This is a genomic window from Sporolactobacillus sp. STSJ-5 (assembly GCF_024385605.1).
Classification (GTDB): domain Bacteria; phylum Bacillota; class Bacilli; order Bacillales; family Sporolactobacillaceae; genus Sporolactobacillus.
On record NZ_JANFOJ010000018.1, the window covers coordinates 1 to 57,671 of the forward strand.

Sequence of the window (57,671 nt, forward strand, 5' to 3'; positions counted from 1 at the left end):
TTCCATATTTTTTATTATTTATAATTCGATGACCTTGAGTTGTATCCTGACTATTTGTATTAGGCGTCTCCCACTGAAAAAGCGAGGGGCTAATAAAATGATCTTGATAGTTGATGCTCTCCTTAATCCCCTCATCTTTGTGAAGATCAATAAACAGATAGTAGTCATTTCCATTTTTGATTGTGCCGGATCCTCGGAATGAACTGAGTATTTTTCTATAATTAGATAGTAAAGCAGATTCCACCATTGAATACTGCTCATATAGTTTTAGAAATGGGATTTTATAATTCTCATGTCCAAACATCTTCTCATAACGATAAATTCCATAATTAAGCACATCAAGAATGTAAGCCTTGTGCTCCTCATTTTCACAGATCCTATCCAAAGTTTCCGACCGTTTCAAAAACTTACCTTCGCGGTCATAGCTTCCCAATTTTACTTCTCGTGATTTCTGCCCTTGATCATCATAGGTTTGATTCAGATGTTCAAACGCATGATCAAGCGTCTCTTCATTTATGGATTCTAATAATTTCTGAACTTCATTTTTTGCCTGTTCCCACGACACGGTTTTATGAGTCATCAATGAACGTAAAATACAAAATTCATAGGGACGTTTTATAGGAAGATCAGAAGATAGCTGTCGCAGCACAGTGTTGAATGGCTCTTCATTCGCCAATTTTTTTAGCTCATCCGTTTTTTCAACAGCCGCAAGAAAAGCAAGATAGGTTTTCTTATTATTAATAAACTTAATTGGATCAGGGGCATTTTCGAATTTTGCATAGTCTAATAAGTAGTAGGGAATGGTTCGATCTTCTGCCCCAGCAACAAATTGTTTCTTAAATTCGATATACTCTTCCTTCAAATATTTCATCGCACGGAAATTCTCTTGATTTAATTGGTCAATGATTCGTTGCTGCGAAATTCGGTCCATCTGAATATGAGTCGCACCTGGGAGATCCGGAAAACCGCGATGAACCGCAACCTTTAAGCTGTCCTTGTCATAGAAGTGTTTTCCGCTTAATGCAATCGCAATAAGAAAAGTTTTGCTGTGATTGCCGATAAAATCGAGAACTGTTAAAAAGGATTGTCCTTCATATTTTCGCAAGCCACGGCCAAGCTGCTGCATGAAGATAATCGGTGAATTGGTTGGGCGTAACATCAAAACTAAATTTACGGACGGAATATCGATGCCTTCGTTAAAAATGTTGACCGTAAAAATGACTTGCAATGGATCGTCATCATTTTCAAGTCTGCGGACCATTTCTTGGCGCTTAGACTGCTTGTCATCCCCAGTTAAATAGATGCTGACAATACCGCGTTTATTGAATTCATCGGCCATATATTGGGCATGATCCTTGGTTACACAATAACCCAGACACTTACACTTTTCTCCGTCATAGCCGTAAAAATTCATTTTGTCGATAATAAAATCGACGCGCTCATTCACTTTGAGCCGCTTCGCAACCTCCGCCACATCATCGATGGAGACATCAGAAAGATCCACACCATCCACATCTGAAATGCCGAAGTAATGAAAAGGCAGAACCAAATCTTCCTCTAATGCTTCATTGAGTCGAACTTCAAGCGCAATATTGTTATCAAATAAACCGAAGATATCACCACGGTCACAGCGTTCCGGAGTAGCCGTCATTCCCAGTAAAAATTTCGGTTCAAAATAATCCAGTACGCGTGTATACGTAGAAGCCGTTGCATGATGCGCCTCGTCAATAATGATATAGTCGAAGTAATCGGCAGGAAACTCGCTATAATGATCCTTGATGGTTTGGATCGTTGTAAAAAGATAGTTCTTCCCTCGGAAATCTTTGCTATTTCCAGTGTACATACCCATTTGATTGCCGCGACCGAGCAGTCGTTCAAAAGTCTCTTTTGCCTTCGTTAGAATCTCTTCACGGTGCACGATGAAAAGCATTGTCTTGGGCTGAACCTTTTGAACGTCAAACGCTGACATGTACGTTTTCCCTGTACCAGTCGCAGAAATGACGAGTGCTCGCGTTTCGCCATGGCTTCTTAGCCGCTCAAGATTATCAATCGCCTGCTGCTGCATCATATTCGGAACGATCCGCTGCATCTCAGCATTCCCGTAGCTGTTAAAGGATGGCTCACGAGCAACCGCGACCTGAGCTTTCAATCCTTCAATAAACTTCTCGTATTTCTGCAAGAACAGATCATCTGCAACGGTACATTGCGCCCACAACTCTTTGTATTCCTTAATGGCTTTTTCCAGAAATGGGTTCTGCCTCGTGGACACTGTCGACACATTCCACTCGACATTGCTCTTCAGTGCACTTTGTGTGATGTTCGATGAGCCGATCATAACTGTATACATATCTTTATTTTTAAAAATATAAACCTTGCTATGAAAGCCTTTAACCTTGTCAGCCTCAAAAACTCTCAGGTCGATATTATTGAAAGCTTTAATCTTCTTGAGTGCTTTGGGTTCTGTAAAATTCAAATAAGTGGATGTCATGATCTTTCCACGAACGCCACGATCACGCAGCTCTTTCAAATTATCAAGCAGCAGCTGCAATCCGCTATAGTTAATAAAGGCAACACTAAAGTAGAACTCCTCGCAGGTTGAAAACGCCTGCTGCAGTTCATATAAAAAGGTCTGTCCATTTGAATTTGTGATGAGTTTAGGGGTCATTGACTATCTTCCTTGCAACTATTAGACTGTTTTGACAACATTATACCAGGAAATAGACATAAAATTGACTGCATTGTATAATGTATTTAAATGGTTTAGTGATGTGTCCCTTGGCATACACTAATAAAGCCATCAGTGCTGTTACACTGATGGCAAGCATGGCAACGTCCGCATTGAGCGGGCAGCAGTGCATGATAAGTAAATCAAAGATGAAAATTGATCCACTTCAGCCACTGCAATGGCATATGAGGCGGATCATTTTCTTTCTTTAAACGACAGTATCGCTATAATAAGTCCCGCAAAAGAAATTGCGAGCATTAGTGCTTGATACACTGTCATGGGCAGCACCTCCAATCTGAAGGTGTCACTGCCATCCGCTCATATGCCTTATTGCCATAATTAAAGTATATCGAATAAGATCGTGCGTTCGCAATATGATTCGTATAATTATTTCTTAATGCATTTAGGAATGCAGAGAAAGCCACTTCATCAAATAAGGGCGGTCATTATTCGCCATAGTCTCATACCATTGCGAGCACATAAAATATGCAGTACCTTGAATCATCAGTGGTTTGCTGTAATATCTCCTATGTTCAAATTTATCACCGTATCTTACTAAAAGTGCATATTGCAAATCAAAGGTTTGCTTTGAATAGTTGTTCGTCAGCATTGCTTCAATTTCTTCAGATGCTATGACTCCACTCTCTAGTACAGTTCTTAATTTAGTTTGTGCTATCTTCCCGATCTTTTGATGTTGTAATTGTGTCTGCGATAGCTCACTGTTTTCAGATGGTGTTCGGGTATATAAAGTAGTCGTTCTTCGTGGTATGTCTTGTGGCTGATTGACAGAGTTAACAATCTCCGCAGAAACAGGAAATGTCTGATCACAACCTTGCACCTTAATGTAATCCTTCCAAACAAAAAATTTCCAATGCTCTCCCTCATTAGGATTGGTTAGCTTATTCTCGTTCGTCATTAATCTTCTTAACTGTTTGTAGTTCAGTGTATACAGTCTATTGCTTTGCATTCGTACAGATAATATAGCAATGTCCGCATCATCCATTAAATCAGCTTGTTTCATAGTCAGATCAAACCAGCCATTGCCGTTAACATGCCGTTTGGATGAGGGCGTACAAAGTACAATTCTTCGTCCGCAAGTAATTCCGGTAAACATAATCTTTTTCCCTTTTATGACAGATAACTGACAGCTGTACTCTTTATTCACACGAGTTACAACAAATAGCTTATCGAGTATTGGCATCATAATCACGCTCACATTCTGCTCATTTCCTCCATGGTAGCATGGAAATGCGCAGCCTGTCCTTAGCAATTAAACAGCTAAACACCATCTATAACCGCAGCGTACTAAACATCAGCTACACCTCACAGATAGGCTCATCCCTCACCATTTTCCTTCTCTATGTATCTGCATTTCGGGAAACCGGAGCAGCCCCAGAAATGATCACCGATGTGTTTGCCTCGCTTAGCTTCGCGTCTTATCATTGGTTTTCCGCATCGTGGGCAGATTTTCTCGGTTGAAGCGGTCACTGATTCATCACTAATCGCTTCGTTTTCGATCTGGTCTGTCACTTCTTCCAAAATAGTAGAACTCTGAAGTGTATCTTTCTCCACCAAGTCTTCCGACTGCTCTGATAAACTTGTGACCTCTTGTATTGCAGCAACCTCGCTAGTCACGTTGCTGTTGTCTGAAGTGTTAGCCGGTGTCTTCTTCACTAGTTTCTTTTTCTCTGGGTATCTCGCTCGAATGTTATCTATATGTGTTTGCTTCACTTCTTCGCTCGTCTGCGAGTAAGGAAAAAGCTTCTGATAGATTGCTTCAATCTCGTCGGCCGTCAAAATTATACCTGTTCTGCTGATTGTGCGTTTCACTCGATTAAGCACAAGGTGTCGGTTCATGACTTGAGCGTTGCCTTGATCTAATGTGATTTTCTTTAGTTCACAGCGTTCACTGAAAAGAATAAAGGAATGATAAACAATGTGTGGATATTCTGAGAGGCATTGCTTCAGGTGTTTCATATGTGACGCATTTTGCATGATTGGGTTGTAAAAGTGGTTCTTGATACTCTTTCGTCCTGCGCGTAAGGACTGAGTCCATGTTCGCTGACTTTCGGTGCCGAAAATCCAGCCGCTGTAATTTTTCGATTCGAAGACATAAAGTCCACTCTTGTGAATCATCACTACATCAAGTTCGGTGGTTTTACCATCTTCTTTAGGCAGGTAAACATTGAAGAGAAAGCGCCCCTGCCTTTCAATCGGCCGAAGCTGTTTATAGGTCAAATATTCTCCATAGCTGCCAACCGATCGAAGGGTTTTCAAATAAGGCCGGTGCGTAATGAGGTAGTATTGCGTGTTCTTATACCTTAAATTTTGATAGGTATAAATGACGAAAACTGTCGCGGCTAACAACGTTAAAATTGCTAAGGTAATCAGCGCATAAAATAGATACAGCTGAGTCATTAGGTCGCCTCTTGATCATTTGGATTTTTTTTATTATTATAACTTATTTATCCAAATAAGGGTAAAAAGAATTATGTCAAAGTACTTATTCAAAGATGCTATTGAAATTTATTCTCCTAAATCCATTTAGTGACGCCATGAAAGCTACGTTAACAGATAAAGGTTATATATCATAGTTTCGAACTATCATAAGCACATCAAGCGGTAAATCCATCTTATTTGCTTATAATAGGAATTAGATATCTTGAAACCTAGGAGGCGACCTTATGAATCAACATTCTTTCTTGAAGCTCAATCTCTTCAGCTGTCTGTACGGGTTTCTGCTGTTCGCCCTGACTATGATGTTATTCCGTCCATACCAGGTCGCGGCTATTGTGCATGTTACGCCGGAAGAAATCTCCGGTGGATTCTTTTGGGTCGCTATTTTGGCTGCAGTAATCTACATGATGTTTATGAATCGCTTTGCCCGTCAGAGACCGAAAAACTGGAAAGAGGCACTGGGCATCGCTTTATACGCCGTGCTCTGGTTCCCTTATTGGCTTCTTTTTGTTTTTATTGCGTTTCTCATAAGATTCTGAGATATAGACTTCCCCCTAAAAATCTGCCTCCACGCCATGGCACCTGCATCCCTCTTTTCTTTGATCTGCAATGATCTGTACATAAATCTTCTGCCCACCACAACAACAAAATTTACAAATTCTTTACCTCTATGGCCTACGTATCCCTTTTCTGCTCAGTTATAATTATTTAGAAGATACTGGGAAAGAACGGGTACGATGGTCTATGAACAATACAGTAGTAACTGACTTGGACAAGATTATCAATGAACAGAAAATAAAAGCTGTTTTTCAGCCAATCGTCTCTCTGCGTAATGGTGAGATTCATGGCTATGAGGCATTAAGCCGCGTGACATATGAAACAGAATTGGCGAATCCGGAAAAGCTGTTTTTAGCAGCGGCAGAACACAATCGGTTACACGTACTTGATTCGTTGTGCCGCTCCACGTCGTTGCGCTCATTTTATGATCTATGCGCAGGCTCACCACCAATAAAGAAACTGTTTTTGAACGTCAGTCCTGTTATTCTTCAAGACCCGCGGTTCATTCAGACATTTAGTTCTCATTCTTTGAATTCCTATCCCTTCGAGCCGAGCCAAGTTGTCTTTGAGGTCACCGAACGGAGTTCCATTAATCATCCGGATCAGTTCGCTGTTTCGATACAGGATCTTAAGTCGCATCACTTTCAGGTTGCCATTGATGACGCGGGAGCTATGTATTCCGGACTAAATTTGATTACGGACACCCACCCGCACTATGTTAAACTTGATCGACGTCTCATTGAGAACATTGATCTTGGTCGTATAAATTTTGCACTCGTCAAGGGACTCGTCGAATTTTGCAGAATTTCTAACATTCATTTGGTTGCCGAAGGTATTGAGACTTTATCTGAATTAACAAGCTTAATTGATCTCGGTGTCTCTTATGGACAAGGGTTCTATCTTCAAAGACCGTCCGAACGGCTTATGGAGATCGATGAAACCATAAAAAAAGAAATTATTGACCATCATAAGATGAAAAATAATGTATTCGGTCAACCTAATGCCAATGGCTATATTTTAAATATTTGCAATCCCACTGAAACCATAACCATGCAAATGAAGATTGAACATGTGCTGGAAAAATTCAAAAAGGATGGAACGATTCCCGGTCTCTGCGTCATTGATAATCATAGAGTGGTCGGTATTATTACCCGATCTCAATTAACGATGCAGGTAAGCGGGCGCTTCGGATTCAGCCTTTATCAAAATCAGCCGATTTCAGTTCTCATGGATCGAGATTTCATTTCGGTTGACTATCGAACGCCAATTAACGAAGTCTCGAAGCTGGCCATGTCGCGACCTCAGGACAAGCTCTATGATTTCATTGTCGTGACTAAAGAAAATCGCTATTTCGGAACGGTGACCATTAAAAATCTGCTGCTTAAATCAACAGAAATAGAGGTTATAAAAGCAAAATACGAGAACCCGTTGACCGGTCTTCCCGGGAATCTGGTGATTGAACAGAAGATGAAGCAAACACTCGAAAAAAACGAGACGTTCAACGTTTTATATATCGATATCAATCATTTCAAGGAATATAACGACGTCTATGGCTTTGAAAACGGTGATTCGATCATTAAATTGCTTGCCGACATTCTCATGCTCTACTTGCCTCGCGGGCAGTTCGTCGGACATGTTGGCGGCGATGATTTTATCACCATCATGGATAAAGGAGCTATTGATAATTACTGTGAAAAAGTCAGTGAACGTTTTCAAGAAAAAGTACTTTACCATTATAATGAGCAAGACCGAGAACGAGGCTTTATCATCACTGAAAATCGTTTAGGAATCGTTGAAGCGTTTTCCATTGTTTCCATATCCATAGCCGGTACCTGTGTCCCATGTGATCATTTTTTGAACTTATTTGAGTTGACAAAGAAGCTGGCGAAGTTAAAAAAGAAATCTAAGAAGCAAAAAGATCAGCACTATTTATATATTGAGTCTTAACCCAAGATCAATGGCAAATCGATTGTTGGGTATGAAGGTGCTGTGTCTTGCTTGGTGAGCCTTTCATTCTTTAGCCACGAAATCCTTTGTAAATCATTTTGCACGTGTATTTTCTTCTGGATTATTTTTCCCTGCACCGTCTGATCCAGTATATCCTCCATCAGGCCGCGACCTTTTTTTCATGCCATTTCTGTGTTTCATGGCAATTTTCCGGGTAAGCTTGGCCATGTAAATTATCATGATTCATTCAATGCCTCATTCATCAAGTCCTATTACTTTAAATTCTCGCTTATCCGTTCTATGATTAATAGCGAAAGGCTTTTCAATAATCGGTATAGTGGAGGGAATTATCTTGAAACAAATCGCAATTGGATCTGAAAAGAAATTGGGATCGGCGGTTGTTCAGGGATGCATGCGCATCGCAGATATGCCTGAGGAAGCGGTAGATCGCCTAATCAAGACCGACCTAGAGAACGGTGTTACATTCTTCGATCATGCGGATGTTTACACGGACGGCGCATGTGAAGCATTGTTTGGCAAGGTACTGGCAAAGCAGCCCGGCTTGCGCGACAAAATCACTTTGCAGACGAAGTGCGGCATTGTTCGCGGCAATGGCGATCACAATAAAGCGTTTGACTTCTCAAAAGAACATTTGCTTGAGACGGTAAACGCTAGTCTGCAACGTCTGCAGACGGATCATGTGGATTATCTGCTTCTGCACCGCCCTGATGCCCTAGTTGAACCTGAAGAAGTGGCTGCTGCATTTGATCAGCTCCACTCTGAAGGGAAAGTTCTTCATTTTGGCGTCAGCAACCAGAATCCATATCAAATAGAACTGTTGAAAAAATCAGTGCGTCAGCCGCTGGAAATTAACCAGTTGCAGCTCAGTATCAAGTTCACCGGAATGATAGACGAGGGATTGAATGTGAATATGACTGTTGGCGGTGCTTCCGTTCGCGATGGCAGTATTCTCGATTATTGCCGGCTGAATGACGTAACCATTCAGGCATGGTCTCCATTCCAATATGGATTCTTCGAAGGCGTGTTCCTCGATAATCCAAAATTTCCTGAATTAAACAAAGAAATTGATAAGGTCGCAACGAAGTATGGTGTCAGTAACAATGCGATTGCGGTTGCCTGGATCCTGCGCCATCCGGCAGAAATGCAAGTCATCCTCGGAACAACGAACGTATCACGTATTGCTGCATCGGCAAAGGGTGCGGACATTACGCTCACTCGTCAAGAATGGTACGATATTTATCAAGCGGCGGGCAACAAGCTGCCTTAACCTTAGAAAACGAGAAGCTGAGCAATAATAGGTCGAGCAGTCAGCTCGACCTATTTTAATTCTGCTTGATCCCTCCTCACAAGAAAAGGATCGATAGTGATGACGAAGGAAACGCGCAGCACTAATTATTGCATTGCGTTTTCAATGCTCGATTTGCCTTTGTTCTTTTTCACGCCTTCTGATTCATGTCGAGCAAAAATCGCTGAATGACCTGATTGAACTGCTCATGTTGGTGCGTCGGAATTTGATGGAAGGCTTTATCAATAAAAATAATTTCTGTTTTTGTAAGAAAATCAAAATACTTTTTGTGTTTACTGATAAATTTATCGCGTGTTCCATAAACAATCCACATGGGAAGCAAATCCAATTGCTTAAGTTGAGCGGAAAAATCCGTTTTCAGTCCTGCTTTATATAGATCGAGCACCGCGTGAACATTAGCTTTTTTACAATATGTGTAAAACATTTTTTTGTCTTCTTGGGTCATTTTATGGGCATTCGCTAATAGGTTACTCAAAGCCTTTTGACCGCCGCTCGCTTTCATGATTAGAACGCCGAGCTGATATTCCATGAACAGCATTGCTGAGCCGACACAAGGAAATCCGCCGGAGAGAATCATTCCACCAACCTCATTGGGGAAAGTCAGTGCATAAGAAAGAGCTATTAAACCGCCGCTTGAGTAACTGGAAAGGATTGGCTGCTTCAATTGAAGTTCTTGAATGAGTGTTCTAAGATCAGCGACATGATCCGGAATCACACGTTCAAGGGAACGAGAAGGTTGATAACTGCTCCGTCCATGTCCTCTTTGGTCATATAAAATAATCTGTGCATGTTCGGATAAAATCTTTTGATAATGAAAAACGACATGGCCCATTAAAGGGGGATGAATGAAGATAATGGGTCTCCCTTTTCCACTTTTTTCGTAATACAAGCAAATGTCCTTTGTCGTGTTGATATACGGCATCGTAAGTCTCTCCGAGTGATCGTTTTATATTAGAATGCTTATGGCCTATTCTGCCCCTAACATTGTCATTCAAACAGTCACCTAGCATTGTTTTTAAACACACTACTGAAGGCATCTGCCTTTTAGATCATTAATGATGCACCTCGTCATTGCTAAAATTTTTCTTTAATAGCGACAGAAAACGAAACAGTTCCAATGAAAGGATTAAACCACTGACCCATACTGCTCCGAAAACATATCCTGCCACGAGATCACTTGGGGTAATGCCGAAGGCGCTGATTGCGCTTGCTGTGTAAGCAAGCAAAACGATTAAGAAGAAAAATAATTCGGACATACTGATCATGTACTTTTTTTGATGGCGTACCAGCATCATCAAAAAATACCCTAAGAGAATCAGCAGCATCATCGACTTCTTATTTGGAAAATCCAGACTCATGTAGGTTCCAGTCAGAATAAAGTGAAACAGCCAGCGCACGCCGTTTGCGAAGATAAATCCCCCGGATAATGTCAGCCCAAGAAAAAGCAGTTCAAGCCATTTGTCCCTGTTATTAAGAAGAATTGTGACCGCTGTAAGAATGATGATTACAGAGAGTGTTGACCAGGAAGACAATCCATAAACATGCTGCAGCGCCTGCTGCCATTGATTATCCACAATGAATGAAACAATTCGTCTGGAAACCTTGTCGAACGGCACAAATTCATTGCTGAGAAAATCCTGGATCATTCCTGCCATCAAAGTGATGAGTGAAATAAATGCAGCCAGAATCAAGAAAATAAATAGTTTGATCTTCAAAAAGCTTTTATACCGTTTAAAGGTTGCTTGAAAGAGGAGCAAAAGCGATTCCTTGATATATCTTCGATTCGTTCTAATCACGATATAACATAGCAATACGAGGGCAAGCAAAACGCTTGCCAGCACCAGCCATTTCTTGATTTCCACCTGATACTTGTCCCATTCCGGTCCTAATACATACCCAAGTGATATAAAGGTTCCGGTCCAAAGAAAAACACCGATATAGGCAAACACACTAAAGGACTTAAAGGGCAAGCGGATCACTCCGGATATAATGCTCGCGATATGCCTGATGCCGGGAACGAAGAACGAAAAAATGAGCAGAACCTTCCCATACTTTTGGTACCATTTAGATATGTGTTCCATCTTTTCCTGCCCCATATGAATGTACCGACCATATTTACGAAAGAAAGGTACGCCAAGCTTGTAGCCGATCCAATAGGAGATCGTCGCGCCGATCATGCCCCCAGCTCCCGAGGAGCACAAAGACAAGAAAAGATTCATCTGTCCATGAAAGGATAAGATGCCCACATAGCTCAGCAAGGCTTCATTTGGAATAGGAACACAAACCAGTTCAAGCATTAACGCAAAAAAAAGTGTCAAATATCCGTATTCATTCAGTAATTGATCTAAAACACTCATTCATGGTTCCTCCGCATGGCAGCAAATCCATAGTCAATTTCACTTAATAGTATTCGATTCGCTTCACCGTTACAGTACCTTTATTATTCAAAAAAATGATCCACTCTCCGATGAGAATGGATCAACGTTAATCAATAACAAGATTAAGAACTGCAAAAGCAGCGATAAGCAGCAAAATGACAAGTATGCAGACCGTATCTTTTATTTTCCAAGTCAACTGACGAAACGAAGAACGCGGCAGCTCGGAGCGATAGCCGCGAACGTCCATGACGTTGGCAAGCTCCTCCCCACGATTCAACGATCCCGAAAATAGCGGCAAGAAGATCGGAACCAGTGCCTTCATCTGGCGAAAAAGGGAACCTTCACCAAACACTGCACCTCGCGCCTTTTGCGCATCCATAATCCGTTGCGTTTCATCGAGCAGATTAGGGATAAAACGAAGTGAGATGGACAGCATGATCGATAATTCATCGACCGGAACATGCAGAAAACGAAGCGGACGCATAAGAAAGTTCAAGCCGTCCGTAAGTTCCATAGGCTTCGTTGTTAAGGTAACGGCAGTCGTAACGAAAATGATTGTTACGAAACGGGAAAAAATAAACAGTGCATTAATTAAACCGAATTCGGAGATTTTGATTGGCCCCCAAGTGAAATAAATGATTCCGCCGGCAGTAAAAAGAATCTGAAGGAATACCGTGAATAAAATCAACCAAATTAATGGCCGAACGCCGCGAAAGAAAACTCGGAAACCGATTTTCGTCAAGCTCATCACAAAAAAAGTAAACAGCCACAATAAAATGAGCCCCTGTCCGTTTTTCGCCATAAAAGAAATAAAAATAAAAGCAATACCTGCGATCATTTTGGCACGTGGATCAAGCTTGTGAATTGGTGAATCACCTGGAAAATAACGTCCGAGAATCAGTTTATTCATACACGTCCCACCCCGATCAAAGCCTCTGCCAGTTCTTCCTCTGTCAGGCAGACATTTGGCAATCGAATACCTGAATAAGTCTCAAATGCCAACTGGAACCGCCTCGCTTCAGGAACATCCAGCTGCCATCTGTTCAACTTTTCGCTGTCCGCAAATAGGCTGCGCACGCTTCCATGATAGACAACTTTTCCTTGATCCATGACGACCGCATCATCTGCGTAGCGTGCCGCTGTCTCCATATCATGAGTAACAAGAATAACAGTCAATCGTTTACATTTGTTCCATTGCTTAAACAGCGACATCAATTCCGCTTTTCCTGAAGGGTCAAGGCCTGCGGTTGGTTCGTCCAGTGCAATCACTTCAGGTTCCTGAGCGAGAACGCCGGCAATCGCCACTCTCCTTTTCTGTCCGCCGGAAAGTGAGAACGGCGACTGTTGAAGAATAGATTCATCCAGCCCAACTTGGCGAATCATCTTGATTGCCAGATCATGTGCTGCTTCCGGACTCGCACCGAAGTTCAGCGGACCGAAGCTGATGTCTTGTTCCACAGTTTCAGCGAACAGCTGCGATTCAGGAAATTGGAACACCATCCCGATATGCTTCCGGACTGCTTTCAACGCTTTTTTGCTCGTTTTACTGTCAATCTTAATGTCACCAACCTCTGCCCAACCGGATTTTGGAAGCAGCAATCCGTTCAGCACTTTTAGCAGACTCGACTTACCGGCTCCAGTAGGACCAACGACTGCCGTAAACGTTCCCGGAGCTATTTGCAGGCTGACGTCCTGAAGAACACGAGGGCTGTGCACCGGGCCAAGCTGATAATCTGCGCTCACTTGATTCAGTCTTATTTGCATAGCCATTGGATCCATTCACTTTCCGTCAGATAGGATTCCGGAGTGCGTCGCTCTTTGCTCATAAGCAGACGCCGCAATCGTTCGCTGAACGGTGCCTCTACGTCCATTTCCTCGCTAAAAATATCCGCAGGCAATCCACTGTTCGCCACGCTGCCGTTTTTCAACACAAGGATACGGTCACTTGCTGCTGCCTCATTCATGTCATGGGTGATGGACAAAATGGTTAATCCTTGTTCAGCCCTCAACTGTTTTAAAGTTGCCAATAGCTCTCTCCTGCTTCGAGGATCCAGCATAACAAAGGCTTCGTCCAAAATAAGCAGATCAGGATGAAGGGCAAGCACACCGGCAATCGCGACGCGCTGTTTCTGACCACCAGATAAACGGGAGGGATCTGCCTCACGATGCTCCAGCATACCGACGAGCTCCAAGGCTTCTGTTACACGCTGCCGCATGTCTTCAACCGGCATGTTGAGGTTTTCCATGCCGAATGCAACATCATCCTGCACGGTTGCTCCGATGAATTGATTATCAGGATTTTGAAAAACAATACCTGCATGACGACGAATCGTCCACTTTGTTTCCTCATTCAAGGGCATACCGCATACGAAAACGGATCCGCTCTGTGGTTTCAACAGCCCAATCAGCAGCAATGCCAAGGTAGACTTACCCGCACCATTATTACCGATAACAGACAGCCATTCACCTTTATTAACGGCAAAGGAAACAGAAGATAATGTATTGTTTTTTGCAGGTTCATATTTAAATGTCAGATCTTTAACTTGGATTATTTGCTCGTTCATCGGACATACCCTCTTTTCACAAGACAACGGCAACGAACAGTAATAACGCAACGGTTCCATTCACAAGCACCAGATTTTTCACAGCAACCACAAAGGTTTTCGATTTGACTTGAATTTGATTGAACTGTTTCACCTGTTTAGATACAGGAATGATGGCCAGCAGTGCAAGCAGCATAATCATCGGCAGTATTTTAAACAGGACACAGACAACAATTGCAGCAAAGGTCGCAGCATAGAGTCCATTAAAAAGCCAAATTGCGTAACGTTTGCCAATGTAATAGGGCAGCGTAAAGCGATGATTCTTAATGTCATCATCCAGATCGCAAATGTTATTCGCCAGCATGATATTCGCTATGGTGAACATGCACGGCAGCGAGACGAGCACGATTTCAAAGAGCAGGAGCAGATCGGCCTGCACGGTTATTGTCCGTCCTTCCCAAATCAAATTGACAATGCCTTGGTCCGTTGCGTTGACATAAACGGTTAAAAATAAAACACCGAGCCCTTCCGTGATCCCTGAAAAAATTTCACCGATCGGCATTCGTGACAGTGGAATTGGTCCGAACGAATAAAGGATGCCAATTCCAAAGCAAGCCATGCCTACGAGTAAAACAATTAGATCAGTACGTACCACAAGTACCAGTCCCAGCACCGTCGCAATCGCCAAAAGGATGACGATGGTAAACGCGACCAAAGGTTCCGAAATATGCTCCTGTCCAATGATGTTTTCTCTTCTGCGATACTCCTCACTCGTTGCTTTTCGATAATCCATGTAGTTATTAATCGCCGTTGCTGTCATATCAAAAAAGAGCATGGAAGCAAAGAAAATCGTTGTGTTGATTGGATCCAGTAGATGGAACCGGTATGAAACAAAGAGACAGCCAACAATAAAAGGAAAGAGACTGGCTAATTTGGTCTGAATTTCAACGAGTTTAAGGAACGCGCCCAGCGACATCTTTTTCACCCCTTCTTCAATTTAACCCCTTCGACACCTTCTGAAAAAAATACAGTCCTTTTTATTCTATAAGTTTAAAAGCTTTATTCGTCAGCACAAAATTATTTTTTAGATTAGGTGTTATATAGACTTTCTTATCGCGCGTCACAAATACGGCCTTAATCCCCCATTTTTTCGCATCGCTCATTCCGCCTTTAAGCCCGCCCGCAAACAGGACGGTGGAAAGCGCATCTCCGTCAGTCGAAGCATCTGTAATTACTGATACCCCTGCAATGTCATTCATAAATGGATAGCCGTCAAATGGGTTCAACAAATGATGATAGGTCTTACCATTCACCTTAATGAATCGTTCATAGATTCCAGATGTGACAATGGACTGATTGGACTCCTCGATTTTCCCGACAATCGCCCCGCGCGGTTCAAAAGGATTCTGGATACCAACGTTCCACTTTTCATCTGAGGCATTCTTCCCCAGTACGTAAATATTTCCGCCAAGGTCAACAATCGCAGACTGAACATGGTATTTCTTCAACACAGTTACCACTTCATCCGTGATAAAACCTTTAGCAATGGCGCCTAAGTCCAACCGCATGCCTTTATTTTTGAGAAAGATCGTGTGCTTTGAATCATTGAGGATCATTCGTTTGTATCCGATTAACGGAAGCACATGGTCAATCTCGCTCTGCTTCGGTTTTCTTGCATCGGAATAGCCGATATGCCACAGCTTCGAGAGCGGTCCAATGGTCAGATCAAAACCGCCATTTGAGCGTCCGCTGTACTTCTTCCCAATCTTGATCATGCGGTAAATGTCATTAGATACCTTAACCGGCTTAATTCCTGCCTCTTCATTCACCTGATCAATCTCAGACGAATCATGCTTATCTTCAACAGTCGTCGCGTCCGCCAACTCTTCGATCCGTTTAAAAACCGGCTTGAGTACATCTGCTTTCCCTTTATCAAAAATTTTCACCGTAACTACCGTGCCCATTATAAATTCGGTCCTGCTGTATGGGCTGCTGAGAATCTCCGCCTTAACAGGCTGCGCTTTATGCCCACATCCTGTCGTAATCAGCAGGCACACGATGACCATAAACATAATACCGATCTTCCTCATCGGACTCATTCCTTCCCAATGGTTAACTGCTCCTTAGAGTAAGAAAGGCTTTAGAGCAATTCCGCGCTCTAAAGCCTTTGATGGCACTGCTTCCATTCATTATTTCTCTTGGAAAACAAGATTATCGACTTCGATTGGCGTTGTATCGCCCTTTTGAGCCGCGTTAATCAGCTGTGCCGCATAAATACGGAACGAATGACTGGAGTGTGTCGCGCCGGAGACAACATCCACTTCTTCTGCATTTTGTTTGTCAAGTAACGATTTGCTGAGTGCCGGAATATATTCTTTTGGTCCAACCCCGGATTTTGCTTTCATTGCCTTTTCATATGCGGCATTTTCTGATTTTAGTTTTCCATTTTTGTCCAGAAAATCATAATTAACTTTTGTGATCTTACCGCCTTTAACCGTCATATCAATAAATGTTTTCCAACCGGTAGTGCCCAGATTTTTTTCTGCCAACTTGTACGTTCCATCCTTCAGCTTGGCATATGCATCAATGACAATTGGTGTCGTGTCGCCTTTTTGTGCTGCCTGAATCAATTGCTGCGCATAATTAATGAAATGATTAGATGATTCGGTTGCACCGGATACGGCTTCAACCTGCTGTGCATCTTGACTGGCAACAAGTGCTTTATTCAGCTTAGGGATGTATTCCTTTGGTCCAATTCCGTTTTTCGCCTTCATCGCTTTTTCATAAGCTGCATTATCTGACTTCAATTTTCCATCTTTATCTACGTAATTATAATCAGATTTAGTAATTTTTCCGTCTTTAACTGTTATAGACATTGTAGCTTTCCATCCGTGACTGTCCAATTCCTTTTCTTTTAATGAATAAGTCCCATCTTTCAAAGGTGCTCCTGCAATTAATTTTGCGGTTGCAGGTTCACTTGACCCGGAAGCCTTTTTTTCTGTGTTTGATTTGGTAGCGTTTTCATTTGATCCGCAGGCAGCAAGCATCATGATGATTAACAACCCCAACGGTAACAATAATTTTTTAATATGCATAGCTAACACTTCCCCCTTAAATCGACATTTTGTGAAATTCATCACATTATCTTGCTCTTTCATCTTACCATGTCTATGATTCATTAGCTACATCAAAATTGTGAACGTTTTCATAAAAAGTTTTCTTGTTCATTTGCTATACCTAGACACATAGATATGAAATGTGTACTATTTAATTTAGATGGATTGTTATTTATTTCACAAATTATTTCATTTTTTTGATAGCGCTTTAATTTTGTTTTTTCGAAGGGGGAAGAATAATGGGGATTAAGAACATTGTAATTATCGGGGCCGGATACGCTGGTGTTCATGCTGCGAAAAAATTGGCAAAAAAGTATAAGAAAGATGCTTCTGTCACCATTACTTTGATTGATCAGCACTCATACCATACGATGATGACAGAACTTCATGAGGTTGCCGCGCATCGCGTGGAACCTGAAGCCATCACATTCGATTTGCGCAAACTCTTCAAACACACAAAAGTGAATCTAGTCACAGATCGGGTCAAGAACGTCGACCATGAGAATAAAACAGTGACCACTGAACATGCTGCATACAGCTATGATTATTTAATTCTCGGTATGGGCGGTGAGCCCAATGATTTCGGCACGCCGGGGGTACGCGAGCATGGCTTTACACTTATGTCTTGGGAAGACGCAATGAAGTTGCGTGAACATATTGAACACATTGTTCGCAAAGCAGCAACGGAACATGACCCCGATAAGCGGCGCGCAATGCTTACCTTCGCTATCTGTGGCTCAGGCTTTACAGGTGTTGAAATGATCGGCGAACTGATCGAATGGAAAACGCGGCTTGCCAAGGTCAATAAATTGGCAGAAAACGATATTTCTTTGTATTTAGTGGAAGCGGTTCCAACAATTTTGAATATGCTTGAGCGAAAGGATGCAGGCAAGGCAGAAAATTATATGCGCAAAAAAGGCGTTACTATCTTGACCAGTTCGCCCATTGTAGAAGTTAAAGCAGACCGTATCGTCCTAAAATCGGGAGATGAACTTCCAACGCACACCTTGATTTGGACAGCAGGAGTGAAAGCGAATTCCCAAGCAAGCAGTTTCGGCATGAAATCGGCACGTGCCGGACGTTTGACGGTCAATAAATATATGGAAGCTGAGGACTTGGATCACGTTTACGTCGTTGGTGATCTCTCCTATTATGAAGACGGCGGAAAACCCGTACCTCAAATTGTCGAAGCGGCCGAGCAAACAGCCGGAACGGCAGTTAAAAATATTGCATGTGCAATTAGCGGTGGCGAAAAATCGGCATTTAAAGGCAATTACCATGGTGTGATGGTTTCGATCGGTGCCAGATACGGAGTTGCCCATCTAGGGAGCATGCATTTAAGCGGGTTTTTTGCCATTTTAATGAAGCATATGGTCAACCTGTACTATTTCTTTGGCCTTCGCAGTGCACATTATATGTTCCATTACATTATGCATGAATTTTTCCAAACGAAGGATAAACGAAATATCCTCCGTAACTTTTCCACGCGGTACGGCAATGTACTCTGGAGTCTGCCTCTTCGCGTATTTGTCGGCGGTTTCTGGCTTAATGAAGCATTCGGCAAGATATGGGGTGAAAGTATTTGGAACAAGGTCACGTCACACTGGTCGAATTTCCATCTGCTGTTTAATGGACTTGGTAAGGATTCCTGGCTAGTCGGATCATCTGTGAAAATGCCGTTTGATTGGCTGCAGACAGCGACAACCGGTGCGAGCCAAGCGGCAAGCAGCGGTGCGGGCGACACAGCAAGCCAGTATGCCACACCTATTCTGAGCAAGATGCCGTTCTGGTTTGAATGGATCATGAAGCTTATGCTCCCGAACGCCGATGTGGCCGTATTCATGCAGAAAAGCATGGTGTTCATCGAGCTCGCCATTGGTCTCGCAATACTTGCCGGCTTGTTTACATGGATCAGCAGCGCAGCAAGCGCAGGATTCATTGTTATGTTTACGCTAAGTGCCATGCTCGGATGGGATAATTTGTGGGCACTGCCTGCTTCAATTGCATTAATGAATGGTTCCGGCCGATCTGTCGGATTTGATTATTGGGTTGTCCCTTTCCTGCAAAAGACATTGAGCAGATGGTGGTATGGCAAAGAACAGGCGATCTATAACGATGCTGCCGACAACGAAAGTCCCGCTCTCATTAAGTCGTCGAATACAAATAATTTGAACCAATAAGCTACAAGAAGGGAGGATCAGCAGTGAGCAGCTACTTAAAAATGATCAAACGCTGGGATATTATCATTGTAACGATACTTGTTCTGATCTCTTTTCTTCCCTTCACAATTTTCAGTGTGGTCCAAGCGAAAAGTAATAATGATCCAAACAACATCAATGTTGCAGTAATTTCTGTGGATAATAAGGTCGTCAAACGCATTGTACTCACAGGTAATGTAAAAACCCAGCAATTTGATGTTCACGACCTTGGCGGCGATTGTAATACGATTGAAGTGAAGAAGAACCGAATCCGGGTCAAAAGCGCCGATTGTCCCGACCAAAATTGTGTGCTGACCGGCTTTATATCTAAACCCGGCCAAACGATTGTCTGTCTGCCTCATCGTGTCGTTATTGAAATTAAAAGCAATCACGAACCGTCACAGGATATCATTGTCAGTTCATAAGGCGGCAAAGGAATCTGGTACTTATGACAAAAAATCAGCTGAATGCTTATATCGCACTGCTCGCCGCCCAAGCGGTGGTCATTAGCATGTTCGAGAACGCCATACCTTTTCCTTTTGCTGTGGCACCCGGGGCTAAGCTTGGGCTTGCGAATATCATCACATGTATGGCACTCTATACGCTTTCAACGAAGGATACACTTAAAGTACTCACCATTCGGCTGATTCTGGCAACATTGCTTGGCGGCACGATTTCCACATTCATGTACAGCGCAGCCGGTATCGTGCTGAGTTTTTTAGGAATGTGGCTTGTCAAAAAGCTGGGTCCTGATCGCGTCAGCTTAATCGGAGTGAGCGCGACCGGAGCCATTTTGCATAACGTCGGACAACTCGTAGTCGCAAGCTGGATCGCACAAACATGGACGGTGCTTCTCTATCTTCCGGTACTGTCTTTTGCCGGTATTTTAGCAGGAATCGCGATCGGAATTATGGCTAACTATTTGTTAAATCATGTAGAGAAGTTACACAATTACCGGAGGTTGCGGGAATTGAATGAATAAGGGGCAAGATTGGTGGTGATAAAGATGGGCGTTCATAAGATGTGGGAATCGTATCCGGAACTTAAGGGAGAGCTTGCGGATGTGCTTAAACTGATCGAATCCTATATTCGTGTACGAGACACAGCTATTCAGGACAAAATACTTGCCATGATTCGATCGGGAGGAAAGATGCTCCGCCCTGCTTACTCGCTTTTATGCGCACATATTGGTCCGGAATCGGAACGTGCGCGGCCAAAAGCAGTGGCGGCAGCACTCGAATGTCTGCACATGGCAACCTTGGTTCATGATGATGTCATTGATAAAGCGGACACGCGTCACGGCCAGACAACCGTGCATGTGGTTTATGGAAATAAACTCGCCGTTTATACTGGAGATTATTTGCTTACACTCGCCTTTTCTATTCTTTCCAAATATGCGGATTCCGTTCCTCAAGTGAACTTCCGCGGCTTTGAAGCAGATAAAATTTTGGCCGGTGAACTGGCGCAATTACATGGACAATACCGTGCGTCCGTTTCTGTCAAGCGGTACCTTTCTCAAATTTCAGGAAAAACGGCGCAATTATTTGCGATCAGCTGCTATGCCGGTGCATTAGCAAGCAGGGCGGATGAAAAAGCTTCTGCACACGCCTGGCGAATGGGGCATCATATTGGCATGGCTTTTCAGATCATTGACGACTTGCTCGACTACCAGGGGAACAGTCAAACAACTGGAAAACCGGTGATGAGTGATATTCGGCAAGGCATTTACACCTTACCGCTCATTTATGCCGTCAAAGCTGATCCTGACTCCCTTCGATCGTATCTGATTAAGGGAAAAGAACTAAATGACGAGGATATTCATGCTCTTTTAGGACTGATTAAGAAGCACAATGGAGTAACAAAATCTTTACTTATAGCTCAGAGATTTACACAAAAAGCACTGAATGAACTACGGCAGCTTCCTGACGGTGCATACAAATCAACCCTTGAAAAACTGACAAAGTCGTTGCTTGACCGAAAAATGTAAGATGGGGATAACCTTCAATGTTGTCATCAAAGTCTCTTGTTCGCGTTATAATAGAGGCAATGATACGCACTGGAGGTTATTTTTATGAAAGAAATAACGATTACACTTGGTGACATTACAACGGTGAAAGTCGATGCTATTGTCAATGCGGCAAACACCTCCCTGCTTGGCGGCGGAGGCGTCGACGGCGCGATTCACCGTGCGGCAGGGCCTCAGCTTCTGGCCGAATGCAGGACGCTGAATGGCTGCCGAACTGGTGAAGCAAAAATCACAAAAGGTTATCGGTTACCATCCAAGTATGTCATTCACACACCAGGTCCCATTTGGCAAGGCGGCACTCATCATGAACGGGAATTATTGAGAAACAGCTATGTGAACAGCCTTAAGCTTGCAGAAGTCCATGACTGTCGAACGGTTGCCTTTCCCTCGATCAGCACCGGTGTCTACCATTTCCCGCTTGAGCGAGCCGCTCCGATCGCGATTACGGCTATTCAAGATTTTTTACAAAGCGCTAAATTTGTTGAGCAGGTCCAAATGGTGTGCTTCGATGCCGGCACAAAACAAGCCTATGACCATGCATTAACCCAAGTGAATGAAGCATGAGCGAGCCTGATCAGTGTTCCATTAAACCCTGCGTTTAATTCTGAAGTACTGCTCGATTAAAGTCCATTGAACCTGAAAAAAAACGGCCGACACACTTTCAATTTGAAGGCGGTACTGCTTTCGTTTCATACATATGCTCTTACTACGCAGTAAAGACGGACTGGGCAATATCTATATTTTCGTCTTTTTGGATTTTGGCAGTTAAGTTAAACATTCGCTCTGTTCGGTTGAACCTTCCAACGGTTAGGTTGAACTTTTCGAGTGTTGGGTTGAATTTCTGCTCTTCGGTTGAAATTAGTTACAACTTTTTAGAAGTTCGTTACAATTTTCGGGTCGTTCGTTACGATTCTGAATCAAAGCTGATTGCTGCGCCTCTTCCGTCAAACGCGAATCAGAACCATCACCTCACATTATTGACTATTAAACCTTGTCCTCTGTTAACACCATTGAATAAAAGGGATACACGCTTCCATTTGACTTGACCATCATCGTTTTTTCTATTTTGAATCCCACACGTTCATAGACTTTCAGTGCTCGTTCATTGAAAACGGCTACCGACAATGAAAACATAGATGGGTTGAATTTTTCTTCAGCAAAGTTCAAACCTGCTTGGATAAACGCCCGACCTAGTCCCTTTCCTGTCAAGTCCGGTCTCAACCCTAGACCCATTTCAATTGTTCCTGAATCATTAAAATAACAAAAAAAGCCAATTAATCTATTTTGATCATCATAAACAGAGTAATAGGCATCCTTTCTTGCTTTTGAATCCAGTAATTCTTCCAAATCCTCTTCGTCATTTTTGAAATCATAGAAAGAATACGGCTCCTCATAGTGCCAATCCGCAATGACCAGTGCGTCTTGATCATTCATTGGCCTAAATATATAGTTTGTCATGGTTTCCTCCATTTTTACGTTACAGTTGCGCCACAATCCATTGCGCCGCTGTGAGAAAATTGTCTGCGATATAATCAGGTTCAACCTCAGCCCATGTATGTCGATAGTCATGCAGTGAGCTCTCGCCTCATCCGGTTCGAACCAAAATTTTCTTGGCTCCGGCTGCATCAGCTGCCTGCATATCCGTGCCCGTATCCCCGATAAACATGGTTTTTGATAAATCTAAATGATATTTTTCCGCCGCTTCGAACAGCAAGCCCGGCTTCGGTTTTCGACATGTACACTCGTCATCAGGACCATGTGGGCAGATGAAGGCATCATCAAGATCATCGGATTTGAATTCCTCGTAAAAATCATCCATTGTTGCCTGACCTTTACTGATCCTCCACTGATTCGTGCAAGCAAAGAGCGGGATTCCTTGAGCTTTCAGCAGATGAATTGCGTCTTTGCTGTAAGCATACGGTTGAAAATCACAAGGATGAATAAAGTGACCCGTTCCGCCAATCGTTCCGTCACGATCAATAAACACGGCTTGAATTTCTGTCATCAATAACAAATTCCCCCTATTTATTCTTCCTCTACCTCCATATTAAGCTTTTCTTAAGAAAATATCTTTACAGTAGATGTATGGAATTTTGAACAACTAAAGGGAGAATGGTCTATGGAACGTATGAGCAAAATCAATTATTGGTTAGGAATTGTTATCGCCGCTGCGCTGCTGCTCGAGTCCGCATTTGGGATTTACAGCTTTATACAAAGTAAACAGCAGGCACAATCCTTTCAAAGTAATGCTTCACAAAACATGCCGAATTTTAATGGAGGAAACGGGTCAGCAAGTCCTTCCAGTGGTTCCAACGGCGCTCCACAGTTCGGCGGCGGTTCGGGATCGCAAAAAAGCGGACAGCGTCCATCCGGAATGAGCGCACGCTCAGGAGCGCAAGCAAGTCCCGTTCAACTAGTCATTCATATCATTTCATTAATTTTGGCCGTTGCCGCACTGATTATGACCGCAATTATCGGCAGAAACAACGCACGGAAAAGAAAAGAATTGATGGAGCAGGAAAAATTAACACAAGAATAAGAAACACAGCAGCCCCTCGCAAATGTTTTTGCAGGGGGCTTTTTTGTGATATCCAATTCATCCAAATTAATGAATACTTCTCTTCCGCACCGATTGGTGTAGTGACGGATCTGAATTTCTAGCTCAAACCTTTTCGCTACCACTGAGAAGGCTCCGCTCGCTCGGCAGCAACAGTGAGAGCAAGGCGGCGACCAGCGGTAAAAGCGCAAGAGAGGCAAAAATGGCATTGACACCATAGAGATCGGACAGCCAGCCAATCATCGTCGCACCAATTCCGCCGGCACCAATCCCGAATCCAACCATCAGCCCGGAAACCAAGCCGATATTCTTCGGGAACATCATTTGCCCGTAAACAACCGTAACGGCAAATGATGAGAGAACAAAGAAACCGAATAGGAAAAGAATAATGATTGATAGTACACCGTGAACATGCGGAAGCAGCCATGCAAAGGGAACCGTTACGGCCATGGAAATAAACAGCAGCCATTTACGACTGATCCGATCCGAAACACGGCCGCCGATGAAGGTTCCGAGTGCACCGGCGCCAAGAAACAGGAAGGTCAACAGATCACCGTATTTGAGCGCAATCCCCTGGTGCAGATAAAGAAACGGCAAAAATCCAGCGACACCGATCTGTGTCCATGACCGGAGAATAACAACAACGGTCAGCAAACAGAGTCCGGCAACATGATTGCGGCCTTTAATCTTTTTCTGTCGTGCTTTATTTTCTGTAAGACTGCGTTTATACCATGGCATGACGGAAAGCACTAATGCTAAACCGGCAAGCGTGGCCAAAACAAACCAGCCCAGTCCATGAAGCCCGGTCGCAATCAGGAATAGGGGAAGAAGCAGCGGTCCTACGGATTGGCCGAAATTGCCGCCGACCTGAATAATCGCTTGTGCAGTTCCTCTCGCTGTGCCCGCCGCCATATAGGCGCCGCGCATCGCTTCCGGATGAAAAATTCCCGAACCGATTCCGGATAATCCAACGAGGATAAGAAGGACCCAATAAGCAGGAGCATAACCTGAAGCCGTGAGACCAAATCCCGTTAAACAAATCCCCACCGGCATAAACCACGTTTTCGGATTCTTATCTGTGATGACACCGAATATGGGTTGCGCCACAGATGATGTCAGCATGGACACGAACAAAATAATGCCGGCTTGAAAATAGTTCAGATTAAAAGCATCTTTGTATAAAGGCAAAAGTGCAGGCACAAGTCCGGTCGTCATTAAGTCATTAATAAAATGGACACCGCTGAGACTGAACAATTCCCGCCTCGCTGCCAGCCTTGGTTTGACGGCCGTCTGATTCTCATTTTTTAATGCAAGATTCATTACGTTCATCCTCCTTGACCACTGCAAAATCATTTACATTTTTTTCGAACACTCTTAGACTAACAAGGAAACGACAATAAAGCCTGCAGTATCCTGCTCACCTTTAGCACAATTTTGACTGAAAGGGATTTCTCAATGAAAAATGAAACGAATTATTCACCGAAACGAAATGGCAACCGTCATGCCTACTTGGACATAAATTTAAGAGAAGGATTGGGGTATGGTTGGAGATATCAGGAAAATTGGCACGAGGAAATGCAGTTTTACTATGTTGTGAGCGGTCAGGGACGCATCCGATGCGAATCGGACGTATTTGATTTACATGCAGATGAGACACTTCTCGTCAACTGCAATGAACTGCACGTGATTGAGAGTCTTTCAACAAAATTAACCTTCTATTCCATTCGCATTGATCTTACGTCTATGTTTCAGGACATGCCCGATCTGCACAAGGTAAACTATGTTGAACTGCTTATGCAGCAGCGCATTGTGTTCAACCGTTTTATTGATAAAAAGGAACCGATTACTCCCTTACTGCGCCGATTAATTCGCGAGCAAACGGCTCGGCGGCCGGGGTTCGAACTCGCCGTGAAATCGGATATGCTTCAAATTCTGCTCATTCTGATCCGCAATCACATTCAAAAAGTGTACACGAAGAAACGTTTTGACTTGAAGCTTAACAGTTTGAACCAATTAAAATCAGCATTTACCTATTTAAATGACCATTATAAAGAGGCCATTACTGTTCACGATCTGGCAGCACGCGCGCACATGAGTGAAGCGCATTTTTGCCGCACATTCAAAAAATTATATGGTCGATCCGTTATCGCCCATATGAATGAATTACGCATCGACAAAGCAGAACAATTACTGCAGAACACGCCGTTGACCATCACAGAAATCGCCTTCTCGGTCGGTTTCAACGACGCAAACTATTTTAGTCGCGTATTCAGGAAAAAAAGAGGTCTATCGCCGCAGCAAGCACGCACTTTAAAAGAGAAATAAATGAATTGCGGTCATTTTTTTATTCTCTGAGCTGATTTCCATGAAACACCTTGATTGCTATTTTCATCAACAGTTTCACTTTTTTTCCATGCGGACATGAGGAATACCGTCAAGCACGAAAATTTCAGATGCTGGCTCAAAACCAAAAGGAGTATATAAAGACTGAATATATTCCTGTGCCTCAATGGCAACCGGCATATTAGCAAATCGTTTCTTAATTACCCTTAGTACTTTGGCGACAAGCAATTGGGCAAGACCCTTGCCACGGCAATCTTCGCGGACAAGCACCCGGCCGAACGATACCCCGTCATCCATCTCAAAAATACGAGCATAAGCTATGATTGCGCCGTCCTCATCCGTCGTGAAGACATGCAGACTAAATAAGTCATAAGGATCTACTTCATGGTAAGGACATTCCTGCTCAACCACAAAGACATCGACCCGCGCTTTGTAAATCTCATATACTTCCTTTCCAGTCAATTGATGAAAGTTTTTAACTGTCCATTGTAGACGATCCATGGTTTTCACTCCCAGTATGTCATTGTGTTTCAACAGATTATCCAGCTTGGAGGATTATCTAAAACTTATTCTTGCGGCTGATACCATTTTGGAATCATTGTTTGAAAATGGTCATATGCATCGAGCGTTTGCTTAATTTCGCGTTTCATGACTTTCACTTCATGCTCCCCATAGTCGATCGCCCATGGAATTGAACTCAGCATGTTTGTCGCTATGTACATTGCCATTAATGGGAAAAAAGTATCCGGCACTTTATTTTCAAAATATCCGTTAATTCGTCCGGTTGCAAATGCAGGACTTATATTGGCACACCACGTGATGCGGTTAAACTCTTCCCAGGGATCGCCGTAATCCATTCGATCAAAATCAATTACACCGATTTGATGATCCATAGAGATAACCATATTGCCACAATGATAATCGCCATGCTGGAAGGTTTGTGGCCGATCCTTTAGAAGCGCTCTGTTTGCTTCTATAACATTTATGATCGACTGGTCATGATCAACTCTGATTCCACAAGTCTTATAAGCGGCAAGCTTGCGATCAATCTTATTGTTATAAAAATCACTCCACGATGGTCGTGTGGCAGGAGCGGCAAGTCTATGAATCTGTCTCATGATTTGTCCCGCAGAATAGCCAAGCTTGTACTGTTCTTCAAAGTTCAGCTTCGGCAAAACGACTGCAGCCTGCTCACCGCCGATCCACGTCATGATCGTATAACATTTTCTTCGTTCATCGCACCATCCAAAGGCGATCGGCTTTGTCACGTTGCAGGTTAAATCGTTTAAACCATTTAACGCCTTAAATTCTCTCTTTCTGCGTTCATAGAGTGCTCCTTCAGACAAGCGCAGCAAATAATTCTGATTTTGTAATCGAAACGTATATTTGTGATCGTGCGACCAGCCCGCATTGAGCGGATGCAGCTGTCCCCAATCCGTTGATCCCGGTATGCCAAGAAAAGCAGTCATAGTGTTTTCTCCTTAATCTGTCAATCAATGAAAAGCCCCATGTGGATTGAGTCATAGAATACGCCGTCAATAAGAAAATCGCGTGTAATGACACCTTCCTTTTCAAATCCAAAGGATTGATAAAGGTGGATGGCACGCGCATTATCCGAACGCACACGCAGGTTGATCTTACGGATGATCTTGGTTTCTTTGCTCCATTCAATCATTCTCGCAATGAGTGCTTTTCCGATTCCCTTGCTCCAGTAATCCTTACGCACACTAATTCCGAACTCGCCAGTGTGCGCCGTTCGCTTCTTCGTTCCCCCTGCAAAATTTAAAGTTCCGGCAATTTGTCCGCCATATTCGGCGACCAAGTACAATGCGTTTTCTCTTTTTGCATAATCCTCAAATATTGCTTCTTCTTTTTCAATCGTCAGATGCAGTTCTCCTGCAGAACCAAAAGTCAAAAAATCAGATTCGCCGGCAATTTTTTGTAAAAAATCGATCACATCTGCGGCATCCGGCCTTCTCGCTTCTCTAATTAGAATGCTTGAATTATCCATGCTCATTCCCCCGCTGTTTCACATGTTTCATTTAATATAACACAGGTTCATCGTGAGTTGTTTGCCGTCCCATTCACCAATCACTTGTCGATGAATACGTTGCTATGAAAAGGAGTGAGGCAAATGCCATGGCAGCAAAAACTAAGTAATTTGATCGGTCAGCCTGTGGGTATTTCTTTGACCAATGGCCAAGGCGTATCAGGCATTTTATGCGGCGCATCCGGAGGACAAATTTTTGTGGTCGAATATCTCTACCAATCTCAATTTGCGCTCAAACACTACGATGAACAGATGATTCAAGACATTAACCCCTTCCCTCCATGTGCCCCACACACAATCGGATGATCATTGACAGAGCCGGACACTTTTACGGCTCTATTTAATAAGATGAGCATATAAAGACGGACTGGGCAATATCTATATTTTCGTCTTTTTGGATTTTGGCAGTTAAGTTAAACATTCGCTCTGTTCGGTTGAACCTTCCAACGGTTAGGTTGAACTTTTCGAGTGTTGGGTTGAATTTCTGCTCTTCGGTTGAAATTAGTTACAACTTTTTAGAAGTTCGTTACAATTTTCGGGTCGTTCGTTACGATTCTGAATCAAAGCTGATTGCTGCGCCTCTTCCGTCTACTGTTCAGGAAGGAAAGTTTCTTTCTTTTTTGCGTACACATGCAAAAGAGCCGGGGATCATTACCCGGCTCTACAGAATTCGCATTTTTTTATTTAGTAATCGTCTCTTTCAAGCTGCTAATAAAAGCATCGACTGCTTCTTCTTTTGTCGCCCATGACGTGACAAGACGAGCGGCAGAATAGCGTTCATCAACTCTTTCCCAATCGAAAAAATGGAACTGCTGGTGAAGCTCGTTAAGCAATTTATTAGGCAGGATTGGGAAAATCTGATTGGAAACAGGCGGTGTCAAGAATTCATATCCGGCCTCTTTAATCGCTTCGGCGAGCTTCATCGCCATCGTATTAGCATGGGCAGCGAGATCAAAGAACAGGTTTTTACGAAATAATTCGAGAAACTGAATGCCGGTTACCCTTCCTTTGGCAAGCATGGCTCCCCGCTGCTTCATCATATATCGGAAATTTTCCTTAAGTACGTCATTGCAGATCACGAGTGCTTCACCAAGCAGCGCGCCGTTCTTTGTACCGCCGACATAAAAGGCATCGACAAGTTGCGGCAGATCGCTGAGCTCCAGATCGTTTGCCTTCGATGTAAGTGCAGACCCGAGACGTGCGCCGTCCAAATAGAGGAGAAGCTTACGGCTCTTGCAAAATGCGTGGATCGCTTCAAGCTCGCTTTTTGTATAGACAGCGCCATTTTCGGTCGTATCGGATATGTACACGAGTTTCGGCTTGACCATATGTTCATCGGGATGAGCGTCAAGCATCGATTCGATCCCCTCGGGTGTCAGCTTGCCGTCTTTTGCACATGGAACAGCCAGAACTTTATGACCGGTTGCTTCAATTGCACCCGTTTCATGAACATTGATATGTCCGGTTACAGCGGCGACTGCCGCTTCATAAGGACGTAAGAAGGCGGCAATTGCCGTCATATTGGTCTGCGTGCCGCCGGTCAGAAAATGAATGTCAACATCTGCATCATTCATTCTTTCCTTAAGCAATTCGGCGGCTTTCAATGAATACTGATCTTCACCATAGCCCTCTTCCTGGACAAGATTCGTTTCAATCAACGCGTTCAAGATTTGCGAATGCGCGCCTTCACTATAATCATTTTTAAAGCTGTACATTGCGATGAATCACCTCAGCTGTCTGATTTTTCAACTCATTACTTGGACTATAGCACAGTCACGCGGACAGCGGAACCCATTTCCATTAACCGCCATAATAAAAGCCGGTTTCCTTCATCGTGAGCGGATCACCCTCGCGATGAACGCCGACGTTGATTACTTCACCAACATAAATATAGTGGTCACCGATTTCTAATCGATCAACAACCTTACATTCGAAAAAATTCAACCCGTCTTTAAAAATCGGACAACCGGTCTCTTCTGTAGTGAATTCATAACCTGCGAGTTTATTATCTTCAACTTCAAGCGGTCGAAAAAAGGCAGTGACCATATCCTTTTGTCCACTTTCCAGTACATTCACACTGAAGACTCCACTTGAGGCGATTTGCTGTTGCGAACGAGTACCCGCTTTAACGGCTATAGTGACTAGCGGTGGTTCGAAGGAGGTCTGAGTTAAAAAGTTGCCTGCAAAAGCATTCACACCGCTTTCATCTTTTGTCCCAATGAGGTACAAACCATAGGTGATACTGCGAAGTGCTGTTTTTTTCGTTTTCGGATCCAATTTGCTTACTTCCCTTCTCTGTTTGTGTTCACATTTTTGCCATATATTCATTATAAAGCAAATCGTATACCTTCCCTAATCTTTAATTTATTTTGAGACAAGATACCGATTTTTTAATAGAAAAGGCGCGTACAAATGTTGCTTTTTTCTCCATTCATGCTGTTCGCTTACTCGCCCAAGTCAACTTTTTCATAAGGTATCAAAGTAGATGAAGTAGATCATCTGCAAATTCACCAAAGAAAAGGAGCTCGATTTTATGTTTTATGATCAACCAAATATCCCAGCAGACTGGCAGGTAACCAGTTGGACACGGGAAGACGCATCATCGATGGGTTATAACAGCAGCAATACATTTCCAGTATTTGATATCAGCAAGGTGAAGTCGCTTGATCCGGAGCGCGATATCTGGGATAACTGGCTTGTTGTGGATGAAGAAGGAAAAACGGCTGACGTGAATGGATACAACATCCTGATTGCCCTAGGCGCGCCAGTAGGAGATCTCAGTCAGGCACGACTGATGTATTTTTATTCTAAACAAGATGAAAACAGCTGGGCACCGGGCGGCTATGTATTCGCCGATCGATTAATTGAAGATACTCAAGAATGGTCAGGATCGACCATTTTCACTGAGGATGGCTACTTGCAGTTCTTCTACACCATTGCCTCATCCTATCAAGATCCTGAAACAGGAATCTACCAAACCAACCAGCGTTTTGCGACTGCAAAAGTTCCTGTTGCGGCAGACAGCGATAAATTACAGCTGCTTGACCCGACCTACCATGAACTTCTGATCGAGCCGGACGGTTATTTGTATCAGAGCGTAGAGCAAGCGTCGCGCCAAGAACAGCGGTTCCCCGTACAGCATCGCGCTGATCTCGGAAGCGACCAGGTGAATAATTTTACATTCCGCGATCCGCATTACTTTAAAGATCCGGCGGACGGAACCGAATACCTTCTGTTCGAAGCCAACACCGGCGAAGCATTGAATGCTGAAGGGACGGTCCGTGATCAATTTATCGGTGCTTTTCCGGAAGGCTATCAGCCGTCTGCAGACGACCTAAAAGCAAACGGATGTGTTGGCGTGCTGAAGCTGAGTAGCGAACGGACAAAAGCAGATTTTCTGCCGCCGCTGCTCACCTCTAACCTTGTCACAGATGAAATTGAACGGATTAATGTCATCGTTCGCGGTGATCTCTATTACTTGTTTGTCGTAACTCATGGAAATAAAATGACTGTTGACGGTAACGACTTAGTCAACCGTGATTTTATGATTGGTTTTGTGTCCAGCGAGCTGTTTGGCCCCTACGTACCACTTAATAAAACAGGGCTGGTCATTACGCAAAAATCACCCGGCGATCCATATGTCGGACAGGAAAATAACGAGCAGTATGTCTACTCATGGCTCGTCGTTCCTGCAGAAAACGGACGCTTTGTTGTGATCAGCTACAGCAATTTCTCCTCTGACTCCAAAGGAACGGTACAGAAAATAAAATCAGCCGGACCGGTGATCGAACTGCTGATCAGTGGGACAAGTACCCGAGTCGGCCGAATTCTCGGGACATTTGATCCCGCAGGATCCTCTGAACCTCTTGTTTGACAATATCTCGATAATGTCTTTCATGGCATTTGAAAAAGTACAGAGAAAAAAGTGACTTTGCGCTAAAAGAAATTTATGAAGCAATTCAAAAAAGCGAGCGAAATCTTAACATGATTTCGCTCACTTTTTTACGTATTACGGATTCTTTACTGATCAGCATGGATCCTTCCATCAACGACCGGCAGCAGTGCTTCTCCGCTCAACAAGAATAGTGTCATGCCAAGTTCCATCAGGCATCTGTGCGATTTTCTCATGGTAACCAATTTCGCGAAACCCACATTTTTTATGCAATGCGCGGCTAGCCTTATTTTCCGCAATAATCGCGGATTGAAGCGTCCAAAAGCCTTGTTTTTCAGAAGCCGCAATCACCGCGTTCATCAAAGCAGTTCCTATGCCATGCCCTCTGCCCTCCGAACGGATGTATATACTCACCTCGGCAACGCCTTTATAGCAGCAGCGGCTGGAAACGGGACTCAAAGCGATCCATCCAAAAAAACGCCCATCTGCCTTTGCTGCAAATCGACATGTCTCTAAATGAGCCTCATTCCAATCCTCCCAACTTGGGGCCTCATTCTGAAAGGTTGCTCTTCCTGTTTTGATTCCTTCAATGTAAACAGAACGTACTTCTTCCCAATCAGAAGGCAAAATGGGCACAATATGCACATCAAATAGTTCTGTCAACTTCTCCTGCTCCTTTCGTGCATCCGGCTTTTTTCCGAAACATATCCCTCTACTAATCTATAAATTATAGAATTACAATTTGTTTAGATCCGGATATTCAAAAACAAACCACAGGCATTTGCCTGCGGTTTGTTTGGTTGCTTCAGCATTATACACGTGGAATGATTGTCTGAATGCGTTTGAGTCTTGGCGCGAGCAGAACAACCACGAATGGTGTCAGCGCAATCGGAACAACGTCTGCAATGCCGATCCATACAACGCAGTACCAGTAGCCGAGACCTGTGAAGAACGAAAGCGACAGGCTGGTTGCAAGAATCATCAGGCAGCCGAACAACAGTGACCAGAACAATGATTTCCAAATAAACGAAGTCTTGTTCACGAGCAATTCGTCAAGCGACTTTTTCCGTGTCATGACATAAGCAGGAAGCGCGGCACTGAGCGCTACCGTGATTCCATCGGCAATCAATGTATGCGGCGCGATGAAATATCCGCCAAGAAGTGACCAAACCAATGTGCCGATATAGCCGGCGAAAAATCCGGAAACCGGGCCGAAAAGGAAACCAATAGCAGGAATAATAAACGCAAAAGTTCTGAAATGAACGGCACCCGGGATCAGCGGAATCGGACTGCCGTAAGCCCAAAGCACGCCGGTAAATACACCGAAGATAACAAAGAAAATGATGTTGACAAAGGTGAATTTTTTCACTACGTAACGCCTCCTCAATAATTTGTTTTTGCAAAAGTAGATAGTATATCTTTAAGCTCTTTGACCGCATAGTCAAACAGCCTTTTGCCTTTTTCAGCAGTTGCATAGGTTGGCGCACCAATCACGCCGCTTTTGGTGACATCGCTTGTTTTCCAGCCGGCATTGTATGGCCCGAACAAGGTCACAAAATCGTTGTCACGCAGGGCCTCAATCGGATCTTCATCGACTGCAAGCTCCATATGCACGGTCTCCGGTGCCGCGTGCAGCATCAGTGAGGTTTCCAGCTCGCAAGCATGGAAAACGCCGTATTTCCCGGATTGCTTTAACCCTTTGAGTCCCTTGTCCCAGAATGAGGTGAACCACCAATCGAAGACAAAGACATCCATGCCGAAATCAATTCTCAGGTCGCGGCTGATCATGTTGAGCATGTCCGTATTCCCGCCATGGCTGTTAAAAAGCACAAGCTTCTTAAATCCACTTTTGGCGATGGCACCGGCAATATCATGCAGCACCGCATAATAAGTCTGCGTGCCATAAGTGAGCGTACCGGCAAAACCCATATGTTCATTGCTCTTGCCAACATTCAGCAGCGGAGCAAAAAGCAGCGAACCTTCATCGAATTTCTGTGTCTCAATAAAATGGTCAATGAGCGTGGACAAAATAATAGCGTCTGTCCCAACCGGTAGATGCGGGCCATGCTGCTCGGTCGCCGCTGTCGGCAGGAACACAATCGCCGAATCTTTGTCAATCGCCGCAATCTCATCTCTCGTTAAGTTTTCCCATTTTGAAATCATTACATGAATCCCCCTATCCCTTGTGATAAATTCACAATCTTCAAATATTATTGACCGCAGTCAAGGAAAAGAAAAACATTTCCTGACTAAATCTGAATATAATAGTTGATCTGCAAGATGATCGTCAGCACTGTGGCAATAACAGTCACCGATGCAAAGAGTGCATCGGAATACGTTGCCTTGATCATTTTGTAAGAGGTACGCTTCACTTTAAAATTCAATTTGTAGTAATGCATGGCAAGCGAGATCGCATGGCCCTTACTGAGCACTCGGAACAGCAGCGGCAGTGAGATGATCACATAATTTTTCATCTTCGCAAATGCACTGCATTTATCGACTTCAAGCCCACGTGATTTCTGTGCTTCCATGATCGTCGCAAACTCCTGAACAATCATTGGAATGATCTGAAAAACGAGACCGACCCCGAAAGCGACGGCATAGGGTACGCGCCACGATTGCAACCCGAGAATAATCTGGCTGAAGTTCGTCGTCAGAATCACTGTGTAAAAGGCCGAAATCATTAAGAAAATGCGCAAGGCATATACGGCACCTTTATAAAAGTCGAACCAATCCAAGCTGAATACATAATGATTGCTGAAAATTGTGAATGCTGCCCGGTATATGGTCGGTCCCTCGTTAATGGTGAACGCTCCGAGCACCAGCCATAACAAAAAGATAAATAACAGAAGCACCTTGACTTTGTTTGCCAGCACAAGCATATACTTGCCGATGCGGCCAATCAGCCAAATCGCCAGAAATACGAGAAACAGGAACAAGAGCGCGACGCCACTTTTCACAAAAGAAGTCAGAACGGACATGATAATGAAAAAGACAAACTTTGTTCTCGGATCAAGTCGGTGCAGAAACGAATTCAATTCCACGTATTGCAAAAAGTCACCCATTGCTCGCACCTCCTGTAAAGCCGTCATTCTTTATTCCTGCTGCAATGGCATCTGCGAAACGTTCCGCGTCGCAAGCAAGGGTTTTAAATCCAAGCTTCTTAGATAAACGAACCACTGGAGGCAAATCAATATGGATCTTCTCAAAGAGCGCTTCATTGTCCGCTAACTGCTGCACGCTGCCTTCTTCCAGCTTCGAAGCATGGTCAAGTACGAGTAATTCATCGGACAGTTTAAAGACGAGCGGAATTTCATGGCTGATCAAGATTACCGTCTTGCCCTTGTCCTTCAGATGCTTTATGATGCCCTCCAATTGATTGCGCAAATGAAGATCCATCCCTAAGGTCGGTTCATCCAGTATGATCACATTGGCACTTGAAAACAGGACCGACAGAATCGTCAATAAATGCTTCTTGCCCATGGACAGATTGACCGGAAGCTCTTCCTTATCCTTGAGCAAATCATATTTTTCAAGAACAGATAGTGCCTCTTCTTCACTGAATGGAACGCCTTGAGCACGTGCACAAAAGGTTAATTCCTGATAAACATTTTCTTCAAAAAGCATGTGTTCAGGATGCTGAAATACGAGAATAATATCGCGACTGATTTCGGCTACAGATTTGTCTGAGGTTTCCGCACCCTGGTAGGCAACCCTGCCTTCAGTCGGGCGGTACAGTCCATTCAGATGCTTCACTAAGGTTGTTTTTCCAGAGCCGTTTTGCCCCAATATGGATATGATTTTTCCTTTTTCAAACCCGGCATCAATATGGTTCAATGCCTGAAACCCGTCTTGAAAACTCTTGCTGAGATCTGTTACCTCAAGCACATTTTCTGCATGTTCTTCAGATGGATCCAATGCAGCTGCCGCCTCCGGTTTTTCGAAGCGATCATGAAGCGCATCATATGCTTCATCTAATGTGGAAAAAGGCTGCAATCCTTTAATTCTTTTTGAAAGCTCTCGATAGATTTCAACCTCTTGAGGAATGATGACACCGAGCTGATGCTGAACATCAAACTTGGCGAAGAACTCATCCCTGCTCCCGTCAAAAACTACTTCACCGTTGTCGATTCCGACAACATGATCGACGATTCCCGAAAACCAATCCAGGTTATTATCGACAATAACAGTCGTTTGCCCAGTTGCGCGCAGCTGATTAAGCACCGACTGAATCAAATGCTTTCCCTGCGGATCCAGTGAGCTGACCGGTTCGTCCATGATCACCAAATTCGGACGCATGGCGAGAACAGATGCAATGCACACGGCTTGCCTCTGTCCGCCGGAAAGCGTCGACACAGCCCGTTTTCTCAAATGCTGAATATGCAGCAAATCAAGCACCGACTCGACACGTTCATGAATCTCATCGCTGGCGAGTCCCATGTTTTCCACACCAAACGCAAGTGCGTCTTCAACACCATAACCAAACAGCTGATTTTCAGGTGTCTGGCTGACTACGGAGATCATGACCTCTTCACCTGCCTGAAAGGAACCCGACAGTTCGCCTTTATTCATTAAAGTTGGAATCACTCCGCTAAGAATGCTGACCAGTGTCGACTTGCCGCATCCGCTCGGTCCGACAATCGCCGTAACCTCAGCTTCTCTGATTTCCATATTAATATTTTTTAAAATTTGCGGTGTATCCGCACTATATTTATAGCTGACATTCTCAATTTTGAAGCTCAACGTTATGGACTCCCCGCTTTATTGGATTGCATCAGACGGATCAATAGGGAATAATGGCAGTTCTTCCAGATAGATAATATCATCACGTTTCATAGCGTCATCACCCTCGGCGAGTATTGCGGCCTTGCCGACCAAAGTGCCTCCGGCTCTCTTAATCAACTTTTCCAGTGCCCGTACAGATTCACCGGTACTGATCACATCGTCCACAATCAGAATCCGCTTGCCTTTGATCATTTCGCTCTCTTCTTTTTCAATGCAGAGCAACTGTTTTCTTTGAGTGGTTATTGAGTAAACTTCCGTCACAAACGGATCACTCATATAAGGTTTGATGCTTTTGCGGGCAACAAAGTAACGCTTCTTTCCGCATATCCGTGATAATTCATGGATCAACGGAATTCCTTTCGCTTCTGCAGTAATGAAATAGTCCGCTTCAGGTATGCGTTCCTTCAGCGCCTCGGCGGATTTGGAAACAAGCTCCGTATCACCTAAAATAACAAAACTTGCAATCTTGATATGATCCGCGATCCGGACAACCGGCAGTTTTCGTTCAACTCCCGCGACCTTGAGTATAAATTCATCCATTCGGTTCACCTGATTTCTTTCAAATTTAACTACACTGCTCGAAATAGAAAAAAGCAGGGAACGGGTGTCCTCTGCCTTGCGACAAGTTCCGTTCGCCATGACAAATGAAGCAATCATGCCGTAAAAATGCATAAAATACCCGATCCGTCAGGCTAAAAGGAACAAGAACACCATAGTGCAGGCAATTTACGGTTGCCGCGTAGAGACTTCTACACCTTATTTGCAGAGTTATATGGTTTCACATTGTATGTAATTCGATTTATTTCGACATCTTTCTTAATAAAAATTATATCACTGTAATAATCTTTTAGCAACAGAATCATTATTCAAACTATTAGTTGATCTTGACCTGACTGTTTGCAATTTATCCTGACGTTCCCAGTGTGCCGCTCGCCGGCATGCTTCAAAAAAAGCAGGCAAATCTTCTGTGCAATTGAGTGATACGCGAACACAGCGTTTGCCAAATAAAGCATTCACCAGCTGCTTCCTAAGATAAAGTATTTGTGCCGTATCATTGGTGTGGAACGAAAAGTAATCCCTCGTTGCAGAGAAAGCTATGTATTTTTGGTGCCATCGATAAGCAGGCATCCGACAAAAAATCGTCTCATCCCAATTCGGGAATGCACCACGCATAAAGGACACCATCGCGTACAGCCATAATTTTTGTTGATGATTAAATCGATTGAGATACTCCAATTGTTCCAAAAAATTCGTAACCGTTTCCATTACTTCAATCACCATCCAGACAAAGTTTAGTCAGGATTAGGATGGCAACCAGCGAACAATCTTATACCCCATTTGCAGCGACAAAAAAAACAAAGCGGAGCAAAAAGTGCCCGGTCCTTACTTTCACAGGATGTGATGACTTTCGCATTGCATACATGACGTACTTCCGCAGGATGCGGTGACTTTCGCGTTGCAAACAGCGTATGTGTCATTAGCGAAAGTTCATTACATTCGAAAGTTCATTACCATATACCGTAAAATAAGCGGAGATTTTCCGGTTATATGCATCATGGCGCTTGGTTCACAGGTACATAAGGGTAATTTTTCCGCCTATGCACAGAAAAACCTATCATTTTCACATTTTTCGATTCGATAAGGGGAAGTTCTCCGTCTATTTAAGCATTTTTTTCGTTCATTTTCTAATTATGCGGAATTTTTTCTTTTATTTCTCAGATCTGGCGCTTACCTGATCGCCTAACCGAATCTTATATGACCTTATCATCATACTGGCAAGGCAAAAAGCGATAAACTCTCATTACCTGTAAAAAAAAACGGAGCAAGTGGCAAACCACTTACTCCGTTTTTAACTGATTCCGTTTTTTAAAGACTTATTTTTTAATTTCCCAATAGCAGCGTTTTGGTGAAACGATTTTCTCTTCTTTCTTCAACTTAGTCATTACTTTGTTGACTTCTTTTTTGTCCAGTCCAGTTGCATCAGCAACTTTGCCTGCGTTTGCAGGTTCTGCGGCTTTTTCAAAATAGGCTAATACGGCATCGTAGCTCTCCATCGTTTGAATCCCTCCGATTATGTATCCTTTTTGAGGATCAACTCTATTATAATCACTCAAATTGGTTTGCGAGCACAAAGAGTTTGTCAATTGTTTTCCAATTTCGCGTTGTGCAATAAGGGCTCAATTTTTCGACACGCAGTGCCAGTTTCGAATTGCGGATACTGTGATGGAAGAGAAGATAGACATTCCGACCGGCAATTTGATAGCGATCCATGCCGAAGTCAGACTCTGATTGAAGCCGTACTTTTTCAGGATCAGGTGCAGTACTGAGCATCGTTACGTAGAGACATTCACCTACTGCGGTTTCCCGTGCACGGGCAATTTCATCTTTACGAAACGGACAATTCCGAATGATCGTTTCCAGTTCACTTTTGTCTCTCACAACAACATGAACGGTCAGACCGAACTGTTCATCAATGATGTGCTCAATCTGTCCTTCGAGCTCATGCTCAGTCTCCTCAGACTCAAGCAGTATGTTACCACTCTGAATATATGTGCGTACCTTTTGGAATCCGGCGATTTCAAGCGCTCCCCGTAAATCTGCCATTTTGATCTTATTTCTTCCTCCGACATTAATGCCGCGCAGCAGTGCAATATAGATCATTTTCTTACCTTCTCTCAAGATATATCATTTTAGCATTGCTTATTTTTACTTATATTTTACATAAACCCTGCTGGCGACTTCAAACTCTACTGATATATTGGTAGAAGCAGACTGCTCATTTAGTTAAATCGTCTTATGCAGTCCATGTACAGCAAAAGCCCATTTTTCGGGAGGGGATTACAATGAAGGATGAAACCACTCATTTGCTCATGATCTCACTTGACGCAGTGAGTACAACTGATACCAACACGCTCATGAAGCTGCCCAACTTTTCGCAGCTCTCATCTCAAGGCACACTTGTTCGAAATGTGCAATCCGTTTTCATCTCGAATACGTATCCTTGCCATAGTTCCATTATCACAGGCGTCCATCCCGACAGACATGGCTTGGTTGAAAATATTATGAGCCAGCCGGGCAATGATGCACCTGATTGGCGACGGGAAGCTCATTTAGTAAAAGCCCCTAAGCTTTATGATAAAGCTGCCGAGATTGGATTGGACGTCTGTTCAATCTTCTATCCAGTGACTTGCGGAGCAAAAATAAAATGGAATTTCCCTGAAGTACCTGGAAAAATGGGAATCCTCGAACGTGCTTCTGCACTGCTGAAAGGCGGAAGCTCGTGGTTCATCCTCTCCTCACTATGGCGAAATAGAAACTATTTGAAGAAAATCTCCGAGCCTTGCCTTGATGAATTTACAACCCATATTGCTCTTGATGCATTGATACAGAAAAAGCCCGACCTCCTGCTCCTTCATCTTCTTGATGTGGATGATCACAAGCATCGATTCGGACCGAGAAGTCAAGAGGCTGCTAACGCACTCACTCGCCTTGATGATCGACTAGGGCAATTAATGGATGCTGCATTTCAAGCATGGGGAGAAGAACACACGGCCATTATCGTATTCAGTGATCACGGATGTCTCAACGTTCATACCTCGGTTGATCCTAATGACTGGCTTAGAGAAAATGGGCTGATTCACAGAACAGAGGACGGCATCGAACACTATGATGCCTTTTTCCACAACGGCGGCGGTACATCATTTCTGAAAATCTTGAATTCATCAGTAAAAGAAACGGTGCTTCAGCATTTTTCCGATTACCTGTCCCACTCTTCAGTAAAACGAAAGCTGTCAGATGAAGAAATGGATATCAGCGGTCTCGATCGAGAATTTCTCTGCGGCATAGAAGCCGCCGATGGATACAGTTTCGGTGAACCGGTAAAAGGATCACATGGCTACAGTCTGGCTCACGATGAATATCAGCCTTTCTATCTTGCAGTCGGACCAAGAATCGGTAAAAATAAGGTGACCGAAGGCGGATGTATTATCGACATATGCCCGTTAGCCGCTGATTTACTCGGAGTACCGCTATGGTCGATGGATGGAAAAAACAGATTGTCAGGGAGCGATCAATTTGCCGAAATTCACTAAAACAGAAAAAAGCTGGATTATGTATGACTGGGCGAATTCGGTATATGCGACCATCATTATGTCCGCGGTCTTTCCCATCTATTTCGCTTCCATCGCCAGGTCCAACGGTATTGCCGGTGACGTCTGGTGGGGCTATGCGACATCAGCTTCTTCTCTGCTCATCGCACTGACTGCTCCCTTTCTTGGTGCACTTGGCGACTTCAAAGGGATGAAAAAAAAGCTGTTTACTTGTTCGCTCCTCTTCGGCGCATTTTTCACCGCGTTCATGGCCTTCACGGATCAACCACTGCTTATGCTGCTCGGCTACAGCTTTTCGTTCATCGGTTTTGAAGGCACTTCGCTCTTTTATGACAGCTTTCTGACCGATGTGACCACTCGAGATCGGATGAATAAAGTGTCGGCGTATGGCTATGCCATGGGTTATTTAGGCGGAAGCACAATCCCTTTCCTCATCTCAATCGCACTGATCCTGTTCGGCAGTTCAATCGGCGTCGATGGAACGCTTGCAGTCAAACTGTCTGTTGTGCTGACTGTACTTTGGTGGCTCATATTCAGCTTGCCTATCCTGCGTCATGTCCATCAGACGCATTACATCAGCATGCCGAAATCAAAAATGTTCAGAAACACCTTTGTAAACATCAAGGAAACTGTTCTTGCAATTATTCACAATCGAAAGCTTTTATTTTTTATGATTGCCTACTTTTTCTATATCGACGGTGTGGGTACAGTGATTTCCATGTCCACTTCATATGGAAGCACGCTGGGCCTAAGCAGCAGTCTAATGATTCTGGCTCTGCTTCTGACACAGATTCTCGCCGTCCCTTTTTCCATTCTGTTCGGTCGGCTTTCCGAACACTTCGGCACGCATCGCATGCTTCAAGGAGGCGTGTTGATTTACATGCTGATCTGTCTGCTTGGTTTTTATCTTGGTTTTTCTTTAGAACCGCATCAAAAAGCATATGAGAATGAGTTTATTCATGTCGTTAATCAATCCAATGCTCAGCTGGATCAGCAAACCATTAATACTGTAGAAAAAAACGGTCGTTCCATTCTAGCGAGTTCCGACCGCACAGAAGCATTTAATAAACAAATGGACGAACTTTCACAATCCATGAACAGCACAGAAAAAGCGGAGCTTCAGAAAATGAAAACGGATGTCGACAGCTTTTTATCCGACACGAATCGATCAAGCGATTATACAAACGCGCTTCACTTCTCGACACTGCTGTTTTGGGTCGTTGCGATTCTTGTGAGTACAAGCCAAGGTGGCATTCAGGCGCTCAGCCGCTCCTTTTTCGCCAAGTTGATCCCGGCTAACCGCTCAAACGAGTTCTTCGGTTTTTATGATATTTTCGGCAAATTCGCTGCCGTAATCGGACCGGCACTTTATGCGTTCAGCGCCGCTCTTACCGGAAGGTCATCCTTCGGCATTCTTAGTCTGCTCATCATTTTTGCTGTCGGTTTTGGCTCACTGACGTTGAGCAAGGTTCACATGAGCACGCAGAAATCAGTAGAAACCGAAGAAGTTTAATTGACTTTTGTTTTAAATTCAGCTTACCAAGTAAAAGGAGCACATGCGATGTGCTCCTTTTGTGATCAGTGATGTAGCAGTTTTGAGGATCCGGGGTACGGTTTATCAAGCGGTAGCTTGATACCGGCCGCCGGCACTTCAAACGGTCGTTCGCCGGAAAGGCCGAAGTAAATGTCCAGCTTGCTGATATCCACTTCCTCCGGATTGTAAAAGTCATTATACTGCAAGGTATGCCTGACACTGTCTAAAATTGTGTACGTCAAGGTTCTCAGATCCGGAACGGCAAATTCAGCTTTCTGATCATACAGCGGCCATTTGAAAAATGAGGCTTGATCGCTGAAAACGACTGTCATTCCCAATCGTCCAACTGATACCGGTTCGGCAAGGGAGAGATCCCATCCGGTCAGACGTGCGATTTCCTGAATTTGTTTTTCAGGAGTCAGCGTACCTTGGACATGAACTGGAAATCGCTTAAACTGTCCATCCATACCAATAAACAAGGTCCCCGACTCAGTTCTTGGCGCTGTACCGTCATCGATCTTGCTCTCAGCAGCCGATGCGGAAAAGGGCAACAAAAGAAAGCACATGGCAATGACAACGGATTTCATCAATGATTCATCGCTCATTTCTGTAAAGATTAGAGTGAACAGCACATTAAGATCATGCGCTTTCATTGTAAGTAGTATCCCTATTTGTCACGGCATCATGCGCCAGTATAAACGAATTCAGTTATTTTTTACTTTCTCTTCCTTTAGCCTCATTGTACCAATAGACTGCAGCCGCCGTAGAAAATAATAACGCGAGTAATCCCAAGGCAATACCCAAGTGCATCACTCCATTTTTGTAAGCGCTATAATATATTTAGTCTATACCCTCACAATGCTTACGTCAAAGTTGAAGACACCTATTTAAAAAAAATACTGCGCCTATTTTCATTTGCTGACTTGCTTTTTAAATGAATGAGCATTTCTTCAACAGCGCTCAGCAATGCGACCAACCCGACAATCCATAAAAATTCCACGCTCTTGAACGTAATATATACAACGGGAGCCATGAAAATAAGCAGACCCGCCAGCTTATTTCCCCATGTATGCACGCTGACAAACGCATGGTATTTATATGCCGCAATGAGTAGGCTTATTATTCTGACAGAGGCGATCAAGACAATGAATAGAGCAAATGGTACAAGAAGATTCCCGGCCCAATAAAAGAATAAAACACATAGAACGCCATACATCATGACATCCGCAAATGAATCCAGACGTGTACCAAACCTGCTCTGACTGTTAGTTTTCCGTGCAATGACGCCGTCAAGGATATCGGTCAGGCCTGTCAATACGTACAGCACGACAAATATCCAGCTGTTTTTATATGTAAAAAGAAGCAAGATTACAAAAATGATCCGGCTTATGCTCAAAATATTCGGTAAGTAGTTCAAAAGGTTCCTCCGGTTGACAGCACATTTCTGAATATCGGACTATAGCTTTTTCTTATAACCCTTGTGATCTTTTAAAAATCCATAGGATTCATAAAACCCGCAGGCATCCGTTCTGTTTCTTTCAGTCACAAGAATCATCTGCGAACACTGTCTTTCCCGTGCCCGTTTTTCCAATTCATTGAGAAGAGCCTTGCCTACACCCATTCGTCGAGCACCACGATCAACAATCATGTTCTCAATGACCAAGAAAGGCAGACAGTCTCCGTATAGCTCGTCACACACCACACCCATAACAGAACCGACCAATCGATCCTCTGAAACAGCACTTAATAATATGTGTGTCTTACGCTGATTTATTTTTCTAAATTGTGCCTTCATTTGATCGATATTGGAATCTTCATTCCAAAACTGGCGATACAAGATTGCGAGTTGTGGCAGGTCCTCAAGCTCCATTTGTCTTATATTCATCGACTCACCTCAGAACATAGGTTCACAGTTTAACAACACCAGATTCCAAAATAGCAAAACCGGGTTCATCGCAACGAATCTCAGCGAGTGCTCCGTATGGCAGGAGACATTTTGGTTCGTTGTGACCGAAACTGCCGTTATATAAAACCGGCAGTTCTTCTTTGCTAAATTCCGCCAGAATTCTTTTAATAATTTCCTTATATTCTTCGTAAAACGTTCCTCTGAACGGTTTGCCGAAAACCAGGCCATTAATTCGATCAAAAATGCCCATCATGCCATAGCTTCTCAAACTGTCTTCAAGCAGCCAAACCGGAGGCATTTCCTCAGATGTTTCAAGAAAAAGTATGGCATCATCGAAGTCGTTTAATTCCGGGAAAAGTGAGGTACCTTTGATCATGTCAATGACTTCCAGACAACCTCCGATCAGGCGCCCGGTTATTATTCCCGTTCCCTGTATGAGTTCGTAATCCGTATTTTTCTCGAATTTTCTTAGTACATTTTTATTTCCGATCACCCATTCAAGGCGCTGCGCTGTATATTCCTTAGAAACCGGAATCTCACCAATTGGCGCACTACTGAAGAGCACTTTATTCGCCCACTCCAAAGTATAGTCGGACATTTTGACGTTCTCAGCAAAATCATTCAGCAGCGACAAGCCGTAAAAACTTGAGATCCCCGCTTTAAGACAGAGAAAGTGAGTAACTGTACTGTCCGAATAGCCGGTCACGATTTTCGGATTGTTGCGGATCACATCAAAATCAATATAAGGGAGCATGCGGATGCTGTCGCTGCCGCCAATGCAGGAAATAATAGCCTTAATCGATGAATCGGCAAAAGCCTGCATCAAATCCTCTGCCCGTTTTTCCGGATGTTTGTAAACATACTCCGTGCCTTTCAAAGTGTTTGGCATTTCAACTACTTTTAATCCGAAAACTTGTTCCAAGCGTTGCTTCCCTTGCAAGTAACGCCAGTTAATTGCTTCGTCCCCAGCTCCGCCCCACGACGAGCTGACCGTTGCCACCGTGTCACCAGGCTTAAGCATCGGTGGCTTGATTAAATTCAGCATATATGTGTTTTCCTTTCGACAATGCACAGGTTCTCAAGAACACTGTTAATCATTTTCAATTACACGTGCAACATCATGGCCACATTCCGCACATTTTCCCTTTAAGATAATACCGAAACGATCCCTATTAATCGTATAACCTACAATTTCAACTGCTTTGCCGCAATTTGTGCAAAAGACATTTCGCTTCAATTGTTCTCGAGTTTGTTTAGGAATAGCTAACCATTTTTCATTTGCAGTAGTCATTCTCTCATTACCTTCGATTCAAGTTTTTTTCACATCTTGACCATACCATCAATTGAATGAAAACCTCTGCAATGATAAAAGCCTTCCATTTCGTCATTTCTGGATGTGAATACGATTGTATTCATTATACCTTTTATCCTTCAATCATTTCTCACATTCATTGAGCAATGGCTCTTTACTTTAAAAATATTGATACGACAATAAAACCTATTGTGATGACAAGGATAAGTAGTCCAATCCCCTTCCAGCCTAAGCTGCCCACTAAATCAACAAGACTGCCATTTTTTGCCCTATTAAACGCATCGTTCAAAGTTCCGGTTGGATTTCTTTTTAATTCTTCTTGTCTCAGTCTTTCTCTTCTTTTTTCAGGTGTTTCTTTGTCATCACTCATGACCACACCCCCACTTTCTATGATTTTAACCACTGTCTCTTAGTTTCTTTAAAATATAGACGGATACTGCAAAAAACTGCTCTATCAATAAACTACAATCTCATTTAATTTAATGACTATTAACAGAAAATCCTTTTCGATCCTATAGCTGATAAATATAACGCATTTCAGTCATCTGCTTCCCGCTAATATCCGATTGTTCCTTCGTCCCATCAAACGTATAGCCGTATTTTTCGTAGAATTTTCTCGCCCGTCGGTTCTCTTCAAACACCCATAAAGAGATCGTATGATAGGCGTGCTTCTTCAAATGGTTTACGGCAAAATCCATAAGCTGTCTGCCACAACCCGTTCCCCATACATCAGCAATGCAATAAATTGCACTGATTTCCGCAGTATCTTCAGACGCATCTTTGTCCCTTGAATGGCCAATCGACATCATTCCTACAGGCTTTCCTTTTAAATAGGCACCATAAAATTCATGTTGACTGATGGAAATCGCTTTTCTAAAAAAAGTCGCTCGCGATTCTGACGTCAACTGATCTAGAAACGTTTGCGGGACAATACCTCGATATGCCTGTTTCCATGATGTCGCATGCACGAACCCGAGGTCCTCAGCATTTGCCAAAACCGCTTTCATAATTTCAAGCATGTCAACGCATCCTTTCGTTACATATAGCCTATATACTTCATAAAAAAAACACGTTCAGTTTTTTCTTCCGGTCAGTGCCACAACATTTATCGTTGCAATATCCCACATTTTTTCCCCATTTTCATAGCAATGGATACGTTCATCAAACCGGTGATTGATTAACTCGTTCAAACGGCTTCGTTCTTGCTTGGTTAATGCAGCAGGATTCAAATTAAGCGCCTTGCTCATGCTATTTAACATGAACAAACGATTCACATTGATGCACTCAATTGCGCGTTCAACCGGCACATCAGCACTATCTGGTGCATAGCTCACCAGTGACATCACGTTGACATTAATGTCTCGAAATCCGTTTTTCTCCATTATTGGTGCATACTCTGACACTGATAGCGGATACTTCCGAATCTGAATTGGTGCCTCGGGCGCGGCCTGGAATGCCTTCTCAAATAGTTTTTGTTCTTCTCCGGCGGTCGGTTGCCAATTTTCACCACTCAGATTCAGCCCTGGCAATACTGTAAGCACGGCTATTGTTCCCCCAGGTTTTAAGACACGGTATTGTTCATGTAAAAAAGCGTTAGGTTCAATATGTTCCATGACCGTGAATGAATAGCACAAATCAAAGGTTTGATCAGTGAAAGGCATAGCAGTAGCATCGCCATTAGCAAACATGCAATCCAGTCCAAGTTCATGAGATTTTGCTTTCGCAAAAGCAATATGCCCCGAGTCAAAATCAAGTCCGGTGACTGTCGTGTGCGGTAAATAGGTTTTGACTCGATGAGCGAACAAACCGCTGCCGCACCCGACTTCAAGTACGGACATACCGTCTTGAATCCGCAACAAGTCCAACCATTTTGTTTTGTTCCCATCATGAAAACGCAATGCTCTGGATCGGTAAAGTTCTTCTGAAGTTTGTACATAATCGGACCAATTGCTATACACAATGCCATCTCCCTAACCACTTTTATTTGAAGCACAACTTCCTCATTCATGGTACTCTATCTTCATAAGGAAACGGGGTGCGGACAATACTTATAAAAGAGTTTTGCGCAGAAAACTTCACACAAATTCCTGCGGCCATTGATCATGGTGCCGATCGCATTGAACTTTGTGACAATCTGGCTGTTGGCGGCACCACCGTCAGTTATGGCGTGATGGCGCATTCCGTTCAGTACTGTCATTCCCGCAACGTGCCGGTCATGGTGATGATCCGACCGCGCGGCGGAAATTTTGTCTATAAAGACTTCGAAATTCAAATGATGCGCGCAGACATCAAGCAAGCACGTCTGCTAAAAGCCGATGGTATTGTCGTCGGATGCCTGACCGAACAAAATCAGCTCAATACTGCCGCAACGGCTAAATTAATTGAAGCAGCTACCGATCTGGAAATCACCTTTCATATGGCCTTTGATCAGCTATCCCCGGAGAATCAGCTTTCTGCCATTGACTGGCTGGCAGAGCATCATGTAAAACGGATCCTGACCCATGGAGGATCGATGAACGAGCCGATAGAGCGCCATTTTGGCTATTTACAGCGGCTCATTCAATATGCGGCGGGCCAATTAATCCTTTTGCCGGGCGGAGGCATTTCCTCACAGAATGCGGCTTCCGTTTCAAAAAACTTAAACGTCCAAGAAGTACATGGAACGAGAATTGTCCCCATTGCCGACTAAGCCTTATTTAAGTATCTTTTTATACACGTTCAAGAAATTGCCGCCGATAATCAAGCCGATTTCTTCATCGCTGTAACCACGGCGAATCAATTCTTCCGTGAAAAGCGGCAGTTCCCTATGACTGGAGATCACGTCATACGAATCCCTCGTGTGTCCCGCAGGCTTAAGGGGAATCTCGCTCAGAAAGTTGCAAATATCCAGACCGATCCCGACATGCTCGATCCCTGCAAGATTTACCATGTAGTCGAGATGATCAATCAAATGACTGACATCGCCGTCCTCATAACTATCGGATACAAATGCGTTAAATCCGTTCATGCCGATCACTCCGCCCCTAGCAGCCAGCTCGCATAGTTGTTCATCGGTTAAGTTGCGCATCGACGAGGCAATGGAACGCGCATTGGAATGTGAGGCAATAATGGGGCCATTCGTCCGCTCGAGTACATCGGCCAAGCCAACATCGTTCAAATGACTGACGTCAATGATCATATTCAGCTTCTCCGCTTCTTTAACCAGCTGAACACCGAACTCTGTCAAACCGCCTTGATGTCCCTCATCTACAGTGTGGAAATGACTTCCGTCAGCCGCAAAATTACGTCTGCTCCAAGTCAACCCGACAAAACGGACGCCCAGTTTATAAAAAATCTGTAAGAGTCCGAGATCATTCGTTAATGGATCCACACCTTCGAGAGAAAGCAAAATTGCGAGTTTATGATGCGCATGGGCATCAATAATTTCGTCATAGGTTGTACAGAGCTGGAGCTTATCCGGGGATTCTTCAATTTCCGAATATAGCGCGCTCACTTGATCGAGCGCCATTTTCAGCCCCATCTCCGGCAGATACTCACTTTCAATGAACAGTGAGCAGACCAGTGCACTGACCCCGCCTGCGCGAAGAATCGGCAGAAACTCTGTTTCGATTACTTTTCGATAGCCGAGTTTCCGACGCAGATCTACTTCCATTAAGAGATCAAAATGCGCATCAAGCGCAATATACTGCTCATGCAGTCGTTTCGCGTGTTCCTGTATCGATTCCGCCAACGTAAGTCCCTCCCTGTAAGCAACTCAAGATAATTGATGAGGATCATGAGAAGATAAAATAACGTAATCGAAAAAATTATTTTTATTTCAATTCATCATCCAGCGGAACAACAAATTCATCCAGTGTTTTTCTCCATTGACGTTTCATCTCTGGACCATATTTCAGTGGTTTGGCATCTGAATGAACAACTTTGTATTGATCAAATCGTTTACTGTCAATGATACTTCCGATATTCGGTATGGGGTCTGCCCCCACTACATATTGAATTGCTGATGAATAGAGCTCATTTTTATCCACAAACCAGGTATTCGCAAACACCTCGATCACATGATTACGAGCTTGTGTGAAATACCGACGCTTCACAACAAGAACATCTTCACCCGGATCAATCTCCTTGTTATCAATCGCATTCAATATTTTCCGATAGATTTGTTTGACATTTTCCGCTTTATTCAATTTTTGAAGTGCCTTTTCAATTTCATCACGGATATCTTGATTATGTGCAGTATAAGTGTCTAATAGTCGATCAATATACGCAGAATCAATATCGTACGCCTTTTTCGCATTTTCTCCAAAGAATTCAATTTCTGATAAGTCCGGTCCTATACCAACCGGACCAATTGGCAATGATCCTTTCACCGTATTATAGACACCCCTATATTCGTCTAATGTTTGGACTTGTTCTTGAAGTACTTTTGATTTTTCCATTTCATCATTATAGTCATCATAGGTGACAAGCGCTTCATAAGAATGATTCAGTTCCTGGAATGCTTTCACAAAATCAATTCGCATATTAACTGGCGAATGCTCGTCAATATCTGCTAAGTTAGGTATTGATGTTAATACTTTATGTGCTTTGATGAATCGCTTCTTCGATTCGTCATAGGTTGGATACACGAGGTTAGTTTCTTTTTGTTCCGATGAGTATAGCTTTATCGCTTCTGCCACATTCTTCTCCATTGTATAAGGCTTACGGAAGGTGACAATCAATCCCTTGCTCTTTCCCGGATAGGTTCGGTTGGTACGAGAGAACGCTTGGATCAGGTTTGCATAACTTAGGTTGCGATCCACAAACAGCGTTTGGATTGTCGGTGCATCAAAGCCAGTCAGTAAGCGGTCCACAACAATCACAAGATCAATTTGTTTCCCAAATTCTTTAAACTCTGCCTTCTTACGAGCCAGTCGATTATTGATGTCGCCATTGTAACGTTCAAGATCCTCTATAGACCAAGCAGTATGGTAATACGTATTATATTGTTTGATGATTTTTTCCATTTCATCTTGAATTTGTTTCGCATGATCTTCATTTTCTTGAACCGAATATGTAATCGCGATTCGTGGAAAGTCAGGATCTTCAATGATACGTCCTGTTCGCATGGGATGATCGGAAAATTCTTTAGTTAACCACTCTGGATCTTTAGTTAGTTCCTTGATCGCATAATAATAACGTTTTGCCATATCAATCGAGCTGGTCGTCAAAATAGCAGATTTTTGCGGGTGACCATTTTGAAAATCAAATTTGATATAGGCATTATCCGGGCGGAAAATCTTATGCAACACCTTTTGAATATGTTCGTCACGTTCAAAAACAGTAGGTTCCAGGTACTGTTCTTTTTTGATCCCATCCTTTTGATCAATCAGATCATTAATTCCATCCACACTATAGCTCGCGTACTTTTCGTTTACTTTCAATTGTTTATAAATGTAATTATTCAAAGAATTAGAGTCAATCGTATCTTCATGTTCGACCTGAAAACCTAAGACAGCGCCATCATCTAAGGCATTTTTAATTGTATAGGTATGGAGCACTTCGCCGTATTGATCACAGGTTGTTCGAGCCAATTGACCTTGAGCTTGTTTTTTGTTTTCATCAAATATGGGCGTGCCTGTAAAGCCAAACCAGGTTGAATTGGGAAAAAATTTTTTAATGGCTTCCATACCTTCCGCACTTAACGCTCGATGGCATTCATCAACAACAAAGACAATATGTCGGCCAAGTAATTTCTTAAATCGTTGTGTTCCATTTCGCTCTTCTTGTCTTTGCGCATAGCGCAACGCGGCTTCTAGTTTTTGACGTGTGGTAATGATCACCGTATTGGAATTCGCATCAGTTAAGAGCGTTGCACTTAACTCCTTCGCACTACCTGTACCTACAATCAGGCTATTCGACTTTGCACTGCCTGAAGAAATACCCGTATTGAATTCTGAAGCAAATTTTGTGAATTCCGTGGTGGTTTGATTGTCCAAGTCTTTTCGGTCAATCAACATAATCGTGCGATCAACGCCTGGTTTACGTGCTAATAACTTCGTTGAAACAAAGCTCGTTAATGTCTTCCCTGATCCTGTCGCATGCCAAACGTAACCTGACTCATGTTTCATCGCAGAGGTAAACAAAGCTTCAATCGCATGGATTTGATATGGATGTAAAACCATTAATGCTTTGTTGTCTTGGTCTTCGCTGACAATCATATAATTAGCAATCAACCGATGAGCATCCGGAATATTCAGAACTTGTTTAACAAATTCATAGAGATTTTCCACTTTACGATTATCTTTAGTTCGCCAACTAAAGACAAACTTTTTGAACATATTCCTTGGCATTGTATTGGCAAAATAACGCGTTGTTTGTTCATTTGAAATGACGAACAGTTGCAAAGTTGAAAATATATTATTCCGAAACATTCCTTCTTCAGCGTATTTTTTTATCTGATTGAATGCCTGAAATACCCCGTCTTTTGCACTAACCTGTTTCAATTCAATTTGAACAATCGGCAGCCCATTAATTAATAGGGTTACATCAAAACGTCGATTACGACCTTCCGTCTCGATCTTTTGTTTCGCAATTTGATGAACCACTTCATAGGTAGAGATTCCTCCACCAATGTCTTGATTGGAATACAAAATTAGAGATAGCGAACCAAGAGAAACATCTTCTCGTTCTATGCGAATTCGAGCAATCCCATTTTCCCCTTTAAGCCATTTTGCAGCATCAAAAGGAGTCTGCGTATGTACTAACAATTCGGTCTTTATGCGATCAAATTCTTTATCGGTAATTTGGTAATCGCCAAGTTCCGATAAATTATTTTGAGTAATTTTTTTGCGTAAATTCTGCCATAAGTCGTCTTCTGACTTTATATCCGGACGATAATTCCATTGGTTATGACCTTCACCGAGCACTTCAATCAGTCGACATTCTACTTCTGCTTCATCATGGAGTGGATTTTTCATTATTATTGCTTCCCCACCTTCGTAACAGCCTGCATTTTTCCCTAGATAAATTCTCCTAAATTATATCATGACAGTGCTATCAATTGTGTCATAAAGCGAGTGTTGAGACCTGGGAACAGGTGATTAATGAATGATGCAGTTAGCCGGGTACTCGTTCAATGGTGCAACTATTTGTTCCAGATCAATTAACAAACATTGTATTATATCTGCCTTTTCACTTATCATTTTTGCCCTCCCTTAACTTATCTGTTTTATAAACGATATACCCTTCGTAATAATAACTGGCGTCAATGCCTTTCATATACACGTCACGGTCATTCACCTTGCTCGTCAAAGCCTCTTTTAACAAATGTTTGATTTCAATATCCTTAATCGGACTGCGTTCCATTGCCAACAAGTAGTCATCCTTATCAACCTGACTCCAGTCCACAACCTGTTTCAACTCTTTTTTTAGTATCAAATCAAGCCAGATGCGCGTGCTTCGCCCGTTTCCTTCACGAAATGGGTGAGCAATATTCATCTCCACATACTTTTCAATAATTTCATCAAAAGTAAACTGCGGCATCTCATCAATATGCTTTAGTGCAGCATCTAAATACATTACAGATGCAAAGCGGAAATTTCCCTTGGCGATATTGACATCACGAACCTTGCCCGCAAAATGATAAATCTCATCAAAAAGATAGGCGTGAATTTTTGCCAACGTTGCAAAAGTTCCTGGAGTCAAACGATTTAAAACACCTGTTTCAAATAACGCAATCGCCTTTGTTTTACTGATTTTTTCTTCCGCTCGCGCAAGCTCCACTGAATTAGTAATCCCTAATTTATTTTGCAGCATCTTACTCACCCTCGTATATTATCTTTGAGTCTAAGAAATTTTTTAATTCAGTATCTTCCTCTTATTATGACCTTCATTCAATATGACAATCATCCAACGCTCTACTTCTGCTTCATCATACAGTGGATTTTTCATTATTACTTCCCCATCTTCGTTGCAACCTAAGTTTTTCGGATAAGCACTATTAAATTATATCATGACAGTGCTCCCAGTTGCGTTTTTAAGCTGATTCTAAAACATGGGAACAGCGTGAGTTGGGAGAATTAGTTACCCCAATATTGCGAGAAGTGCCAAAACCTGATAAATCATACGAAAGAATATCTGTTCGCTCGCATGCGAAAGGGACATTTCATCAAATCGTTGAAGATCCTAAAAAAGTAGCGATGGACAAGCTTTATGTTGTTAAAGAGAATGATCTGATTGTTAACATTACTTTTGCTTGGGAACATGCTATTGCTGTGGCTACAAAAGAAGATGATGGATTGTTGGTATCACACCGTTTTCCAACATTTTTAATTGATAAATCAGATGTTAATTTTATTCGTTTTTCAGTATCTCAAGAATCATTTAGACGAAAAATGGAATTAATTTCTCCCGGAGGTGCAGGAAGAAACAGGGTGCTCAATAAAAAGAATTTTATTAAGTTAGAAATGAATGTTCCTTTATCAATTGAAGAACAAACCAAGATCGGCGATTTCTTCAAACAACTTGATAGGACTATCGCTCTTCATCAGGAGAAGCGAGACAAGCTACGGCGCTTAAAAAAAGCTTTTCTGCAGCTAATATTCCCCAAAAGTGGTGAAACTGAGCCTCAGCTCAGATTCGCTAACTTTGTGTCTCCATGGGAACAGCGTAAGTTGGGGGATATCTCAGAAGTTCGAACCGGACCATTCGGAAGTACGTTGCATGCGGATGACTACGTAGAAAATGGTACTCCAATCATTACAACTGAACATTTTAAAAATGGGTTACTGCCAACAAACAAAGTGTCCATTCCGCAAGTTTCCAAGGAAGACGTAATACGTCTTCAAGGATACGTGCTCCACACTGGTGATATTGTTTTTTCACGAGTGGGATCAGTTGATATAAATGCAGTTGTGACTGAATATCATCATGGTTGGCTATTCTCCGGTCGGGTTTTGCGTGTGAGGACGAATTATGATTTAAGCAGTGAGTACATGCACTACGAGTTATCAACTGAAAGAGTTCGTAATGACGTAATTTCACGTGCTGTTGGACAGACAATGCCATCAATTAACACAGAAATTCTAAATGAAACGAAAGTGTGGCTACCATTAAATCATGAAGAACAAACAAAAATAGGTGTTTTTTTCAAGGATCTCGACCACACTATCGCTCTTCATCAAACTAAGCTTGAAAAGCTACAATCACTTAAAAAAGCTTACTTACAAAAAATGTTTATTTAAAAAGGCACATACAATGTACCTTTTTAAATGCTTACTTACATTAACAGAGATAAATGTCGCATGATTTTGTCATTATCTTGATTTTCTAATTCGTGAATAATGTGAAGATAAGTTTCTTGTGTGGTTGTCATGCTTGAATGACCTAATCTTGTTGCTACGCTCGCAATTGACACACCGGCAAAAAGCAGAAGTGATGCATGCGTATGCCGTAGTCCGTGAATGGTGATTATTGGTATATCGGCTTTCATACATAATGTTCTTAAGTGATTATTTACGGTAGAATTAAAAACTCTGCTCTTCACGAAAATCGGTTTATTTTTGTCCGCATTCTTTATTAGTTGAGAAAATTGCATTGCTGTTTGCCAATCAATTTGAACCTTACGCTTAGACGATTCGTTTTTAGTAGGTTGAAACTCTCCCATTGTTCCTTTATAGTTCCAAGTCTTGCTCACTATTATTTTTTGCTTTGAGAAATCAAAGTCATCCGGAGTAAGCGCTAATGCTTCTGAAAATCGTAGCCCTGTTTTTGTAACCAGGAGGATAAACCAATCCCAATTTATTTCTTCTGTGAGATTCAATTGCCTTAGTAGCGCCTGAACCTCAAACTGGTTTAGAAATTTTATTTTCTTTTCGCCAGGCTTCTTTCCTTTTATGATTATTTTTCTGGTTGGATTTTTCTCAATTAAGCCTTCATCCACGGCATCGAGAATTGCGCCTTTCAATTGATGATGAAAATCCATAGTTGTTTGCTTTTCGTGGGTCAATGCATAATCATTCAATAATTGCTGGTACTGTTTTCGATTTAGTTCACCAATTTTTAAATGGGGAGCTAATTCAACAATCCTTTGTTGACTCATGTAATATTTCTGGAGTGTAACAGATCGAATGGCACCAACTTTGTATAATTCAATCCATTCTTCGAAGTACTCATGAAACAATTGATCTGATTTTTTCTTTCTTGCCAAAATAAAACCTCCTAAATAATAGTCGATGAATGAATCATCACTTTAATTATTTAGAAGTTTTCTAATTCCCGCCAATAATTTTTTATATGAACATGAGTTGTAAATAGGCCTTTTTTAATTTTTTTAGTTTGTCAATTCTTTCATGATGAAGAGCAATGAGATGGTCGATATTTTGGAAAATTGTTCCAATTTTCTGTTGTTCTTCAATTGACGGAACCTTTAGCCCATATTCTTTCAATACTTTGATATACAAACGGACACGTGTTCCACCTTTCTTTTGCATTCTTGAGAAGTTCAAAAATAATGGTGCATTGTTAAGATGAGCAAGAATAAAACGTTGATCCGATAAGTCATTTGACTTGAACACTGGGTATTCTTGAGAGACCAATACATCAGTCCCTAAGTCATTTTGATTAAAGTGGAAAATCGAGTCGTCTGACATGTGCCGATATGTAATGTATTCTTTAGGTACAAGATGAAAATCGACTGATTCATCTATTCCTGTTCTGTCCCCTTTAAAATACTCATTCTGCAAAAATAACCCTTTTCGTGATGATGTAGCAACAGGAATGTCAGTCGTTCCTGGAACAACTTCAACGTGTTCTTCTATCAGTTCCCCCAACTTACGCTGCTCCCATGACGACACAAAACCAGTAAATCTTAGCCGAGGCTCTGTTTCACCATTTTGCGGGAACATGAGCTGCAGAAGGCCTTTTTTTATGCGCCTCAGCTTGTAAAGCTTTTCCAGATGAAGGGTGATAGTGTGGTCGAGGTTCTGAAAAAAAGTGCCAATGTCCTCTTGTTCTTTATGACTAGGAATTTTGATAGGCACATTTGCTACTTCGTTTTTATTAATCTTTTTCGGGAACGCAATGTGCAACGTTCGTCTCCAGATTTCTTTTTGCATTGATGGCGAATGAATACTCGCTTGCAAAAAATATGGGTTAAGTTGTTTCTGCTTTAGCAGTGCAAGGCTTACATAATAAGCAATTGGTCCATCTGTTTCAACAACATTTGCAGTTCCGATATCCCCAATACGAGTCATAAGCACGTCACCTTTTTCAGGTCTAAACTTAAATTCTTTTTCAAATGCTTCTTCGGAAATGTATTTTTCGGAATGTAATGTCTTGATATTTTCAACAGATAAAAACATAACTCCTTCCTCCTTATAATCAGGAGTTTGATGCGTTCCATCAAAAACATCGGTCACATTCCCCAGCTTACGCTGTTCCCAATCGTCAAAAAAGCCATCAAATCGTATCTGAGGTGTTACCCTCCTTTTCTCCATTATTGAAACACCGCCTTTGTTGCTGCGATGATATCTTTGGACTCGTCTGTTACTTTTAACTCGTCCAGTAGTTTCAAAAATTCTTTTTCAGACTGAGCAATTTCTTCATTTAAGGAGACTATTTCTTTACTCAACTCAATAATGTTAATAGGTTCCTCTTCTTCAAATGTATCGACATAACGAGGAATGTTCAAATTGAATTCATTCTCTTTAATTTCATCAAAGCTAGCAACATGGGCGTATTTCTCAATATCTTCACGTTTTTTATATGTATCAACAATCTTATTTATATTTTCTTTTGTAAGTTTGTTTTGGTTCTTGCCCTTCGTAAACTCCTTACTCGCATCGATAAATAAAACGTCTCGGCTTGTACGGTTTTTCTTTAAGATGATGACGGTTGTCGGAATGGACGTTCCGAAGAAAAGGTTTGC

Annotated in this window: 58 protein-coding genes, 1 pseudogene and 1 riboswitch (1 of these 60 running past the window's edge); of the genes and pseudogenes, 16 read left to right on the forward strand and 43 right to left on the reverse strand. The window is 42.7% G+C overall.

The features are described from left to right. The 4 genes from NOM01_RS14015 to NOM01_RS14025 form a co-directional block, all read right to left on the reverse strand. The coding region (locus tag NOM01_RS14015; RefSeq protein WP_255749124.1) for a DEAD/DEAH box helicase at window positions 1-2,665 on the reverse strand (2,665 nt) is incomplete at its 3' end. A gap of 255 nt (window positions 2,666-2,920) precedes the next feature. Continuing rightward, the gene (locus NOM01_RS17280; protein ID WP_353958626.1) at window positions 2,921-3,004 is read right to left on the reverse strand and encodes a putative holin-like toxin; all 84 of its coding nucleotides are present in this window, start codon (window positions 3,002-3,004) and stop codon (window positions 2,921-2,923) included. A gap of 124 nt (window positions 3,005-3,128) precedes the next feature. After that, a complete protein-coding gene (locus NOM01_RS14020; RefSeq protein ID WP_255749125.1) occupies window positions 3,129-3,941 on the reverse strand; it encodes a hypothetical protein in 813 nt (270 codons plus the stop codon). Window positions 3,942-4,060: 119 nt separating this feature from the next. Further along, window positions 4,061-5,143: an NERD domain-containing protein gene (locus NOM01_RS14025; RefSeq protein WP_255749126.1), complete on the reverse strand. Its 1,083-nt coding sequence runs from the start codon at window positions 5,141-5,143 to the stop codon at window positions 4,061-4,063. 266 nt (window positions 5,144-5,409) lie between these two features. Here NOM01_RS14025 and NOM01_RS14030 point away from each other — a divergent pair, with 266 nt between their 5' ends. The 3 genes from NOM01_RS14030 to NOM01_RS14040 all read left to right on the forward strand — a co-directional run bounded on the left by NOM01_RS14030 (window position 5,410) and on the right by NOM01_RS14040 (window position 8,975). Next, window positions 5,410-5,721: a hypothetical protein gene (locus NOM01_RS14030; protein WP_255749127.1), complete on the forward strand. Its 312-nt coding sequence runs from the start codon at window positions 5,410-5,412 to the stop codon at window positions 5,719-5,721. 205 nt (window positions 5,722-5,926) lie between these two features. Beyond that, the gene (locus NOM01_RS14035; RefSeq protein WP_255749128.1) at window positions 5,927-7,687 is read left to right on the forward strand and encodes a GGDEF domain-containing protein; all 1,761 of its coding nucleotides are present in this window, start codon (window positions 5,927-5,929) and stop codon (window positions 7,685-7,687) included. 352 nt (window positions 7,688-8,039) lie between these two features. Further along, window positions 8,040-8,975 carry an aldo/keto reductase gene (locus tag NOM01_RS14040; RefSeq protein WP_255749129.1) on the forward strand — a complete coding sequence of 312 codons (936 nt, stop codon included), beginning with the start codon at window positions 8,040-8,042 and terminating at the stop codon, window positions 8,973-8,975. 169 nt (window positions 8,976-9,144) lie between these two features. Here NOM01_RS14040 and NOM01_RS14045 read toward each other — a convergent pair whose 3' ends face one another. The 8 genes from NOM01_RS14045 to pplA form a co-directional block, all read right to left on the reverse strand. Beyond that, window positions 9,145-9,936, reverse strand: a complete 792-nt coding sequence (locus tag NOM01_RS14045) for an alpha/beta fold hydrolase (RefSeq protein ID WP_255749130.1) — start codon at window positions 9,934-9,936, stop codon at window positions 9,145-9,147. A gap of 130 nt (window positions 9,937-10,066) precedes the next feature. Further along, complete coding sequence (locus tag NOM01_RS14050) at window positions 10,067-11,371, reverse strand: DedA family protein (RefSeq protein WP_255749131.1); 1,305 nt, start codon at window positions 11,369-11,371, stop codon at window positions 10,067-10,069. 127 nt (window positions 11,372-11,498) lie between these two features. Then, on the reverse strand, window positions 11,499-12,302 hold the full coding sequence (locus NOM01_RS14055; protein ID WP_255749132.1) for an energy-coupling factor transporter transmembrane component T family protein: 804 nt from the start codon (window positions 12,300-12,302) through the stop codon (window positions 11,499-11,501). After that, window positions 12,299-13,162: an energy-coupling factor transporter ATPase gene (locus NOM01_RS14060; RefSeq protein ID WP_370646134.1), complete on the reverse strand. Its 864-nt coding sequence runs from the start codon at window positions 13,160-13,162 to the stop codon at window positions 12,299-12,301. Before NOM01_RS14060 ends, NOM01_RS14055 begins: the two co-directional genes overlap by 4 nt. After that, on the reverse strand, window positions 13,147-13,956 hold the full coding sequence (locus tag NOM01_RS14065) for an energy-coupling factor transporter ATPase (protein WP_255749133.1): 810 nt from the start codon (window positions 13,954-13,956) through the stop codon (window positions 13,147-13,149). The genes NOM01_RS14060 and NOM01_RS14065 overlap by 16 nt, the downstream gene beginning before the upstream one ends. A 16-nt stretch (window positions 13,957-13,972) precedes the next feature. Beyond that, a complete protein-coding gene (gene menA / locus NOM01_RS14070; RefSeq protein ID WP_255749181.1) occupies window positions 13,973-14,911 on the reverse strand; it encodes a 1,4-dihydroxy-2-naphthoate polyprenyltransferase in 939 nt (312 codons plus the stop codon). Window positions 14,912-14,972: 61 nt separating this feature from the next. Further along, window positions 14,973-16,025: an FAD:protein FMN transferase gene (locus tag NOM01_RS14075; RefSeq protein ID WP_255749134.1), complete on the reverse strand. Its 1,053-nt coding sequence runs from the start codon at window positions 16,023-16,025 to the stop codon at window positions 14,973-14,975. Between the two features lie 99 nt (window positions 16,026-16,124). Further along, window positions 16,125-17,030 carry an extracellular electron transfer flavoprotein PplA gene (gene pplA / locus NOM01_RS14080; protein ID WP_255749135.1) on the reverse strand — a complete coding sequence of 302 codons (906 nt, stop codon included), beginning with the start codon at window positions 17,028-17,030 and terminating at the stop codon, window positions 16,125-16,127. A gap of 260 nt (window positions 17,031-17,290) precedes the next feature. On the opposite strand from pplA, the gene NOM01_RS14085 reads away from it, so the two are divergent. The 5 genes from NOM01_RS14085 (at window position 17,291) to NOM01_RS14105 (ending at window position 21,839) form a co-directional block, all read left to right on the forward strand. After that, window positions 17,291-19,231: an NAD(P)/FAD-dependent oxidoreductase gene (locus NOM01_RS14085; protein WP_255749136.1), complete on the forward strand. Its 1,941-nt coding sequence runs from the start codon at window positions 17,291-17,293 to the stop codon at window positions 19,229-19,231. A gap of 23 nt (window positions 19,232-19,254) precedes the next feature. Beyond that, window positions 19,255-19,674: a NusG domain II-containing protein gene (locus NOM01_RS14090; protein WP_255749137.1), complete on the forward strand. Its 420-nt coding sequence runs from the start codon at window positions 19,255-19,257 to the stop codon at window positions 19,672-19,674. Between the two features lie 23 nt (window positions 19,675-19,697). Beyond that, entirely contained in the window at window positions 19,698-20,231 is a 534-nt protein-coding gene (locus tag NOM01_RS14095) for a Gx transporter family protein (protein WP_255749138.1), read from the forward strand. A gap of 24 nt (window positions 20,232-20,255) precedes the next feature. After that, window positions 20,256-21,236: a polyprenyl synthetase family protein gene (locus NOM01_RS14100; protein ID WP_255749139.1), complete on the forward strand. Its 981-nt coding sequence runs from the start codon at window positions 20,256-20,258 to the stop codon at window positions 21,234-21,236. Between the two features lie 84 nt (window positions 21,237-21,320). Further along, a complete protein-coding gene (locus NOM01_RS14105) occupies window positions 21,321-21,839 on the forward strand; it encodes an O-acetyl-ADP-ribose deacetylase (RefSeq protein ID WP_255749140.1) in 519 nt (172 codons plus the stop codon). A gap of 420 nt (window positions 21,840-22,259) precedes the next feature. On the opposite strand, the gene NOM01_RS14110 is transcribed toward NOM01_RS14105, so the two are convergent. Both NOM01_RS14110 and NOM01_RS14115 read right to left on the reverse strand, forming a co-directional pair. Then, window positions 22,260-22,733 (reverse strand): GNAT family N-acetyltransferase, encoded by a 474-nt coding sequence (locus NOM01_RS14110; RefSeq protein WP_255749141.1) that lies wholly within the window; start codon window positions 22,731-22,733, stop codon window positions 22,260-22,262. Window positions 22,734-22,860: 127 nt separating this feature from the next. After that, window positions 22,861-23,280 (reverse strand): HAD-IIIA family hydrolase, encoded by a 420-nt coding sequence (locus NOM01_RS14115; protein ID WP_255749142.1) that lies wholly within the window; start codon window positions 23,278-23,280, stop codon window positions 22,861-22,863. Window positions 23,281-23,394: 114 nt separating this feature from the next. Between NOM01_RS14115 and NOM01_RS14120 the strand changes: the two genes are divergently transcribed. Beyond that, complete coding sequence (locus NOM01_RS14120; protein ID WP_255749143.1) at window positions 23,395-23,814, forward strand: hypothetical protein; 420 nt, start codon at window positions 23,395-23,397, stop codon at window positions 23,812-23,814. Window positions 23,815-23,937: 123 nt separating this feature from the next. Here the strand turns inward: NOM01_RS14120 and NOM01_RS14125 are convergent, their stop codons facing one another. Then, window positions 23,938-25,152, reverse strand: coding sequence for an MFS transporter (locus tag NOM01_RS14125; protein WP_255749145.1), 1,215 nt, complete (start codon window positions 25,150-25,152; stop codon window positions 23,938-23,940). Between the two features lie 135 nt (window positions 25,153-25,287). Here NOM01_RS14125 and NOM01_RS14130 point away from each other — a divergent pair, with 135 nt between their 5' ends. Further along, on the forward strand, window positions 25,288-26,157 hold the full coding sequence (locus NOM01_RS14130) for a helix-turn-helix transcriptional regulator (protein ID WP_255749146.1): 870 nt from the start codon (window positions 25,288-25,290) through the stop codon (window positions 26,155-26,157). Between the two features lie 75 nt (window positions 26,158-26,232). Here NOM01_RS14130 and NOM01_RS14135 read toward each other — a convergent pair whose 3' ends face one another. From NOM01_RS14135 to NOM01_RS14145, 3 genes are all read right to left on the reverse strand, one after another. Then, window positions 26,233-26,676 (reverse strand): GNAT family N-acetyltransferase, encoded by a 444-nt coding sequence (locus tag NOM01_RS14135; RefSeq protein ID WP_255749147.1) that lies wholly within the window; start codon window positions 26,674-26,676, stop codon window positions 26,233-26,235. Window positions 26,677-26,741: 65 nt separating this feature from the next. Next, a complete protein-coding gene (locus tag NOM01_RS14140) occupies window positions 26,742-27,644 on the reverse strand; it encodes an aminoglycoside phosphotransferase family protein (RefSeq protein WP_255749148.1) in 903 nt (300 codons plus the stop codon). Between the two features lie 20 nt (window positions 27,645-27,664). Continuing rightward, window positions 27,665-28,186, reverse strand: a complete 522-nt coding sequence (locus NOM01_RS14145) for a GNAT family N-acetyltransferase (protein ID WP_255749149.1) — start codon at window positions 28,184-28,186, stop codon at window positions 27,665-27,667. A 123-nt stretch (window positions 28,187-28,309) separates the two neighbouring features. Between NOM01_RS14145 and NOM01_RS14150 the strand changes: the two genes are divergently transcribed. Then, entirely contained in the window at window positions 28,310-28,531 is a 222-nt protein-coding gene (locus tag NOM01_RS14150; RefSeq protein WP_255749150.1) for a hypothetical protein, read from the forward strand. Window positions 28,532-28,905: 374 nt separating this feature from the next. On the opposite strand, the gene NOM01_RS14155 is transcribed toward NOM01_RS14150, so the two are convergent. Both NOM01_RS14155 and NOM01_RS14160 read right to left on the reverse strand, forming a co-directional pair. After that, window positions 28,906-29,940 (reverse strand): threonine aldolase family protein, encoded by a 1,035-nt coding sequence (locus NOM01_RS14155; RefSeq protein WP_255749151.1) that lies wholly within the window; start codon window positions 29,938-29,940, stop codon window positions 28,906-28,908. 85 nt (window positions 29,941-30,025) lie between these two features. Beyond that, complete coding sequence (locus NOM01_RS14160; RefSeq protein ID WP_255749152.1) at window positions 30,026-30,502, reverse strand: flavin reductase family protein; 477 nt, start codon at window positions 30,500-30,502, stop codon at window positions 30,026-30,028. A gap of 256 nt (window positions 30,503-30,758) precedes the next feature. Here NOM01_RS14160 and NOM01_RS14165 point away from each other — a divergent pair, with 256 nt between their 5' ends. After that, window positions 30,759-32,099 (forward strand): glycoside hydrolase family 68 protein, encoded by a 1,341-nt coding sequence (locus NOM01_RS14165; protein ID WP_255749153.1) that lies wholly within the window; start codon window positions 30,759-30,761, stop codon window positions 32,097-32,099. 171 nt (window positions 32,100-32,270) lie between these two features. Here the strand turns inward: NOM01_RS14165 and NOM01_RS14170 are convergent, their stop codons facing one another. From NOM01_RS14170 to NOM01_RS14210, 9 genes are all read right to left on the reverse strand, one after another. Then, window positions 32,271-32,780, reverse strand: coding sequence for a GNAT family N-acetyltransferase (locus tag NOM01_RS14170; RefSeq protein ID WP_255749154.1), 510 nt, complete (start codon window positions 32,778-32,780; stop codon window positions 32,271-32,273). Window positions 32,781-32,928: 148 nt separating this feature from the next. Continuing rightward, complete coding sequence (locus NOM01_RS14175; RefSeq protein ID WP_255749155.1) at window positions 32,929-33,486, reverse strand: aminotriazole resistance protein; 558 nt, start codon at window positions 33,484-33,486, stop codon at window positions 32,929-32,931. Window positions 33,487-33,500: 14 nt separating this feature from the next. Next, on the reverse strand, window positions 33,501-34,280 hold the full coding sequence (locus tag NOM01_RS14180; RefSeq protein ID WP_255749156.1) for a creatininase family protein: 780 nt from the start codon (window positions 34,278-34,280) through the stop codon (window positions 33,501-33,503). 86 nt (window positions 34,281-34,366) lie between these two features. Beyond that, entirely contained in the window at window positions 34,367-35,182 is an 816-nt protein-coding gene (locus tag NOM01_RS14185; RefSeq protein ID WP_255749157.1) for an energy-coupling factor transporter transmembrane component T family protein, read from the reverse strand. Further along, window positions 35,175-36,860, reverse strand: a complete 1,686-nt coding sequence (locus NOM01_RS14190; RefSeq protein WP_255749158.1) for an ABC transporter ATP-binding protein — start codon at window positions 36,858-36,860, stop codon at window positions 35,175-35,177. Before NOM01_RS14190 ends, NOM01_RS14185 begins: the two co-directional genes overlap by 8 nt. 18 nt (window positions 36,861-36,878) lie before the next feature. Beyond that, window positions 36,879-37,442 (reverse strand): phosphoribosyltransferase family protein, encoded by a 564-nt coding sequence (locus NOM01_RS14195; RefSeq protein ID WP_255749182.1) that lies wholly within the window; start codon window positions 37,440-37,442, stop codon window positions 36,879-36,881. 153 nt (window positions 37,443-37,595) lie between these two features. Beyond that, window positions 37,596-37,698, reverse strand: a riboswitch (purine riboswitch). 35 nt (window positions 37,699-37,733) lie between these two features. Then, entirely contained in the window at window positions 37,734-38,180 is a 447-nt protein-coding gene (locus NOM01_RS14200; RefSeq protein WP_255749159.1) for a hypothetical protein, read from the reverse strand. Window positions 38,181-38,776: 596 nt separating this feature from the next. Next, the gene (locus NOM01_RS14205; protein WP_255749160.1) at window positions 38,777-38,956 is read right to left on the reverse strand and encodes a MarR family transcriptional regulator; all 180 of its coding nucleotides are present in this window, start codon (window positions 38,954-38,956) and stop codon (window positions 38,777-38,779) included. 52 nt (window positions 38,957-39,008) lie between these two features. Continuing rightward, on the reverse strand, window positions 39,009-39,563 hold the full coding sequence (locus NOM01_RS14210) for a DUF1697 domain-containing protein (RefSeq protein WP_255749161.1): 555 nt from the start codon (window positions 39,561-39,563) through the stop codon (window positions 39,009-39,011). A gap of 182 nt (window positions 39,564-39,745) precedes the next feature. On the opposite strand from NOM01_RS14210, the gene NOM01_RS14215 reads away from it, so the two are divergent. Both NOM01_RS14215 and NOM01_RS14220 read left to right on the forward strand, forming a co-directional pair. Beyond that, window positions 39,746-40,993 carry an alkaline phosphatase family protein gene (locus NOM01_RS14215; RefSeq protein WP_255749162.1) on the forward strand — a complete coding sequence of 416 codons (1,248 nt, stop codon included), beginning with the start codon at window positions 39,746-39,748 and terminating at the stop codon, window positions 40,991-40,993. Between the two features lie 58 nt (window positions 40,994-41,051). Further along, the gene (locus NOM01_RS14220; protein ID WP_370646139.1) at window positions 41,052-42,524 is read left to right on the forward strand and encodes an MFS transporter; all 1,473 of its coding nucleotides are present in this window, start codon (window positions 41,052-41,054) and stop codon (window positions 42,522-42,524) included. A gap of 65 nt (window positions 42,525-42,589) precedes the next feature. Here the strand turns inward: NOM01_RS14220 and NOM01_RS14225 are convergent, their stop codons facing one another. The 8 genes from NOM01_RS14225 to NOM01_RS14260 all read right to left on the reverse strand — a co-directional run bounded on the left by NOM01_RS14225 (window position 42,590) and on the right by NOM01_RS14260 (window position 47,721). Beyond that, window positions 42,590-43,198 carry a hypothetical protein gene (locus NOM01_RS14225; protein ID WP_255749164.1) on the reverse strand — a complete coding sequence of 203 codons (609 nt, stop codon included), beginning with the start codon at window positions 43,196-43,198 and terminating at the stop codon, window positions 42,590-42,592. Between the two features lie 230 nt (window positions 43,199-43,428). After that, the gene (locus NOM01_RS14230) at window positions 43,429-43,962 is read right to left on the reverse strand and encodes a CDP-alcohol phosphatidyltransferase family protein (RefSeq protein WP_255749165.1); all 534 of its coding nucleotides are present in this window, start codon (window positions 43,960-43,962) and stop codon (window positions 43,429-43,431) included. A gap of 39 nt (window positions 43,963-44,001) precedes the next feature. After that, complete coding sequence (locus NOM01_RS14235) at window positions 44,002-44,430, reverse strand: GNAT family N-acetyltransferase (protein WP_255749166.1); 429 nt, start codon at window positions 44,428-44,430, stop codon at window positions 44,002-44,004. Between the two features lie 22 nt (window positions 44,431-44,452). Then, window positions 44,453-45,496 carry a S66 family peptidase gene (locus tag NOM01_RS14240; protein WP_255749167.1) on the reverse strand — a complete coding sequence of 348 codons (1,044 nt, stop codon included), beginning with the start codon at window positions 45,494-45,496 and terminating at the stop codon, window positions 44,453-44,455. 45 nt (window positions 45,497-45,541) lie between these two features. Continuing rightward, window positions 45,542-45,742: a hypothetical protein gene (locus NOM01_RS14245; protein ID WP_255749168.1), complete on the reverse strand. Its 201-nt coding sequence runs from the start codon at window positions 45,740-45,742 to the stop codon at window positions 45,542-45,544. Between the two features lie 175 nt (window positions 45,743-45,917). After that, window positions 45,918-46,133, reverse strand: coding sequence for a DUF6366 family protein (locus NOM01_RS14250; RefSeq protein ID WP_255749169.1), 216 nt, complete (start codon window positions 46,131-46,133; stop codon window positions 45,918-45,920). Between the two features lie 142 nt (window positions 46,134-46,275). Continuing rightward, window positions 46,276-46,782: a GNAT family N-acetyltransferase gene (locus tag NOM01_RS14255; protein WP_255749170.1), complete on the reverse strand. Its 507-nt coding sequence runs from the start codon at window positions 46,780-46,782 to the stop codon at window positions 46,276-46,278. Window positions 46,783-46,836: 54 nt separating this feature from the next. Beyond that, a complete protein-coding gene (locus tag NOM01_RS14260; protein WP_255749172.1) occupies window positions 46,837-47,721 on the reverse strand; it encodes a class I SAM-dependent methyltransferase in 885 nt (294 codons plus the stop codon). A gap of 86 nt (window positions 47,722-47,807) precedes the next feature. Here NOM01_RS14260 and NOM01_RS14265 point away from each other — a divergent pair, with 86 nt between their 5' ends. Further along, window positions 47,808-48,452, forward strand: coding sequence for a copper homeostasis protein CutC (locus tag NOM01_RS14265; protein WP_255749183.1), 645 nt, complete (start codon window positions 47,808-47,810; stop codon window positions 48,450-48,452). 3 nt (window positions 48,453-48,455) lie between these two features. On the opposite strand, the gene NOM01_RS14270 is transcribed toward NOM01_RS14265, so the two are convergent. The 3 genes from NOM01_RS14270 to fic form a co-directional block, all read right to left on the reverse strand. Further along, window positions 48,456-49,493, reverse strand: a complete 1,038-nt coding sequence (locus NOM01_RS14270) for a dipeptidase (protein WP_255749173.1) — start codon at window positions 49,491-49,493, stop codon at window positions 48,456-48,458. Window positions 49,494-49,575: 82 nt separating this feature from the next. Further along, window positions 49,576-52,722 carry a type I restriction endonuclease subunit R gene (locus NOM01_RS14275; protein ID WP_304654912.1) on the reverse strand — a complete coding sequence of 1,049 codons (3,147 nt, stop codon included), beginning with the start codon at window positions 52,720-52,722 and terminating at the stop codon, window positions 49,576-49,578. Window positions 52,723-52,936: 214 nt separating this feature from the next. Then, a complete protein-coding gene (fic, locus tag NOM01_RS14280) occupies window positions 52,937-53,560 on the reverse strand; it encodes a protein adenylyltransferase Fic (protein WP_255749175.1) in 624 nt (207 codons plus the stop codon). Between the two features lie 245 nt (window positions 53,561-53,805). On the opposite strand from fic, the pseudogene NOM01_RS17285 reads away from it, so the two are divergent. Then, window positions 53,806-54,987 (forward strand): annotated as a pseudogene (locus tag NOM01_RS17285) (restriction endonuclease subunit S); the annotation flags it as partial. A gap of 35 nt (window positions 54,988-55,022) precedes the next feature. On the opposite strand, the gene NOM01_RS14295 reads toward NOM01_RS17285, so the two are convergent. The 3 genes from NOM01_RS14295 to NOM01_RS14305 all read right to left on the reverse strand — a co-directional run. Beyond that, entirely contained in the window at window positions 55,023-55,952 is a 930-nt protein-coding gene (locus NOM01_RS14295; protein WP_255749177.1) for a site-specific integrase, read from the reverse strand. An 82-nt stretch (window positions 55,953-56,034) separates the two neighbouring features. Further along, on the reverse strand, window positions 56,035-57,240 hold the full coding sequence (locus NOM01_RS14300; RefSeq protein WP_255749178.1) for a restriction endonuclease subunit S: 1,206 nt from the start codon (window positions 57,238-57,240) through the stop codon (window positions 56,035-56,037). Then, window positions 57,240-57,671, reverse strand: part of the annotated coding region (locus tag NOM01_RS14305) for a type I restriction-modification system subunit M (RefSeq protein ID WP_370646137.1) (this coding region is incomplete at its 5' end). The annotated region continues 658 nt past the right edge of the window; 432 of its 1,090 annotated nt are in view. The genes NOM01_RS14300 and NOM01_RS14305, both read right to left, overlap by 1 nt.

Bases quoted from the DNA above. Each gene is read 5' to 3' on its own strand.
- NOM01_RS14240 (WP_255749167.1), bottom strand. From the start codon at position 45,496: ATGCTGAATTTAATCAAGCCACCGATGCTTAAGCCTGGTGACACGGTG.
- NOM01_RS14105 (WP_255749140.1), top strand. From the start codon at position 21,321: ATGAAAGAAATAACGATTACACTTGGTGACATTACAACGGTGAAAGTC.
- NOM01_RS14120 (WP_255749143.1), top strand. From the start codon at position 23,395: ATGGAACGTATGAGCAAAATCAATTATTGGTTAGGAATTGTTATCGCC.
- NOM01_RS14180 (WP_255749156.1), bottom strand. From the start codon at position 34,280: ATGATTTCAAAATGGGAAAACTTAACGAGAGATGAGATTGCGGCGATT.
- menA (WP_255749181.1), bottom strand. From the start codon at position 14,911: ATGTCGCTGGGCGCGTTCCTTAAACTCGTTGAAATTCAGACCAAATTA.
- NOM01_RS14130 (WP_255749146.1), top strand. From the start codon at position 25,288: ATGAAAAATGAAACGAATTATTCACCGAAACGAAATGGCAACCGTCAT.
- NOM01_RS14100 (WP_255749139.1), top strand. From the start codon at position 20,256: ATGGGCGTTCATAAGATGTGGGAATCGTATCCGGAACTTAAGGGAGAG.
- fic (WP_255749175.1), bottom strand. From the start codon at position 53,560: ATGCTGCAAAATAAATTAGGGATTACTAATTCAGTGGAGCTTGCGCGA.
- NOM01_RS14150 (WP_255749150.1), top strand. From the start codon at position 28,310: ATGCCATGGCAGCAAAAACTAAGTAATTTGATCGGTCAGCCTGTGGGT.
- NOM01_RS14210 (WP_255749161.1), bottom strand. From the start codon at position 39,563: ATGATCTATATTGCACTGCTGCGCGGCATTAATGTCGGAGGAAGAAAT.
- NOM01_RS14185 (WP_255749157.1), bottom strand. From the start codon at position 35,182: ATGGGTGACTTTTTGCAATACGTGGAATTGAATTCGTTTCTGCACCGA.
- NOM01_RS14145 (WP_255749149.1), bottom strand. From the start codon at position 28,186: ATGGATAATTCAAGCATTCTAATTAGAGAAGCGAGAAGGCCGGATGCC.
- NOM01_RS14110 (WP_255749141.1), bottom strand. From the start codon at position 22,733: ATGACAAACTATATATTTAGGCCAATGAATGATCAAGACGCACTGGTC.
- NOM01_RS14275 (WP_304654912.1), bottom strand. From the start codon at position 52,722: ATGAAAAATCCACTCCATGATGAAGCAGAAGTAGAATGTCGACTGATT.
- NOM01_RS14095 (WP_255749138.1), top strand. From the start codon at position 19,698: ATGACAAAAAATCAGCTGAATGCTTATATCGCACTGCTCGCCGCCCAA.
- NOM01_RS14225 (WP_255749164.1), bottom strand. From the start codon at position 43,198: ATGAAAGCGCATGATCTTAATGTGCTGTTCACTCTAATCTTTACAGAA.
- NOM01_RS14035 (WP_255749128.1), top strand. From the start codon at position 5,927: ATGAACAATACAGTAGTAACTGACTTGGACAAGATTATCAATGAACAG.
- NOM01_RS14060 (WP_370646134.1), bottom strand. From the start codon at position 13,162: ATGGCTATGCAAATAAGACTGAATCAAGTGAGCGCAGATTATCAGCTT.
- NOM01_RS14085 (WP_255749136.1), top strand. From the start codon at position 17,291: ATGGGGATTAAGAACATTGTAATTATCGGGGCCGGATACGCTGGTGTT.
- NOM01_RS14140 (WP_255749148.1), bottom strand. From the start codon at position 27,644: ATGACTGCTTTTCTTGGCATACCGGGATCAACGGATTGGGGACAGCTG.
- NOM01_RS14135 (WP_255749147.1), bottom strand. From the start codon at position 26,676: ATGGATCGTCTACAATGGACAGTTAAAAACTTTCATCAATTGACTGGA.
- NOM01_RS14195 (WP_255749182.1), bottom strand. From the start codon at position 37,442: ATGGATGAATTTATACTCAAGGTCGCGGGAGTTGAACGAAAACTGCCG.
- NOM01_RS14215 (WP_255749162.1), top strand. From the start codon at position 39,746: ATGAAGGATGAAACCACTCATTTGCTCATGATCTCACTTGACGCAGTG.
- NOM01_RS14125 (WP_255749145.1), bottom strand. From the start codon at position 25,152: ATGAATCTTGCATTAAAAAATGAGAATCAGACGGCCGTCAAACCAAGG.
- NOM01_RS14220 (WP_370646139.1), top strand. From the start codon at position 41,052: ATGTCCGCGGTCTTTCCCATCTATTTCGCTTCCATCGCCAGGTCCAAC.
- NOM01_RS14050 (WP_255749131.1), bottom strand. From the start codon at position 11,371: ATGAGTGTTTTAGATCAATTACTGAATGAATACGGATATTTGACACTT.
- NOM01_RS14255 (WP_255749170.1), bottom strand. From the start codon at position 46,782: ATGCTTGAAATTATGAAAGCGGTTTTGGCAAATGCTGAGGACCTCGGG.
- NOM01_RS14155 (WP_255749151.1), bottom strand. From the start codon at position 29,940: ATGTACAGCTTTAAAAATGATTATAGTGAAGGCGCGCATTCGCAAATC.
- NOM01_RS14300 (WP_255749178.1), bottom strand. From the start codon at position 57,240: ATGGAGAAAAGGAGGGTAACACCTCAGATACGATTTGATGGCTTTTTT.
- NOM01_RS14055 (WP_255749132.1), bottom strand. From the start codon at position 12,302: ATGAATAAACTGATTCTCGGACGTTATTTTCCAGGTGATTCACCAATT.
- NOM01_RS14115 (WP_255749142.1), bottom strand. From the start codon at position 23,280: ATGACAGAAATTCAAGCCGTGTTTATTGATCGTGACGGAACGATTGGC.
- NOM01_RS14205 (WP_255749160.1), bottom strand. From the start codon at position 38,956: ATGGAGAGCTACGATGCCGTATTAGCCTATTTTGAAAAAGCCGCAGAA.
- NOM01_RS14245 (WP_255749168.1), bottom strand. From the start codon at position 45,742: ATGACTACTGCAAATGAAAAATGGTTAGCTATTCCTAAACAAACTCGA.
- NOM01_RS14165 (WP_255749153.1), top strand. From the start codon at position 30,759: ATGTTTTATGATCAACCAAATATCCCAGCAGACTGGCAGGTAACCAGT.
- NOM01_RS17280 (WP_353958626.1), bottom strand. From the start codon at position 3,004: ATGACAGTGTATCAAGCACTAATGCTCGCAATTTCTTTTGCGGGACTT.
- pplA (WP_255749135.1), bottom strand. From the start codon at position 17,030: ATGCATATTAAAAAATTATTGTTACCGTTGGGGTTGTTAATCATCATG.
- NOM01_RS14065 (WP_255749133.1), bottom strand. From the start codon at position 13,956: ATGAACGAGCAAATAATCCAAGTTAAAGATCTGACATTTAAATATGAA.
- NOM01_RS14045 (WP_255749130.1), bottom strand. From the start codon at position 9,936: ATGCCGTATATCAACACGACAAAGGACATTTGCTTGTATTACGAAAAA.
- NOM01_RS14030 (WP_255749127.1), top strand. From the start codon at position 5,410: ATGAATCAACATTCTTTCTTGAAGCTCAATCTCTTCAGCTGTCTGTAC.
- NOM01_RS14235 (WP_255749166.1), bottom strand. From the start codon at position 44,430: ATGAATATAAGACAAATGGAGCTTGAGGACCTGCCACAACTCGCAATC.
- NOM01_RS14250 (WP_255749169.1), bottom strand. From the start codon at position 46,133: ATGAGTGATGACAAAGAAACACCTGAAAAAAGAAGAGAAAGACTGAGA.
- NOM01_RS14025 (WP_255749126.1), bottom strand. From the start codon at position 5,143: ATGACTCAGCTGTATCTATTTTATGCGCTGATTACCTTAGCAATTTTA.
- NOM01_RS14075 (WP_255749134.1), bottom strand. From the start codon at position 16,025: ATGAGGAAGATCGGTATTATGTTTATGGTCATCGTGTGCCTGCTGATT.